Origin of the sequence: Methanoculleus sp. DTU007, from assembly GCF_001512385.1 — an archaeon.
Taxonomy (GTDB): Archaea; Halobacteriota; Methanomicrobia; order Methanomicrobiales; family Methanoculleaceae; genus Methanoculleus; species Methanoculleus thermophilus.
Window position 1 is genome coordinate 33,882 of the sequence record NZ_LFRO01000038.1, and the last position, 56,630, is coordinate 90,511.

59 protein-coding genes (1 of these 59 only partly in view) are annotated in these 56,630 nt (G+C 60.4%); 32 read left to right on the forward strand and 27 right to left on the reverse strand.

Annotated elements, in window-relative coordinates:
* Positions 1-132: 132 nt before the first annotated feature.
* Positions 133-489: a hypothetical protein gene (locus ACI94_RS04370; RefSeq protein WP_066956727.1), complete on the reverse strand. Its 357-nt coding sequence runs from the start codon at positions 487-489 to the stop codon at positions 133-135.
* 76 nt (positions 490-565) lie between these two features.
* Here ACI94_RS04370 and hisD point away from each other — a divergent pair, with 76 nt between their 5' ends.
* On the forward strand, positions 566-1,816 hold the full coding sequence (gene hisD / locus ACI94_RS04375) for a histidinol dehydrogenase (protein ID WP_273258787.1): 1,251 nt from the start codon (positions 566-568) through the stop codon (positions 1,814-1,816).
* Positions 1,817-1,945: 129 nt separating this feature from the next.
* On the opposite strand, the gene ACI94_RS04380 is transcribed toward hisD, so the two are convergent.
* Positions 1,946-2,887 carry a HEAT repeat domain-containing protein gene (locus ACI94_RS04380; protein ID WP_066956721.1) on the reverse strand — a complete coding sequence of 314 codons (942 nt, stop codon included), beginning with the start codon at positions 2,885-2,887 and terminating at the stop codon, positions 1,946-1,948.
* Positions 2,888-3,087: 200 nt separating this feature from the next.
* Positions 3,088-4,047, reverse strand: coding sequence for a HEAT repeat domain-containing protein (locus tag ACI94_RS04385; protein ID WP_224732732.1), 960 nt, complete (start codon positions 4,045-4,047; stop codon positions 3,088-3,090).
* 143 nt (positions 4,048-4,190) lie between these two features.
* Here ACI94_RS04385 and ACI94_RS04390 point away from each other — a divergent pair, with 143 nt between their 5' ends.
* Together ACI94_RS04390 and ACI94_RS04395 are read left to right on the forward strand one after the other, a co-directional pair.
* Positions 4,191-6,656 carry a heavy metal translocating P-type ATPase gene (locus tag ACI94_RS04390; protein ID WP_066957003.1) on the forward strand — a complete coding sequence of 822 codons (2,466 nt, stop codon included), beginning with the start codon at positions 4,191-4,193 and terminating at the stop codon, positions 6,654-6,656.
* Positions 6,646-6,795 carry a YHS domain-containing protein gene (locus ACI94_RS04395; protein ID WP_083524782.1) on the forward strand — a complete coding sequence of 50 codons (150 nt, stop codon included), beginning with the start codon at positions 6,646-6,648 and terminating at the stop codon, positions 6,793-6,795. Before ACI94_RS04390 ends, ACI94_RS04395 begins: the two co-directional genes overlap by 11 nt.
* Positions 6,796-6,953: 158 nt before the next feature.
* Here the strand turns inward: ACI94_RS04395 and ACI94_RS04400 are convergent, their stop codons facing one another.
* The 3 genes from ACI94_RS04400 to ACI94_RS04410 all read right to left on the reverse strand — a co-directional run bounded on the left by ACI94_RS04400 (position 6,954) and on the right by ACI94_RS04410 (position 9,285).
* The gene (locus ACI94_RS04400; protein WP_066956715.1) at positions 6,954-7,910 is read right to left on the reverse strand and encodes an HD domain-containing protein; all 957 of its coding nucleotides are present in this window, start codon (positions 7,908-7,910) and stop codon (positions 6,954-6,956) included.
* A gap of 152 nt (positions 7,911-8,062) precedes the next feature.
* Entirely contained in the window at positions 8,063-8,776 is a 714-nt protein-coding gene (locus ACI94_RS04405; protein ID WP_066956713.1) for a dolichyl-phosphate beta-glucosyltransferase, read from the reverse strand.
* Positions 8,770-9,285, reverse strand: coding sequence for a DJ-1/PfpI/YhbO family deglycase/protease (locus ACI94_RS04410; RefSeq protein WP_066956710.1), 516 nt, complete (start codon positions 9,283-9,285; stop codon positions 8,770-8,772). Before ACI94_RS04410 ends, ACI94_RS04405 begins: the two co-directional genes overlap by 7 nt.
* Positions 9,286-9,654: 369 nt before the next feature.
* Between ACI94_RS04410 and ACI94_RS04415 the strand changes: the two genes are divergently transcribed.
* Positions 9,655-12,135 (forward strand): SdrD B-like domain-containing protein, encoded by a 2,481-nt coding sequence (locus tag ACI94_RS04415; RefSeq protein ID WP_273258791.1) that lies wholly within the window; start codon positions 9,655-9,657, stop codon positions 12,133-12,135.
* 384 nt (positions 12,136-12,519) lie between these two features.
* Positions 12,520-13,020: an SdrD B-like domain-containing protein gene (locus tag ACI94_RS04420; protein WP_236707435.1), complete on the forward strand. Its 501-nt coding sequence runs from the start codon at positions 12,520-12,522 to the stop codon at positions 13,018-13,020.
* Between the two features lie 35 nt (positions 13,021-13,055).
* Here the strand turns inward: ACI94_RS04420 and ACI94_RS04425 are convergent, their stop codons facing one another.
* On the reverse strand, positions 13,056-13,289 hold the full coding sequence (locus ACI94_RS04425; RefSeq protein ID WP_066956704.1) for a hypothetical protein: 234 nt from the start codon (positions 13,287-13,289) through the stop codon (positions 13,056-13,058).
* Positions 13,290-13,393: 104 nt separating this feature from the next.
* Between ACI94_RS04425 and ACI94_RS04430 the strand changes: the two genes are divergently transcribed.
* The 7 genes from ACI94_RS04430 to ACI94_RS04460 all read left to right on the forward strand — a co-directional run bounded on the left by ACI94_RS04430 (position 13,394) and on the right by ACI94_RS04460 (position 19,736).
* Positions 13,394-13,804, forward strand: coding sequence for a PaaI family thioesterase (locus ACI94_RS04430; protein WP_066956702.1), 411 nt, complete (start codon positions 13,394-13,396; stop codon positions 13,802-13,804).
* 136 nt (positions 13,805-13,940) lie between these two features.
* Positions 13,941-15,530: a CTP synthase gene (locus ACI94_RS04435; protein WP_066956699.1), complete on the forward strand. Its 1,590-nt coding sequence runs from the start codon at positions 13,941-13,943 to the stop codon at positions 15,528-15,530.
* A 9-nt stretch (positions 15,531-15,539) separates the two neighbouring features.
* Positions 15,540-16,457 (forward strand): glutamine-hydrolyzing GMP synthase, encoded by a 918-nt coding sequence (gene guaA, locus ACI94_RS04440; protein WP_066956695.1) that lies wholly within the window; start codon positions 15,540-15,542, stop codon positions 16,455-16,457.
* Positions 16,458-16,461: 4 nt separating this feature from the next.
* A complete protein-coding gene (locus ACI94_RS04445) occupies positions 16,462-17,586 on the forward strand; it encodes an acetylornithine transaminase (protein WP_066956692.1) in 1,125 nt (374 codons plus the stop codon).
* Entirely contained in the window at positions 17,570-18,628 is a 1,059-nt protein-coding gene (hisC, locus tag ACI94_RS04450) for a histidinol-phosphate transaminase (RefSeq protein WP_286681148.1), read from the forward strand. The genes ACI94_RS04445 and hisC overlap by 17 nt, the downstream gene beginning before the upstream one ends.
* Positions 18,625-19,137, forward strand: coding sequence for an adenylate kinase family protein (locus tag ACI94_RS04455; protein ID WP_066956685.1), 513 nt, complete (start codon positions 18,625-18,627; stop codon positions 19,135-19,137). The genes hisC and ACI94_RS04455 overlap by 4 nt, the downstream gene beginning before the upstream one ends.
* A complete protein-coding gene (locus ACI94_RS04460) occupies positions 19,134-19,736 on the forward strand; it encodes a CDP-alcohol phosphatidyltransferase family protein (protein ID WP_066956682.1) in 603 nt (200 codons plus the stop codon). Before ACI94_RS04455 ends, ACI94_RS04460 begins: the two co-directional genes overlap by 4 nt.
* 109 nt (positions 19,737-19,845) lie before the next feature.
* Here ACI94_RS04460 and ACI94_RS04465 read toward each other — a convergent pair whose 3' ends face one another.
* Positions 19,846-20,331: a TspO/MBR family protein gene (locus tag ACI94_RS04465; protein ID WP_083524794.1), complete on the reverse strand. Its 486-nt coding sequence runs from the start codon at positions 20,329-20,331 to the stop codon at positions 19,846-19,848.
* A 93-nt stretch (positions 20,332-20,424) separates the two neighbouring features.
* A complete protein-coding gene (locus ACI94_RS04470; RefSeq protein ID WP_161937575.1) occupies positions 20,425-22,752 on the reverse strand; it encodes a PAS domain S-box protein in 2,328 nt (775 codons plus the stop codon).
* Between the two features lie 203 nt (positions 22,753-22,955).
* On the opposite strand from ACI94_RS04470, the gene ACI94_RS04475 reads away from it, so the two are divergent.
* Entirely contained in the window at positions 22,956-24,089 is a 1,134-nt protein-coding gene (locus ACI94_RS04475) for a PKD domain-containing protein (protein ID WP_286681149.1), read from the forward strand.
* Positions 24,090-24,134: 45 nt separating this feature from the next.
* Here ACI94_RS04475 and ACI94_RS04480 read toward each other — a convergent pair whose 3' ends face one another.
* From ACI94_RS04480 to cutA, 4 genes are read right to left on the reverse strand one after another with little or no spacing between them, the layout of a single operon-like run.
* Positions 24,135-24,413, reverse strand: coding sequence for a DUF1894 domain-containing protein (locus ACI94_RS04480; RefSeq protein WP_066956669.1), 279 nt, complete (start codon positions 24,411-24,413; stop codon positions 24,135-24,137).
* The gene (locus ACI94_RS04485) at positions 24,389-24,874 is read right to left on the reverse strand and encodes a DUF1890 domain-containing protein (protein WP_066956666.1); all 486 of its coding nucleotides are present in this window, start codon (positions 24,872-24,874) and stop codon (positions 24,389-24,391) included. Before ACI94_RS04485 ends, ACI94_RS04480 begins: the two co-directional genes overlap by 25 nt.
* A 2-nt stretch (positions 24,875-24,876) precedes the next feature.
* Entirely contained in the window at positions 24,877-25,620 is a 744-nt protein-coding gene (gene fdhD / locus ACI94_RS04490) for a formate dehydrogenase accessory sulfurtransferase FdhD (protein ID WP_066956662.1), read from the reverse strand.
* A complete protein-coding gene (cutA, locus tag ACI94_RS04495) occupies positions 25,620-25,937 on the reverse strand; it encodes a divalent-cation tolerance protein CutA (RefSeq protein WP_286681150.1) in 318 nt (105 codons plus the stop codon). Before cutA ends, fdhD begins: the two co-directional genes overlap by 1 nt.
* A 351-nt stretch (positions 25,938-26,288) precedes the next feature.
* Between cutA and ACI94_RS04500 the strand changes: the two genes are divergently transcribed.
* From ACI94_RS04500 to ACI94_RS04520, 5 genes are all read left to right on the forward strand, one after another.
* The gene (locus ACI94_RS04500) at positions 26,289-27,437 is read left to right on the forward strand and encodes an LL-diaminopimelate aminotransferase (protein ID WP_066956657.1); all 1,149 of its coding nucleotides are present in this window, start codon (positions 26,289-26,291) and stop codon (positions 27,435-27,437) included.
* The gene (lysA, locus tag ACI94_RS04505) at positions 27,434-28,726 is read left to right on the forward strand and encodes a diaminopimelate decarboxylase (protein WP_066956654.1); all 1,293 of its coding nucleotides are present in this window, start codon (positions 27,434-27,436) and stop codon (positions 28,724-28,726) included. Before ACI94_RS04500 ends, lysA begins: the two co-directional genes overlap by 4 nt.
* A gap of 16 nt (positions 28,727-28,742) precedes the next feature.
* Complete coding sequence (locus ACI94_RS04510) at positions 28,743-30,026, forward strand: nucleotide-binding protein (RefSeq protein ID WP_066956651.1); 1,284 nt, start codon at positions 28,743-28,745, stop codon at positions 30,024-30,026.
* A 108-nt stretch (positions 30,027-30,134) separates the two neighbouring features.
* Complete coding sequence (gene radA / locus ACI94_RS04515; RefSeq protein ID WP_066956648.1) at positions 30,135-31,109, forward strand: DNA repair and recombination protein RadA; 975 nt, start codon at positions 30,135-30,137, stop codon at positions 31,107-31,109.
* Positions 31,103-31,807 carry a phosphoglycolate phosphatase gene (locus tag ACI94_RS04520; protein ID WP_066956645.1) on the forward strand — a complete coding sequence of 235 codons (705 nt, stop codon included), beginning with the start codon at positions 31,103-31,105 and terminating at the stop codon, positions 31,805-31,807. The genes radA and ACI94_RS04520 overlap by 7 nt, the downstream gene beginning before the upstream one ends.
* Here the strand turns inward: ACI94_RS04520 and ACI94_RS04525 are convergent.
* From ACI94_RS04525 to ACI94_RS04535, 3 genes are all read right to left on the reverse strand, one after another.
* Positions 31,783-32,040 carry a PRC-barrel domain-containing protein gene (locus ACI94_RS04525; protein WP_286681151.1) on the reverse strand — a complete coding sequence of 86 codons (258 nt, stop codon included), beginning with the start codon at positions 32,038-32,040 and terminating at the stop codon, positions 31,783-31,785. The genes ACI94_RS04520 and ACI94_RS04525 overlap by 25 nt on opposite strands.
* A gap of 243 nt (positions 32,041-32,283) precedes the next feature.
* On the reverse strand, positions 32,284-32,493 hold the full coding sequence (locus ACI94_RS04530; protein WP_011844756.1) for a histone family protein: 210 nt from the start codon (positions 32,491-32,493) through the stop codon (positions 32,284-32,286).
* Positions 32,494-32,637: 144 nt separating this feature from the next.
* Positions 32,638-33,519, reverse strand: coding sequence for a CBS domain-containing protein (locus tag ACI94_RS04535; protein ID WP_273259196.1), 882 nt, complete (start codon positions 33,517-33,519; stop codon positions 32,638-32,640).
* A 48-nt stretch (positions 33,520-33,567) separates the two neighbouring features.
* On the opposite strand from ACI94_RS04535, the gene ACI94_RS04540 reads away from it, so the two are divergent.
* The gene (locus ACI94_RS04540) at positions 33,568-34,548 is read left to right on the forward strand and encodes a GTPase (protein WP_286681152.1); all 981 of its coding nucleotides are present in this window, start codon (positions 33,568-33,570) and stop codon (positions 34,546-34,548) included.
* On the opposite strand, the gene ACI94_RS04545 is transcribed toward ACI94_RS04540, so the two are convergent.
* Positions 34,481-35,392, reverse strand: a complete 912-nt coding sequence (locus tag ACI94_RS04545; RefSeq protein ID WP_066956634.1) for a presenilin family intramembrane aspartyl protease PSH — start codon at positions 35,390-35,392, stop codon at positions 34,481-34,483. The two genes, ACI94_RS04540 and ACI94_RS04545, sit on opposite strands and share 68 nt — an antisense overlap.
* A gap of 57 nt (positions 35,393-35,449) precedes the next feature.
* Here ACI94_RS04545 and ACI94_RS04550 point away from each other — a divergent pair, with 57 nt between their 5' ends.
* From ACI94_RS04550 to ACI94_RS04570, 5 genes are all read left to right on the forward strand, one after another.
* Positions 35,450-35,764, forward strand: a complete 315-nt coding sequence (locus ACI94_RS04550) for a hypothetical protein (RefSeq protein WP_066956630.1) — start codon at positions 35,450-35,452, stop codon at positions 35,762-35,764.
* Positions 35,765-35,813: 49 nt separating this feature from the next.
* Positions 35,814-36,815 carry a flap endonuclease-1 gene (fen, locus tag ACI94_RS04555; protein WP_066956627.1) on the forward strand — a complete coding sequence of 334 codons (1,002 nt, stop codon included), beginning with the start codon at positions 35,814-35,816 and terminating at the stop codon, positions 36,813-36,815.
* Between the two features lie 364 nt (positions 36,816-37,179).
* Positions 37,180-38,679: a DUF2193 domain-containing protein gene (locus ACI94_RS04560; protein WP_286681153.1), complete on the forward strand. Its 1,500-nt coding sequence runs from the start codon at positions 37,180-37,182 to the stop codon at positions 38,677-38,679.
* A gap of 13 nt (positions 38,680-38,692) precedes the next feature.
* On the forward strand, positions 38,693-38,902 hold the full coding sequence (locus tag ACI94_RS04565) for a DUF2180 family protein (protein WP_066956622.1): 210 nt from the start codon (positions 38,693-38,695) through the stop codon (positions 38,900-38,902).
* Positions 38,903-38,965: 63 nt separating this feature from the next.
* A complete protein-coding gene (locus ACI94_RS04570; protein WP_066956619.1) occupies positions 38,966-39,709 on the forward strand; it encodes an MIP/aquaporin family protein in 744 nt (247 codons plus the stop codon).
* Between the two features lie 368 nt (positions 39,710-40,077).
* Here the strand turns inward: ACI94_RS04570 and ACI94_RS04575 are convergent, their stop codons facing one another.
* Together ACI94_RS04575 and ACI94_RS04580 are read right to left on the reverse strand one after the other, a co-directional pair.
* Positions 40,078-41,697 (reverse strand): thiamine pyrophosphate-binding protein, encoded by a 1,620-nt coding sequence (locus ACI94_RS04575; RefSeq protein WP_066956616.1) that lies wholly within the window; start codon positions 41,695-41,697, stop codon positions 40,078-40,080.
* Positions 41,678-41,878, reverse strand: coding sequence for a rubredoxin (locus tag ACI94_RS04580; RefSeq protein ID WP_083524793.1), 201 nt, complete (start codon positions 41,876-41,878; stop codon positions 41,678-41,680). Before ACI94_RS04580 ends, ACI94_RS04575 begins: the two co-directional genes overlap by 20 nt.
* Before the next feature lie 269 nt (positions 41,879-42,147).
* On the opposite strand from ACI94_RS04580, the gene nfi reads away from it, so the two are divergent.
* The 4 genes from nfi (at position 42,148) to ACI94_RS04600 (ending at position 46,848) form a co-directional block, all read left to right on the forward strand.
* Entirely contained in the window at positions 42,148-42,861 is a 714-nt protein-coding gene (gene nfi, locus ACI94_RS04585; protein WP_066956612.1) for a deoxyribonuclease V, read from the forward strand.
* Positions 42,862-42,999: 138 nt separating this feature from the next.
* A complete protein-coding gene (locus ACI94_RS04590; RefSeq protein WP_066956609.1) occupies positions 43,000-44,190 on the forward strand; it encodes an FprA family A-type flavoprotein in 1,191 nt (396 codons plus the stop codon).
* 101 nt (positions 44,191-44,291) lie between these two features.
* The gene (locus ACI94_RS04595; RefSeq protein WP_066956607.1) at positions 44,292-45,317 is read left to right on the forward strand and encodes a phosphoribulokinase; all 1,026 of its coding nucleotides are present in this window, start codon (positions 44,292-44,294) and stop codon (positions 45,315-45,317) included.
* 73 nt (positions 45,318-45,390) lie between these two features.
* Positions 45,391-46,848, forward strand: a complete 1,458-nt coding sequence (locus ACI94_RS04600; protein ID WP_066956604.1) for a TrkH family potassium uptake protein — start codon at positions 45,391-45,393, stop codon at positions 46,846-46,848.
* Positions 46,849-46,921: 73 nt separating this feature from the next.
* Here ACI94_RS04600 and ACI94_RS04605 read toward each other — a convergent pair whose 3' ends face one another.
* Positions 46,922-47,542, reverse strand: a complete 621-nt coding sequence (locus tag ACI94_RS04605; protein ID WP_066956601.1) for a hypothetical protein — start codon at positions 47,540-47,542, stop codon at positions 46,922-46,924.
* 229 nt (positions 47,543-47,771) lie between these two features.
* Here ACI94_RS04605 and cfbC point away from each other — a divergent pair, with 229 nt between their 5' ends.
* The 3 genes from cfbC to ACI94_RS04620 all read left to right on the forward strand — a co-directional run bounded on the left by cfbC (position 47,772) and on the right by ACI94_RS04620 (position 50,228).
* Complete coding sequence (gene cfbC / locus ACI94_RS04610; protein WP_066956598.1) at positions 47,772-48,590, forward strand: Ni-sirohydrochlorin a,c-diamide reductive cyclase ATP-dependent reductase subunit; 819 nt, start codon at positions 47,772-47,774, stop codon at positions 48,588-48,590.
* Positions 48,550-49,671 carry a nitrogenase component 1 gene (locus ACI94_RS04615; RefSeq protein ID WP_066956594.1) on the forward strand — a complete coding sequence of 374 codons (1,122 nt, stop codon included), beginning with the start codon at positions 48,550-48,552 and terminating at the stop codon, positions 49,669-49,671. Before cfbC ends, ACI94_RS04615 begins: the two co-directional genes overlap by 41 nt.
* A gap of 83 nt (positions 49,672-49,754) precedes the next feature.
* Positions 49,755-50,228, forward strand: coding sequence for a universal stress protein (locus tag ACI94_RS04620; protein WP_066956591.1), 474 nt, complete (start codon positions 49,755-49,757; stop codon positions 50,226-50,228).
* 17 nt (positions 50,229-50,245) lie between these two features.
* Here the strand turns inward: ACI94_RS04620 and ACI94_RS04625 are convergent, their stop codons facing one another.
* The 7 genes from ACI94_RS04625 to ACI94_RS04655 all read right to left on the reverse strand — a co-directional run bounded on the left by ACI94_RS04625 (position 50,246) and on the right by ACI94_RS04655 (position 55,997).
* A complete protein-coding gene (locus tag ACI94_RS04625; RefSeq protein WP_066956588.1) occupies positions 50,246-50,830 on the reverse strand; it encodes a PH domain-containing protein in 585 nt (194 codons plus the stop codon).
* Positions 50,831-50,845: 15 nt separating this feature from the next.
* Entirely contained in the window at positions 50,846-51,280 is a 435-nt protein-coding gene (locus ACI94_RS04630) for a GNAT family N-acetyltransferase (protein WP_224732731.1), read from the reverse strand.
* Positions 51,281-51,482: 202 nt separating this feature from the next.
* Positions 51,483-51,689 carry a hypothetical protein gene (locus ACI94_RS04635; protein ID WP_066956582.1) on the reverse strand — a complete coding sequence of 69 codons (207 nt, stop codon included), beginning with the start codon at positions 51,687-51,689 and terminating at the stop codon, positions 51,483-51,485.
* Between the two features lie 201 nt (positions 51,690-51,890).
* Positions 51,891-53,051: a nitrogenase component 1 gene (locus ACI94_RS04640; protein ID WP_224732730.1), complete on the reverse strand. Its 1,161-nt coding sequence runs from the start codon at positions 53,049-53,051 to the stop codon at positions 51,891-51,893.
* 91 nt (positions 53,052-53,142) lie between these two features.
* Entirely contained in the window at positions 53,143-54,264 is a 1,122-nt protein-coding gene (locus ACI94_RS04645) for an isocitrate/isopropylmalate dehydrogenase family protein (RefSeq protein ID WP_066956576.1), read from the reverse strand.
* Complete coding sequence (locus ACI94_RS04650; RefSeq protein ID WP_066956573.1) at positions 54,249-54,740, reverse strand: 3-isopropylmalate dehydratase small subunit; 492 nt, start codon at positions 54,738-54,740, stop codon at positions 54,249-54,251. Before ACI94_RS04650 ends, ACI94_RS04645 begins: the two co-directional genes overlap by 16 nt.
* A gap of 3 nt (positions 54,741-54,743) precedes the next feature.
* Positions 54,744-55,997 (reverse strand): 3-isopropylmalate dehydratase large subunit, encoded by a 1,254-nt coding sequence (locus ACI94_RS04655; protein ID WP_066956569.1) that lies wholly within the window; start codon positions 55,995-55,997, stop codon positions 54,744-54,746.
* Between the two features lie 143 nt (positions 55,998-56,140).
* Here ACI94_RS04655 and mutS point away from each other — a divergent pair, with 143 nt between their 5' ends.
* Positions 56,141-56,630: the 5' portion of a DNA mismatch repair protein MutS gene (mutS, locus tag ACI94_RS04660; protein ID WP_066956564.1), read on the forward strand. The gene runs 2,135 nt beyond the window's last position; 490 of the gene's 2,625 nt are visible here — the first part of the coding sequence; it begins with the start codon at positions 56,141-56,143; the stop codon falls past the right edge of the window.

Genomic DNA, 56,630 nt, shown 5'->3' on the forward strand with positions numbered 1-56,630 from the left:
TAATTAACTATAATCCGGAGTCAACAAAAGAATCCTTGCGAATGAAGGAGAACGTACCGCACCTTTGTGCAAAGACGGCGATGCCGCCTGCCCGGACGAACGGCAGGAGGCGGATACTCCATATCTTCCAGATCATGCCGTCATATTCATCGATCCTGAACATGTGGTGCAGTTGTACGGAGGTTCGGTGCATTCAGGTGGATAGAGCGGAGTAAAGAGCGGTTGGCCGAACACCACAAGACCGAAGTCTCCGAGAAACTCTTTGGTCTCGTTTGAGGAGATCCTGTCGATGAACCTGTCGGTCTCATCAATCATGACACCCTGCGCCATATCGGGATTGACCACGATTGCGCTGTAGCGGTTCAGGAGGTCATCGCCCCCCGTCACCAGCTGCACGAGGTCCAACTGGTCCTGGAAGGCGAGGTAAGTTCCGATGTCGGAGAGCCCGTGAGCTTCCCTCTGGTTGGCGAGGGTCAGGGTCTCGCCCATACCGCTCCCGGTCTCCTGCCCAGGAATAAGCCCAGGGTCGAAACCTTAACGCTCCCACCCGCCGACCCTGTTCCTCATGTGGCAAGCCCTGGATATCGAGACCTGGATTGCCGGCCGGAGGTCGGACCTCGACCGGGTGAAAGGACCGGTCTCCGAGATCATTGCACGGGTGCGGGCGGAGGGCGATGCGGCCCTCGTTGACCTGACAAAGAGGTTTGATGGGATCGATCTCGATGAGATCGCGGTCTCCGATGATGAGCGGGAGGCGGCCTACGACCAGGTGGATGCACGCCTCGTCGAGAGCCTCGTGGAGGCGGAGGCGCGGATCAGCCAGTTCCACGAACTGCAGCGCGGACGCGACCTCTGGTTGCAGGAGATGGAGCCCGGGATCACGCTCGGGGTCAAGACGACACCCCTCTCCCGGGTGGGTGCGTACGTCCCCGGCGGACGGGCGGCGTACCCCTCAACGGCGCTGATGTGCACCGTCCCTGCAACGGTCGCCGGGGTTGCGGAGATCTGCTGCTGCACCCCGCCGCCAATCAACCCGATCACGCTTGTCGCGCTTGATATCGCCGGGGTCGACGAGATCTACCGGGTCGGCGGCGCCCAGGCGATCGCGGCGATGGCGATTGGGACCGAGACGATACCAAAGGTGGAGAAGATCGTCGGCCCGGGGAACGTCTACGTCACCGCCGCGAAGATGCTTCTGCGCGACGAGGCCGAGATCGACTTTCCCGCGGGGCCGAGCGAGATCGCGATCCTCGCCGACGGCACGGCGAACCCGACCTTCGTCGCGGCCGATATCCTCGCTCAGGCCGAGCACGACCCGAACGCCGCCTGCGTGCTTGTGACGACCGATGCGGGAGTCGCCGACCGCGTCGGCGCCGAGGTGAGGCGGATGGCGGGGGAGGCAAAGCGTCAAGAGATCGTCGTAAAGGCGCTTGAACACTCGGGGTACATCATCGTCGGTGACCTTGACGAGGCGGTCGCGACCGTCGATGGGATCGCTCCCGAGCACCTCTCGATCCAGGTGGCCGACCCGCTCTCGGTCATCAACCGCATCCGGAGCGCCGGGTCGATCTTCGTCGGTCCCTACGCGGCGGTGGCCTGCGGCGACTATGCCTCCGGAACAAACCACGTCCTCCCGACGGCCGGCTACGCCCGGCTCTACTCAGGCCTCGACGTAAACCACTTCTGCCGACGCTCGACGGTCCAGATGATCACGCGGGAGGGGCTTGAGGCCATCGGCGACGTGGTGGAGACGATCGCCGATGCTGAGGGGCTCCACGCTCACGCGGAGTCGGTGCGGGTGCGGAGAAGAGGATAGGCGGATACCCATACTATTAATAGAGGAGGCGCTCCCGACCACAGTCGAGAGCGCGGAACACCCCCCACATTTTGAATCTCCCGTAATTTTGGCCGTTGAAACGCCAACTCCGGGCGTTCCGCCCATCTTTCACCGAGACGTCGGCGGCGATGGCGCGGCTTCGCCCCGGACCATCCGAATCTTCTCGATGGCATCCTCCGCGACGCTCTTCTCCTCCGCATCGCCGTTCCGGGCGAGAGCCTCGAGGGCGTCGATCGCCCGAGGGTCGCCGATGTACTTGAGCGCCCCTGCCGCGTAGAGCCTGACGTTCTTGTCGGGGTCCTTCGTCGCCGCAATAAGCGGATCCACCGCAAGATCACCCATCCGGAAGAGAGCGCCCGCAGCCGCCCCTTGAACGTCGGGATCTCTGTCGCGGAGGGCTTTGACGAGCGCTTCGACCGCGGTCGCCCCTCCGATATCGCCGAGGATCCCGGCCGCGACGGTTCGTATCTCGGGGTCCGGGTCGGTGAGCATCGCAGCGAGCGGCTCAACTGCTCTCCGACCTAACTTTGCTATGGCTCCGGTCGCCTGACACCGCAGATCGTCGTTTGGATCCTTGAGCGCCCGGGTGAGCGGCTCCACCGCAGACGGATCCCCGATCTCGCCGAGGATGGCGGCAGCGTAGACCCGCCGGAGGTCTCGCCGGGTCTCGATCTCCACCATCTGACCGGTGGGTGCGGCCACAATAGCCGGTCCCCCGGTGGGCGCCGACTCCTCATACCTCCCGGACGCCTCAGGATTCACGATGAGTTCGATCAACGGCTCGACCGACGCGCCTGCAAGCAGAGTGAGCGAGTCCGCCGCCGCTTCCCGCACCGCCGAGAGCGGGTCGCCGAGGGCACGGATGAGCGGTTCGACCGCCCGCGCCCCCCCGAGGTCACCGAGAGCAAGAGCGGCCCGCTGCCGGGTCAGGCCGTCATCGCTCCCTAACGCCTCGATCAGGCCGTCGACGTCCTCATTTGCCCGCAGGAGGTCGATGTTGAACCTCCGTCCGCTCTGTCGCTCTCCAGGAAGATTGCTCTTTTGCTCCAATCCTTTCGCCTCCGTGCCCGGGGTATGGCGAACGGTCGATATAATAACTTTTGCATGGCCACCTGCAGGAGCATCCCGGACAAGACACAGCGGGGTAACGGCGAGAGGTATCTGACGAGAGTGGTTCATCCGATAACCGCGGGTACCACCACCCTCCGGCGGTATCGCGGCACCCGCGAAAAAATGAGTCTATCCCGGCTTCAACGCGAGGCAGGCGGGACAGACGTCGTTGCACCCCGCCTCTCGTGGAATCGATGAAGTCCGTCTCTCGCCGCCCTCTGGACAGCGGGGTCGCTATCGGAGAGGGCCCGGGTAAGGGGCGCCTCCACCCGCGGGTCCCCAATTTCTCCAAGGATAACGGCAGCATAGGCGCGGCGCAGCCCTGCGCCGGGAAGAACGCCCTCCGGTACGGCACCGGCCCTCCTCGCTCCAGGGAAGAGCCGTTCGTGCTCTTTTGCATCCTCCGGGCCGCCGAGGAGGTCGTGCTGGGCGAGCTCCCGGTGCCGGAGAGTCTTTCCCGTCCCGACATCGCCCGGTCCGCCGAGAAGGTCGTGCTGGGTGATCTCCTCCTCTGTATCCCGGGACACTTTCCCTCCTGCCTTGCGGATATCCTCCGGACCGCCAAGAGCATCGTGCTGGGCGAGGCCCTCCTCCTCATCGCGGGCTCTTCCGCCCCCCGCCTCGCGGATATCTTCCGGGCCGCCAAGGGCGTCGTGCTGCCTGATACCGCTCCTGTGCCGGAGTTTCCTCTTTTCGGGCGGAATATTCTCAGGGCCGCCGAGGAGGTCGATCTGGGTAAGGCCCTCCTCGGGTGCTTCCCGCGGTAACCCGTATGCCGCCGCGATCTTGGGGCGCTCGAGAATCTCGATCAGCGGCTCCACCGCCGGCGTCCCGATCATGGCAAGCGCGTTTGCCGCCCCCTCCCGCACATCTGGCGCCGGATCGGTTAGCGCCCGGATAAGGGGATCCACCCCCCTCCATTCTCCAAGCGAGCCAAGGGCGAGGGCTGCACGTCGGCGGACGGCCGGAACGCCGCTCTGCAACGCAGCGGTCAGACCGCTGATGTCCCCCCCTGATGTCATACGCTCAAGATCGTATTGCTTCTCCCCCGTTGGAGGATCCTTTCTTTGCACCACAATCACCTCAGAATAAGGGGGCATAACCGAGCGTGAGTATAATAATGTTATGTATAATATTTGCAGCATAGAATATTGGGAATTGGGACTATTTCCTGGGGGAATTGTACCTGGAGCAGTAGCCCGGTGGTTACAGATATTTATCTCCGCAGAGCGAGGTGATCATCATGCCTGAGGAGAAGAGGACGGCCGAGTTGAAGATCACCGGGATGCACTGCGCATCCTGCGCCCTCAATATAGAACGTGCCCTCCAGGATCGGGACGACGTCTACGATGCCCGGGTCAACCTCGCGGCCGAGACGGTCGCCATCGAATATGACCCGACGAAGGCCAGCCTCACGGACCTCGAACGGACAATCACCGATGCCGGTTACGAGGTTGTGAGGAGCGAGGTCACCGCGAGAATCGGCGGGATGGTCTGTGCGGCCTGCGCCCAGGTGATCGAGGCCTCGCTTGCCAACCTCGAGGGGGTCTACGAGGCCCGGGTCAACCTCGCGACAGAGGACGCACACGTCGTCTACAACCCGGCGCTGGTCACGATACCCGATATTCGTGCCGCCATCGAAGAGGCCGGCTACCAGTATCTCGGACTCGAGGAAGAAGTCACCGAGGACGTCGAAGAGAGGATGCGGGAAGCGGACCTCCGGGACAAATTCCGACGGTTCACAATCGGGTTTGCGGTCAGCATCCCGCTCTTTTTCTACATGCTCTTTGGGATGCCCGGCGCGGCTGCCCTCCCGGTCTCGATCAACCTCATCATGCTCCTCATCACCCTGCCAGTCTTTCTCTACGTAAGTACTCCCATATTCAAGACGGCAGCCGCCTCGCTCAGAAATCGGGCGCTGACGATGGACGTCATGTACGCGATGGGAATCGGCGTCGCATACGGTTCAAGTATTCTTGGGACGTTTGATATTGTCCTCACCCCGGAGTTCAACTTCTACGAGACCGCGGTGATGCTTGCGGCCTTCCTGACGCTCGGAAGGTACCTTGAGGCCCGGGCAAAGGGTAGGACGTCCGAAGCCATCAAGAAATTGATAGGGCTTCGCCCGAAGACCGCAACCGTGATCCGGGACGGGCGGGAGATTGAGACGAGGATCGAGGATGTCGTCGTCGGCGACGTCGTCTTGGTCCGGCCTGGAGAGATGGTGCCGGTGGACGGCGTGGTCGTGGGCGGCGAGAGTTCAGTCGACGAGTCCATGATCACCGGCGAGCCCATCCCGATCGACAAGCGGGAGGGAAGCGAGGTCGTCGGCGGCACCCTGAACATGAACGGTGTCCTCCGCATCAGGGCCGAAAAGATCGGGAAGGATATGGTGCTTTCGCAGATCATCAGGCTCGTCCGGGACGCCCAGGGTTCAAGGCCGCCGGTGGAGCGGATCGCCGACGTTGCGGTCTCTTACTTCATCCCGGTCGTGCTCGTGATCGCAATCGGCGCCTTCCTCATCTGGTATGTGGGACTCAACGCCTCGCTTCTCTTTGCGCTCACGGTGCTGATATCCATCCTGGTCGTCGCTTGCCCCTGTGCGCTCGGCCTCGCGACCCCGACCGCCGTGACCGTCGGGATCGGCCGGGGGGCCGAACTCGGGCTGCTGATCAGGAACGGCGAAGCCCTCGAGATTTCAGAGAAACTGACAACGATCGTCTTCGACAAGACCGGGACCCTCACCAGGGGAAAACCCGACGTCACCGATATCGTTGCGTTCGGTCTTCCGGAGGACCGACTTTTAGCGCTCGCCGCGGCGGTCGAGAAGAACTCACAGCATCCGCTCGGGGAAGCGGTCGTAAGGCGGGCGGAGAGTGCCGGCGTTGCGATCCCGGCATCAACGCAGTTTACCACCTACGGCGGCCTGGGGGTCAGCGCCGTTGTGGAAGGGACGGAGATCCTCATCGGGAACCAGCCCTTCCTCCTTGAGCGCGGCATCGCCATCCCGCCGAAGGCCGAGATGAGGATAACCGCATTCCAGGATGTGGGAAAGACCGCAATCCTCGTCGCCGCCGGGGGTGAACTTGCAGGCATCATCGCCATCGCAGACACCCTGAAGCCGACGGCAAGAACGGCTATCGCAGACCTCAAAAGGATGGGTCTATCGGTCGTGATGATCACCGGCGACAACCCGCGGACGGCAAACGCCATCGCACGGGAGGTCGGGATCACGGACGTCCATGCCGGGGTGCTCCCCCAGGAGAAGGCACAGGAGGTCCGGGCCCTCCAGAAGCGGGGGGAGGTCGTGGCGTTTGTGGGCGACGGGATCAACGACGCCCCGGCGCTCGCGCAGGCGGATGTCGGGATCGCCATCGGGAGCGGGACCGATGTCGCCATCGAGAGCGGGGATGTCGTCCTCATCCGCGACGATCTCGTCGACGCCGTCGCGGCCGTCGAACTCTCCAGGAAGGTGATGAGCCGGATCAAGCAGAACCTCTTCTGGGCGTTCGCCTACAATGCCGCCCTGATCCCCCTCGCCGCCGGGGTGCTCTATCCCGTCTTCGGCATCACCTTCCAGCCGGAGTATGCGGCGCTCGCGATGGCGCTCTCGTCGGTGACGGTCGTCTCGCTCTCCCTGCTGCTCAAGAGATATATACCACCAGCGAAGAGAGGGATCTTATCGGAGGTTGATACACATGGCACTTGATCCGGTATGCAAGATGGACGTCGACGAGGCGACCGCGAAGTACACCGCCGAGTACAAGGGGAAGACCTACTACTTCTGCGCCCCCGGGTGCAAGAAACTCTTTGAGCGAGACCCCGAGGCGTATCTGAAAGGGGAGTAACCCTTTTTTTGCCGGTGAGGGGCGTCTCGCTGGAGCGAACCGGGGATAGAGAGATCAAAGAGAGCCCGGGATAGATATTCAGCGGGTTACTTATTTTCAAAAAACCGGGACCTGCTGCAATCTCGTCGTCTCTGCACCACATTCTGTGGGTGATGGCATTAGAATCGATAGACTGACTGTCCGCACCGCGCCCCCTGACGCCCTTCTCCCGGCGCAAGGTCGCTGGCGTCGTCCAGGACTTCCCGGAGGAAGGCGCTCGCGTTATCAGCGAAGTGAACCGCCCAGGCCTCGGGCGTCCGGGGCTGGATCTCGCCGTGAGGGCCGTGATGAGACATCACGATATGGAGAATGTGTGCAAACCGGGAGGGGTCGACACCGGCGGAGTGTCGGAGGAGCACAGCAGCCCCGATCGCCGTATGCCCGACGAGGGTGTACTCGGGGAGCGCGACGAACGAGAACCCCTGACGACGGAAGCATGACGCCTTGCCGATGTCGTGGAGGAGCGCTCCGGCAAGGAGGACATCGAGATCCATCTCCGCCCGGCTGACGGTGTTCGCAAGCGAGAGCGCAATCTCCGCGGTCTCGAGAGTATGCTCCGCAAGGCCGCCAATGTAGGCATGGTGGTGAAATTTCGCCGCCGGGGCTTCAAGAAATCCTGCAGTGGTGTCTATGACAGCGGAGACGAGTGAGTATATGCCGGGATCTTCGATCTTCGCGACCACGCGGGCGAGCCCCTGCCGGACAGCTTCGCAGTCGACGGGCGCATAGACAAACAGGGAGGGATCGAAGCCGTCCGGCGGTATCGGGGCTCGAAGGTTCGCGATCCCATCATTCACGTTGACCTCACAGGTCCCGTTGTAGACCTTCGCATAACCCTGGATACGATAGACCTCACCCGGCCGGATCGCGTGGCAGAGCGCCTCCATCTGCTCCACGGTCTGAACGGGCGTCCCCCAGACCTTGCAGGTTCCCCGACCGGTCTTATCGGAGATGGAGAGCTGGATATACTTGCCTCCATCCCTCTTCTCCTTCAGTTCTGCAGCGTCGACCACAAAGGGTGCGTCGACCTGCATACTCCCGCCGATCTCCGCGACAAAGAGCATCTTCTCAAGCACCGGATCACTGCTCCTATGAAATTCGTTCGCTCGAAGAACTTTAAAACCCGGCGATCTATTCCAGAACTGGTTCCACATCCCATGGAACAACAAGCACCCGGGCTAAGAATAGAGTCGGGAGCATAACGGCAGAGTCTCGCGCGTAAAGGCCGTCAACCAAACCGGAGCCTGATCATCCCAAGCAGCATCTCCTTTGCATCCGAGATCATCACCTTGGACTCATCCCGGTTCGCCCACGTGATCGGAACCTCCTCCACCCTGCGGCCGGCTTGCCGCAGCCGCCAGAGGAGCTCGACATCGAACTCAAACCCGGTCGATCGGAGAGAGGGGAGAACGGGTTCGAGAGCTTCCCGCCGAAAGGCCTTTGCTCCGCACTGGGTGTCCCGGTAGTCGAGTCCAAAGAGCAGTCTTACCAGAAGGTTGAAGAGACGGCTCTCGATCCTGCGTCGGAGCCCCTGCTTTACCTCCAGGATCGAGCCCGGGACCCAGCGCGAGCCGATGGCGCCGTCCGATGTCGTGAGACGGTCAAAGAGACGCACCATCTCGGAGAGGGCGGTCGAGCCGTCGGCATCCATGTAGCCGACAAAGGGCGTGGTCGCCGCCTTCATGCCGGCGACAACCCCTCCCCCTTTCCCGAGGCGGGTCTGAAACGTCAGGCACCGGATGCGGAGATCCGGATGCTCGGCTGCAAACGCTTTGATGATCTCTGCAGTGGCGTCGGTCCCATCGCAGACGAAGACGAGATCACCGGCAAAACCCGAGAGATCTCGAAGGAGCGACTGTATCCGTCGCTCTTCGTTATATGCAGGGATCACCAGGGTGCAGTCAGTCTGGTTCACACCGTCGGCACGTGTATCGTTTAGCATTCCAGTTTCGTGATGATGGTCTCGGCGAACTGCGCGGCAGCAGCGGGGCCGTTCGCGGTCACGATCTGCATATCGGCGACGACGGGGATGTCAAGGAGATTTGCTCCCGCTTTCTCCATCTCCCTAATTGCCTCCGGGCTAGGGTATACCGTGGCCTGCCGTCCGGAGAGGATACCAGCCCGAGCGAGGACGACCGGTGCAAGACAGATGGCGGCAACAACCTTCCCCTGCTCAAAGAACGAGCGGACAAGGGCGATGAGTCGCTCGTCTCCCCAGAGGTGAACTTTTGAGCCGGAACCGCCCACGACCACAATCCCGGCGTAGTCGTCCGGGTTTGGGCAATCGAATGCCATGGCCGCCTCTGCAGTGCCACCCAGCATCCCGGTGCACGTTCCGGCAGCCGTCGAGGCGATATCGACGTCGATCCCGACCTCCTCAAACGCTCTCTTCGGGACCTCCAGTTCTTCGTCCCTGTACTGCTCCGGTGCAATCGCAAACACGAATCTCATGTTGGGTTCCCTAGCAGGTTTTGTTCATAAGTGTATTGATGGTTGTGGAGCGGGAATAGACCGACATAACCGGATCGTTCGAGAACGCCGCACGTACCGGCATATGTCTCGGCCGTCCCGGGGAGCGAGGCATCGTGATCCGCATGATCTCAAGGAGATCACCTGTTTTTTCAGTCTATGACCACACTAAATTTTGAAATAAGATTATTATAATAATTGCGCCATTCTTGTCCCAACCCCGCATAGGACAGAACCATAACCGCTACAGGGGACTCGACCTCCCGCTGGACCAAGATAAGGCGGAAGGATGCCGGGTGTTCATCATGGATCTACAGCACATTTCCGGGGTGAAGATAAGGAGTGGCAGTCATGCGACGCAACTTGTATCTCGGGATCGTCCTTCTTCTGGCAGCGCTCGCACTTGTTGTAATCGTGGGGGCACAGACAGATGAACCTGAAGTGATCTGGGACCAGAAGTATGGAGCGCCTGATTCGAAGGAGGCGGCATATTCTATCGTCATGGACCCCAGGAGACCTGGGTTCTTCCTCGCCGGGGAGAGAGACCCGCTCGAGGATGGAAAGACTGACGTTTTAGTGATCCGGGCAACGCCGCGAGGAACCGAGGACTGGAACAGGACCTACGGCGGAGCAGAGGCCGAAACTGCACGCTCGATCATCGAGATCGGTGACGGCAACCTGCTCATCGCCGGAAGCCTCACGTTCGTCACGAACGAGACGCGACGGGACACCGATGCCTGGATTATTGAGATAGAGGGCTCGGGCAATGAGGTATGGAACCGGACCTACGGCGGTCCGGACGTCAACGCCTCGGCGAACGCGGTGACCCGGACCGATGACGGCGGTTACATCTTCGTCGGCTCCATCATGCCCCACGAAGGGAGCGAGTCGGATGCCTGGGTGGTCAGGCTGAATGAGTCGGGCCGCGAGGTCTGGAACAGGACGTTTGGTGGAGGTGGAAACGATACGGCAAACGCCGTCACACGGCTCCCGGACGGTGACTTCGTCTTTGCCGGCAGAACCGAGTCTTCCGGTGCCGGCGGAAGCGACGTCTGGGTGGTCCGGCTGAACGAGTCGGGCAACGAGGTCTGGAACAGGACGTTCGGCAGTCCTGATGACGATGCTGCTCTGGCAGTGATCAACACGACGGATGGGAACCTGCTCGTTGCCGGCTCGTTCACGGAGAGGCCCGATAATGCAATGGTCGATACCGACGCCCTCCTGATCAAACTCACCCCCGCCGGAGATATCGTCTGGAACTGGATTTACGGCGATTTCGGCGTGAACGAATCGGCCGCATCCGTCATCGAGACCGCAGACGGCGGTTATCTCTTTTCCGGGGAGACGGCCTATCCGGATACGGATGATACCGATGCCTGGCTTGTCGCGACCAATGCCGAAGGGGCGGTGAGGTGGAGCCGAACCTTCGGGGGTGAGGAGCCAGGCGATCGAGCTGCATCGGTCATCGAGATCGCGCCGGGCGAGTATCTCTTTGCAGGGACATTTAACGCTACGAAGCCGGATGGACCGGCAGATACTGACGCCTGGGCCGTGAGACTTGGGCCGCGCCCCGAGCCGACACCGACGCCGGAACCCACGGTAACGCCGATAAAGCCACCGAAAGCACCGGAAGTGCCCAAGAAGGCACCGGTAACGGCAACTCCGGGGCCGACCATGACAAAGCCGCCAGAGACGCCGATGAAGAGGCCCACACAGACCGTAAGACCTACCGAAGCGCCGACAGTCACGCCAACACCTACCGTGACACGGACGGAGATGCCGACCCCAACTCCCACCGTGACACCAACGGAGATCCCAACTCCGACACCAACACCCACCGTGACGCCAACGGAGATCCCAACTCCGACACCAACGGAGACGCCGACACCGACCACCAATACAACACCGGATGAGAACGGGGACGAGAACGGAACAGATGAGAATGGCGTCGACGGCAACGAGACCGGCGGTAACGGAGGAGATGAGAACAATAGTGACAACAACGAGAGCAATCCCGGCAGCAGCGGGTCGCTCTCCGGAACGGTCTGGTACGACCTGGACGGCGACGGCATCCTTGATCCCGGTGAGCCGGGCATCCCCGGCATCGGGGTCAGGCTGATTGGAAAACGGACCATGCTTGACCATGCCGTCACCGGCCCGGACGGGTCATATCGGTTTGAGACGATCCCCACCGGAGACTACGCCGGTGCGGAGTTTCTTCTCCCGAACGGCTATTCATGCACCATCCCGGGTCTGGGCAGCGATGCCAGCCCGGCCGGCGAGGGGGTGGCATTCGCCCAAGGCGGGGCGGGACGATGGATCCTGAACGCAGGGTTTGTCGGGGGCTACCAGCCCCAAACCCCCTCGGCCGCCTACGGGTGGGTGCTCGGAACGACCTGGAACGACGGCGACCAGGATGGCATCATGAATGAACACCACGGCTTAACCGATATCGAGGTCCGCCTCATGGATGCAGGCGGGAATGTGGTGGCATCGACCCGCACGGGTCATCATGACGATTACACGTCGCTGTATCTCTTCGGCCCCCTCCCGCCCGGGGAGTATTCGTTGATATTCACCGCGCCGGACGACTACATCTTCACGGAGCCCGGGCAGGATAGTCACGCCGACCCAGAGACCGGGATGACGGCACCGTTTACGGTCGGCGAGGGGGAGATAGTTGTCAGGGATGCGGGGCTGATCCCCGCACCTGCTGCAGGGATCGGGGTCGGACCCGTTGCCCATCCGCTTGAAGGACAGATCTACGATGCCGCTGATGTGGAGGCGGCGGATGAGATGGGGCGACTACCGCCGACTGAAGTTGGGGCATAGACCCGCGGGGCTTGGAATGCTCCATAAAAACAAGCAGCATCCCGCGCCGGAGCTCTGACCCGGCACCCCATTGGTCGTCGCCTTAGGGCGAGAGAGCTGGACGACACCCCGGCAAATAAGAGACATTCACCTAAAAAACCCTATTCTCCGCAACTTGCGGCTGCAGAGACCAGAACACTCCAATTCTAACGGGGTCCCGCAACCCCTGACCCATAAAAACATTATTATATTATAAAAGCAATTCAGAGCCAGAACCCCTGGCAGGCGAAGTACCGGGGAAAATTTCGATTCATCCTGCTGCCGTCAGACGGCCAGGCGAGTGCTGCAGCCTTCCATAGGGGTTATGTGCCCGGGAGCGCATGAAAGACGCATCCCGGAATGAAGGTGAACCGATTGAGAGGCGCTAGCATTCTAATAGCCATCATCGTATCAGCGTTCGTCTTAGGTTCGATCGCAAACGCAACGGCCCATACCCCATCGGGGCCGGATGCAGGAGAGGCAAAAACCAGCGGTACGATAGGAGGAACGATCTTTTTTGATGCCAACGCAAACGGCGTGCAGGACCCCGGGGAGCGGGGTATGAGCGGCGTTGCCGTCCACCTCAGGGACGCCGCGGGCGAGAGGATCGCGACGGCGGAGACGTTCTCCCACGCATGTGAAGGGCTCTACATCTTCAGCGGCGTTCTTCCCGGGAACTACACCGTCGAGGTCGTTCTACCGGAGGGATACGCCTTCACCCTCCCAGGCCGGGGCGCCCCGGGAGAGACGGCGAGCACCATCGACCCGATCAGCGGGAGATCCACCGGCATCGACCTGACTCCCGAGGTTATCCAGACGATGGACCTCGTCGTCAGGGACGCCGGGCTCGTGCCGGCCGAAGGCTGACGGAGCCGGAAACAACACTCATTTTTTTGAGCACATTACCGGTGCTTCTCGACGTGCTGCCGAAGCATCGTGCCGGGTTGCCAGCGATCGGCGATCTCGAGCGCCTTCGCGCGCAGGGCCGCGTGCTCTGCGATGCAGGTCTCCGGCGGGGCGGCCTTCCTGAGAATGGCGGAGGTGTTCTCGGTTATCTGGATGAGTTCGGTAGCAATCACGGCGTTGAGCCAGACAAGGTCGCGGAGCATCTCTTTGAGTTCTTCATCCTGTTGCATGAGTGAATGGTAGGAAGCGCTCCCACATCAATCTCCCCCGAAAAAATGTTCACAATACTTATCGCAACTGACTTTCAAAGCCTCTTGGAGACAGGTGTGGTCACGTGGGCTACATAGATGAGATAAAGCGGATCGGAAGGGACGCAAACCCCTTCTTCAAACTGATGGGTATCGAGGTGGATGAGTTCGGCGACGGGCGCGCCCGCTTGAGCATGGAGGTCCGGCCGGATATGCTCAACGGCGCCGGGTGGCTCCAGGGAGGGGTCTACGTGGCGCTCGCGGACGAGGCGATCGCGCTTGCGCTCTACACGCTCCTTGACGAGAACGAGAGGATCGCAACGATTGACGAGCACACCAGTTTCATAAAAGGGGTCAATGCCGGAAGGATCGTCGCCACCGGAAGAGTCATCCGGAAGGGCCGCAGGGTGGCGTTTGCAGACGGGGAGGTCCGGAGCGCGGCAGACGATACACTTCTTACACGTACATCAACATCGTTTGCTGTCATAGGCCCATAACGGCGCTATTGACGCCCGATCGAGACCGCCATCGCGCCGGCAGGGATTCCCCCGGGAATCCCGAACAATACATTCTCAATACAAAAGATCACATAATGAGATAGAGACTCTGGAACAACCGGAGGGGAACGAGAGTTTGAAGTATATCATCGTAACCGGCGGCGTCATGAGCGGGCTCGGGAAAGGCATCACCACCGCATCCATCGGCCGCCTCTTAAAAAACCGCGGCTATCAGGTGACGGCGGTGAAGATCGACCCGTACCTGAATATCGATGCTGGTACCATGAACCCCGCCCAGCACGGTGAGGTCTTCGTCCTCTCCGATGGTGGGGAAGTCGACCTTGACCTCGGTAACTACGAGCGATTCCTGGATATCAACCTCAAATCGATCCACAACATCACAACGGGCAAGGTTTACCGGAACGTCATCGATAAAGAGCGGCGCGGGGACTTCCTCGGCGCGACCGTCCAGATCATTCCCCACATCACCGACGAGATCAAGCACTGCATCCGCCGTGCGGCGATGGAGGAGATCAACGGCGGAAAGAGAGCTGAGATCTGCCTGGTAGAGGTCGGCGGGACTGTCGGCGACATCGAGAGCATGCCGTTCCTCGAAGCAATCCGTCAGATGCACGGGGAACTGGCACCGGAGGATATGATCCTGGTCCATGTCACCCTGGTCCCGATGGACACCATGGGCGACTTCAAGACCAAGCCGACACAGCACTCGGTCAAAGCGCTCCGGGAACTCGGATTGCAGCCCGACATCATCGTTGCGCGGAGCAGAGAGGTGATCGGGCCGCAGACGAAGAAGAAGATCTCCGCCTTCACCGACGTCCCGGTAAAGGCCGTGGTCGCCGCAAAGGACGTTCCCGACATCTACCAGATCCCGATGGAACTGGAAAAAGAGGGTCTTGCGGACGTCATCTGCAATTACCTCCAGATCGAGAACCGGGAACCGGACCCCGCGTGGTACCGGGTCGTCTCGCAGGAGTACACGAACCGGGTGACCGTCGCCATCGTCAGCAAGTACGGGATCGAGGATGTCTACATGTCCATCAAAGAGTCGCTCAAACATGCCGGAAGAGCGCTCTCTACCGAAGTGAACATACGCTGGCTTGATGCAGAGACGTGTGACATCCACGATCTCGTCGACGTCGATGGCATCCTGATCCCGGGAGGATTCGGCAAACGCGGAATTGAAGGCAAGATCAGGGCGATCCAGTACGCTCGCGAGAACAAAAAACCCTTTCTCGGCCTCTGCCTGGGGTTCCAGCTCTCGGTGATCGAGTACGCCCGGCACGTCGCTGGGATTTCAGACGCCACAAGCGAAGAGATGGGAGAGGGGACGCATGTCATCGCCCTCCTCCCCGAACAGGAAGGAGTCCAGGACCTCGGGGGCACGATGCGCCTCGGGGACTCGGAGATCGTCCTCAAGGAAGGGACGAAGGTGGCTGCTCTCTACGGCAGGACCAGAATCGTAGAACGGCACCGTCACCGCTACGAGGTGAACCCGGAGTTCATCGCCGACCTTGAGGCCGCCGGCCTCATCTTCTCGGGCTTCTCCGGATCGAGGATGGAAGTCTGCGAGCTCCCGGACCACCCCTTCTACCTCGCGACACAGTTCCACCCCGAGTTCAAGTCAAGCCCGACAAATCCCTCCCCACCCTACATAGGGTTTGTAGAGGCATGCAAGAAGAACAAATTATCCCCAAAAAACAGGTGAAGTAATAGAATGGTAGATGTCTCAAAGTTTATCGACCAGGCAGTCCAGCAGATCCGCGACGCTGCCGGGGAGAAGAAGGTTGTCATGGCACTCTCCGGCGGAGTGGACTCCTCGGTCTGTGCGGCGCTCGCCACCCGTGCGATAGGCGACCGACTCATCCCGATATATGTAGATACCGGCCTCATGCGCAAAGGAGAGACCGATCGCATCCGGTCCCTCTTTGCCGACACAAACCTCCGCGTCGTGGATGCGGCGGATGAGTTCTTTGAGGCCCTTGCGGGCATCACCGATCCCGAAGAGAAGCGCAAGGCTATCGGCGCAAAGTTCATCAGAATCTTCGAGCGGGAGGCTAAACGGACCGGTGCGACGATGCTCCTCCAGGGAACAATCTATCCCGACCGCATCGAGAGCGAAGGGGGCATAAAAAGCCACCACAACGTCGGCGGCATGCCCCTCGATATCGAATTCGAAGGCGTCATCGAGCCGCTCGCCGATCTCTACAAGGATGAGGTCCGTGAGGTCGCCGGCGGGCTCGGGCTTCCGAAGGAGATCCAGCACCGGATGCCATTCCCGGGACCCGGGCTTGCGGTCCGGGTACTCGGTGAGGTGACAAAGGAGAAGATCGCGATCGTCCGTGAGGCGAACGCCATCGTTGAGGAGTGCCTGGTGGAGGAGTTCCACCCCTGGCAGTGTTTCGCGGCCCTCATTGGGCTTGGAACGGGGGTCAAGGGAGATGTCCGGCTGCACGGCTGGATCGTCGCCATCCGGGCCGTCCAGTCACGGGACGGGATGACCGCCGACCCGTTGCAACTCCCCTATGAGACGCTCTCGCGAATGGCAACCCGGATCACCGCCGAGATCCCCGGGGTTGCCCGGGTCGTCTACGACGTCACCCCCAAACCCCCGGCGACGATCGAGTATGAGTGAGAATATGGCAGAAGATTCACGCGCGCTTGATGCACGCTACTATATGCCCGCGTTCGGCCGGACGATGAAGATCGTCCGCGGCTCGGGCTCACGCGTCTGGGATGATCAGGGGCGGGAGTACATCGATTGTGTGGCAGGTATTGCGGTCTGCAGCACCGGCCACTGCCACCCGAAGGTGGTCGAGGCAATCTGCAACCAGGCCAAAGAGTTGATCCACTGCTCGAACCTCTACTACGTCCCGAACCAGGCGGAACTCGCAAAAAAACTTGTGGAAATTACGGGACTGTCCAAGGCGTTCTTCTCGAACTCCGGGACGGAGGCGAACGAGGGCGCGATCAAACTGGCCCGCGTGCGGACAGGGAGGAAGAAGTTCGTCGCGTTCAACCACGGGTTCCACGGCAGGACCTGCGGGGCGCTTGCGGTCACGCACAAGCCCGCGATCCGGGAGCCGTTCGAGCCGCTCTCACCCCCCTGCACCTTCGTCGACTACGGCGACCTCGACGCCCTTGCAGATGCGGTCGACAAGGATACCGCCGGGGTCTTCGTCGAGCCGATCCAGGGCGAGGCCGGGGTGCTGATCCCGCCGGAAGGGTTCTTCCGGGGCGTCCGGGAGATCTGCGACGATACCGGCGCGCTGATGATCGTCGATGAGGTGCAGACCGGGATGGGCAGGACAGGGAAGTGGCTTGCGATCCAGCACACCGGCGTCCTCCCCGACATCGTCACGCTCGCGAAGGGGCTTGCGAGCGGGTTCCCCATCGGGGCGCTCGTCGCCCGCGAGGGGCTCGAGTTCAAACGGAGCGAGCACGGCAGCACCTTTGCCGGAGGACCGCTCGCCTGTGCGGCAGCCCTCGCGACGATTGAGGTCATCGAGGAGATCCTCCCCGATATCCCACGCAAGGGCGAGCTCTTCATGAAGGGGCTCTCCCGCCACAACCCCCGCGGCCGCGGCCTGATGATCGGGATCTCCGTCGGCGAGCGGTGCCCGGAGGTCCAGCAGACCTGCGCCGAGAACGGGGTGCTTGTCAACTGCGCCGCCGACGGTAACCTCCGACTGGTTCCACCGCTCGTGATCACCGACGAAGAGATCGAGACCGCTCTCGGTGTCATCAATGCGGCGCTTGATTAGAGCGTGCTACACGGGTGCGGGCGGTTACTCATACGCCAAAAAGGCGGATGATGTCGCACGGGAGTACGGCTTCGATCGGGTCGCCCATCTTGCGAGCAACGAGAACCCTTGGCCCCCCTCTCCCGCCGCGATCGAGGCGGCGGCAGACGCCCTCCGGACGGCAAACCGCTACCCGGACGAGCGGGCGTCTGCCCTGATCGAGGCTCTCCGCCGCTACCACGGCGACTACCGGTTCGTAACCGGCTCGGGCATGGACGGGGTCATTGAGACGGTGATCCGGACGGTCGTCGAGCCCGGCGAGAGCGTGGTTGTCTCGACCCCGACCTTCTCTTTTTACGGGATTGCGGCCGCAGCACACGGCGCACGGGTCACGAGCGTCCCCCGCCGCGAGGACTTCTCGGTCGACCCGGCGACCTTCATCGAGGCATGCCGGGGGGCAAAGCTTGCCTTCCTCTGCTCACCGAACAACCCCACGGGGAACTCCGTCCCGCCGGAGGTTGTCGAGGAGATCCTCGAGGAGATGGACGGGCTGCTCTTCCTCGACAACGCCTACGTCGATTTTGCCGACCTCGACTACCGGCCGCTGATGCACCGTCATGAGAACCTGATTCTTGGGCGGACTATGTCGAAACTCTTCGCCCTTGCCGGGTTCCGGGTCGGCTACGCCTTCGTCCCGGAGTGGCTGGAGCCGTTCTACCAGAAGGCAGCAACGCCATTTGCGTTGAACTCGGTCTCGATGGCGGCGGCCATCGGAGCGCTCGGGGATCTCGACCGGATGCAGAAGATCCGCGACCACGTGCGAATATGGCGGCGGCGGTTCCTTGAAGAGATACCGTTTAGGGTATATCCATCCGACGCAAACTTCGTCATGATCGACGTCACACCCCACACCGGTGATGAGGTGACGGAACGCCTTGCAGCAAGGGGCGTCCTCGTCCGATCCTGCACCAGTTTCCCGGGGCTCGGCAACCATTATATCAGAGTCAGCATTGGTGAAGACTGGGAGAACGCCCAATTCCTCGAGGCGATAAAGGACATATGATGATCGGCATCACCGGCACGCCGGGAACAGGAAAGACGTCCGTCGCAGTCGAACTCGAACGGCGAGGTCACCGGGTCGTCCACCTGAAGGATACGGTGCAGCCTTACATTATTGAGGAGGACTGCGACCGCCAGACGATGGTGGTGGACGTCGACCGGTGGGTCGATGAGTTCGAACCCTTCGACGGGATCATTGAGGGACATCTCGCGCACCTTCTCCCCTGCGACCGGGTGGTGGTGCTCCGGTGCCGTCCGGATATCCTCGCCGAGCGCCTCGCCCCGAGAGACTACCCTCAAGAGAAGGTTGCGGAGAACGCCGAGGCGGAGGCGCTCGACGTCATCCTGATCGAGACGCTCGAGGAGCACCCGGACGATCAGATCCTTGAGGTGGACACAACCTATCTCTCCGTTCATGAATGCGCGGATCGGATAGAACAGTTCATCCGGGGAGAGGTGCCGCCGTCGTACGGCTCCATCGACTGGACCGATTACCTGGAGATAGGCAGATGACGCTCGACCAGTTCCGACCGCAGGTGCAGTGGATCGTTCAGCCCGTAGTAAACCAGGTCCGAAAGATCGGGATCACCCCGAACGGGCTCACGATCGCATCGCTCTTTGTATCGGCACTGGCGGGAATTGCGTTCTATGCCGGCGGCGTTGTCCTCGGTACCATCATGGTCGCACTCAACGCCGTCTGCGACGCGCTCGACGGAGCGCTTGCCCGGGAGATGGGGGTTGCGGGACTCCGCGGCGACTTCCTCGATCACGTCATCGATCGCTACGCCGACATATTCATCATCACCGGGATCTTCGCGGGCGGCGCCGCTTCCTGGCCGATCGGTGTCTTTGCGCTGACCGGCGTCCTGATGTCCTCATACCTCGGCACCCAGGCGCAGGCCGTTGGAATTGGGAGGTACTACGGGGGTATCCTCGGCCGGGCGGACAGGCTCGTGCTGATCATCATCGCGGGCGTTCTCACGGTGCTGATCCCGGGGGAGATCTACGGCCTGAACTATCTCGGCTGGCTTCTTGTTATATTCGGCATCCTCGGACATTACACCGCCATCCAGCGGTTCGCGCACGTCTGGCGGCAGATAGAGAAGCACTGAAGTTCGATGGGGAGCAGCGACCACGCTCTCGAGCGCGATTGGTCCTCTGCGACCTCGATGCGATACCTTCAATTGCGCGGACGCCCTCTGCCTCGAACGAAAGTACACCCTATGGATTGAGGATATAAACTCCATAGGTGAGGTAGGTCGCAAAGGTCACCCAGATGAGGTAGGGGATGAGCAGCACCGCCGCGGGTACCGATACCCGGTAAAAGGCCGCGACCGTCATCAGGATGGCGACCCAGAGGAGCACGATCTCGATGAGAGCAAAGAGCGGTGCCTGCAGTCCGAAGAAGAGATACGACCAGAGGACGTTCAAAACCAGCTGGACGGCAAAGATCGCCATAGCAACCTTCACGCCCTTCTTGCTCCACCCCTTGCTCCAGACAAGGTAGAGCGCAATGCCCATGAGGATGTAGAGCACCGTCCAGACGGGGCCAAAGACCCACGCAGGAGGGTTTAGATCGGGCTTTGCAAGCCCTGCATACCACGTCGGGACAGCCGGCGTCGTGAAGAGAGACCCGATGAGCGCCGCAATCAGGCAGACCCCTATCGCCACCAGAAGCTGAACGAACCGGATGTATGCTGGTGCCACGAAGCCAAGGATGGGCATCGTGGCCCTTAAATCTTTTGATATCAATCCGGGAGCCGATCACTGCCTCAGCAAAAGGCCGACAATACGCCTGTTTCACTCACACTCATCATCAGGGTCCTCATCATCCCCGTCGGGCCAGGAGGGGAGGACCTCACGGAGAGTGAACCGAAACGCCGCACCGGCATCCAGCCGCCCCGCGATCCGGTCCTCCACCCAGATTCTCCCGCCGTAGCGCTCGATGAGGGTGCGAACGATATACAGACCAAGCCCGTCACCGCAACCCTCGGCCCATCCGCGCTCGAACCGGTGAAAGATCGCCTCCTTCAGTCCGTCGGAAATACCCGGCCCGGTATCCTCGACCGATACCAGCACATTCTCGCCATCGTACTCCTCCACCCGTATGGTGATCATGACCTCAGGACCGCCGAGCCTCGCGGCGTTTCGGATGAGGTTTGAGAAGACTTCAGGGAGAAGGCCGTCAGCCCAGACTTTGCAGGAAGTGCCCTCATACTCAATCGCAACATCCGGGAAGGCAGCAATCTCTCCCCTGATGATGGCGTCAAGGTCGAATTCGCCTAGATCTGGGGGATCATGATGGATGCGCCGAATCGTCGAGACATTCCCGATAATCTCAGCACTCTTACGAATGCTGCTCCTGATCTTCTTTGCGTACAGCCCGGCCTCCCCCTCCAGCATCTCAATGAGGAGATCCGTATAGAGGCTCGAGACATTCTCGGCGTTCTTGATGTCGTGCGTCAGGATGTCGAGGTAGAGGTTCGCCTCCCGGTTCGCCGCCTCGAGTCTCTTATGGAGCATTGCTTTCAGGATGCCCGACCCGATCTCTTTCCCTATCGTCTCAAGGAGCGCCCTCTCCTCACGGGAGAAGGATTCTTTTGTTCTGCTCCCGACATAGACCGCCCCCACAACGACCGACTCTGCGATGAGGGGGATACAGGCAAGCGACGAGACCTCGAGCTCCTCGAGTATGCTTGCTTCGATTGAGTTGAGATCACCCCGTCGCTCGATATACCGGGGCTGGCCGGCAACGAAGATGAAGTTGAACGGCCAGTGATGGACCTTGATCACACGGTTCCGGGATACGCTGGATGAGGGCATCCCTCTCTGGCAGTGCAAGAGGGCCCGCTTTCGCTCGGCATCGAGCATATAGACGATCCCAAGGTGCAGCCCCATCAGGTCAAGCGTCTTCTCAAGAGACTCCTCCAGAAGTTCGGCAAGAGAAAGGGAGGTCGCCGTAACACTGATTACCTGGTTAAGCACCATGAGCTGCTCGTTTCGGATCCGGATCTCCTCATTCACCCGCTTGCGCTCGGTGATATCCACCACAGCGGCAAGGGTGCCTTTGAATACGCCCGCATCGTCCACAAGCGGTGACGTGATCATCAGCGCCGTGATCCGCTCGCCGTTACTCCTGACAAACTCACACTCATACTCCTCCCGAATGCCGGCTTTCTGGCGGTTCAGGTGGTCGGATATTCTGGCGCGGCAGGAAGGTGAGACAAATGCGTAGATGGATCTGCCGACCATCTCTTCCGGTGAGTACCCGAGCATCTCCGCCATCCGTGGGTTGACAAACGACGTGCAGGCATCCGGGTCAAGCACCCATATCCCCTCGCTGAGACTCTCGACGACAAGCCGGTACTTCTGTTCGCTCTGCCTGAGCGCTTCTTCAACGCGCTTTCTCCGGGTGATGTCGAGGACTCCGGCAAGACAGCCGCCAAAGACTCCGGATGCATCGATGATCGGGGACGTGACCACAAGAGCGTGGACGCGCTCGCCGTCGCTGCGGAGCAGGTCCAGTTCGAACTCCTGCCTCTCGTCGGTTTGACGGCAAAACGGATTTACTTGAGCTTCAATAAACCCGGCAATCGGCGACCCGACCAGGCGTTCGGCAGGGCACCCAAGGATCTCCCCCATGCGCGGGTTTGCAAAGGTGATGAGGCCCGCCGCGTCCACGGAGAGAACACCTTCGTTGAGATTCTCGACCAGTCTCCGGTACATCGCCTCTGAGCGGCGGAGCGCGAGTTCCATCCGCTTCCGCTCCTGCGCATACCTGACGGCCCGGGAGAAGAGTTCCGCATCAGTCTTTCCTTTGACCAGATAATCCTGCGCGCCGCACTCCATAGCACGGAGGACGGCAGGGTCATCTCCAGCCGCGGCAAGCACGATTACCGGGATTTCCGGCGCTACTTCCCGCAGATGGTCGAAGGCCGTCGCTTCCGGGTCCCCCAGATGATCGAGGTCGAGGAGCACCACATCGGTTCCACCCCCCGAAACCGCAGTAAGCCCGTCCTCCGAGCGCTCGCAGTGGATCAACTCAACCTCACGCCCGAACTCGCGGAGAATCTCCCGGAGATTATCGGGACTCTTCCCGATCAGCAGCACGCTTAAGGGTTCACTCATGGTCTCACTCGCATCCAGGCCCGGTACCCGCACGTATCGGCGCAAACGCATCTGTTCCGGCCGAGAAAGGCTAACCGCCGCGCGCGGCCATGCCCGCGACCGGGTATTCATTAACTTGTAGTACCTCCTCTGGGAGATTTATACCTCATTCTTTGGGTGTGCCGGGTCAGGACCGATGCCGCGGTTTGGGGGACGGCGGTATCGTGTGCGGCCGGCGGGGCCCGGCGTTCTCCGGCGGCTATGGAGAAGGAGACCGCGGCCTGAGCGACGTCTGGCGCCTTAAGACCGCAGGATCGAACGACCGGAACCCCACGCACACCTACACCACACCGGGCACCTACACGGTAACCCTGCAGGTATACAACAACGGCGGCTACAACGCCACGCGAATGAACATCACAGTCACGGATCCGGTCCCCCCAACGGCTAGTTTCACCGCCAACCAGACCTCCGGCACCGCCCCACTTGCCGTGCAGTTCAACGACACCTCCACCGGATCGCCGATCGTCTGGAACAGGTCCTTCGGGGACGGTACGTGGTACAACACCACGGACGCGGCGGAGAGGAACGTCACGCACACTTACGCCGCCGCCGGGAATTACACGGTCAGCCTGACGGTCAGCAATGCGGCGGGGAGCAACACGAGCACCAGGACCGACTACATCTGGGTCTCCGCCGCACCCACGCCGACCCCGACCAGCCAGCCGAGCCACGGTGGTGGTGGCGGCAAGACGGGCGGGCCGGACGGCTACAACGTGGGCGGCGACTCGGCCGTGAGCAAGGTCAATGTCACCGGCACGGGGCTCTCCAGGCTGATCGTCACCGGTTGGGCGCAGTCCTCCCCGGGCTCCGGGATCCCCCCGGTGCCGGGCATCCCGTACCAGTACATCAACCTGGTGCCGGCCCGGTTCGAGACGATCACCGGGGCGACGATCACCTTCACCGTCCCGGTCGCGTGGCTCGATGAGCACAACCTCACCGCAGAGGAGATGGTGATGTACCGCTACAACGGCACGGCGTGGGAGGCGCTCCCGACGACGGTCGTGGAAATCACCGGGACATCGGCCACCTTCACGGCGACGAGTCCCGGGTTCGGGCTCTCTGCGATCACGGGGATCAAGCAGCCCGAGGAGCCCGCAACTACCCCGACAGCGACGGCAGAACCCACCGCGACGCAGACCACGGCCGCTCCGGCCGGCGAGCCGGCGCCCGAGATCCCGCTCGGGACCTTCGCCCTTATCGGTTTGTTGATCCTGGTGCTTGCCGCCGGAGGCCATCTGGTCCGCCGCTGGTGGAGGCGGCGGCAGAACCCGGGACTCTCCCGGGATTACGATTGAGACGGCTCAAAAACTCGTCTACTTTTTTTTGGAAAATAGAGACGGTTACTTCTTCCTCGCCCGCAGCCGCGCGATCTCCTCTCCGCCCGGGACCTTCACCACGAACGTTCCGTGGCAGGGTTTGGTGTAGGGGAAGATGAGGTGCTCGCCCTCCACGCCGATATAGAGCGGCGGGACGCCGATGATGTGGACGTCGAATATCTTATAGCCCGGCTCGACCTCGTGGTATTCTTTGACGTTCTTCTTGATATACTCCCGCGCCTCCTTGAATGAGGACTGGGAGAGGATGATCTCGGGTTTCAGTGCTTCGAGACAGCCGCCCATTGCTGCATCACCTCGTCAAGTCTCCGCTTCAGCGGCATGGGGTTGTGCACGGCCTTCGCCGCGACGATCTCGCAGGGGAACTCGATCTCGCCGGCGAGATCGTCGGCGTGCTCCCCGAAGAGAACCGCATACAACCGCGCTGTTGATATGTAGGCCATGGTGCCTGCATACGCAATCCCTGAATCGTTGTGGATGAAGACGAAGCAGAGGTCGAAATCTCGCTCTTTTTCCGTGATCGCATCGATAGTATCGTCAAGATCGGCCATCTCCGAGATGTAATACCGGCCCGGGTCGGCCACCTCCATTAACTTCCGCGCAGCCGTCGTTCCGGCAATCACCGGCCGGATACCCTGCTGGTTCAGCGCATGCGCGAGATAGAGCGCCATGCTCGTCTGGACGGGCACCTGCGGGCACCCGAGCAGGATGAGTGCAGTCTTTTCGTTGTTGTCGTTTTCTCTCATGATTAAGCCTTCTTTAGGCGTTCAAAGACGTCAGGCACCCGCTCAGGGTGCGTATAGATGGTGAACCGCTCCCCCCGCGAAAAGCCGATCAATGTGATTCCCGCTCTCTCGGCCGTGAGGATCCCCCGGTCGGTCGAGGCGGCGCGGGAGACGACGATCGGGATGCCCGCATTCGCCGCCTTCGCGACCATCCCAGCCGGTTGCCGGCCTGTGCAGCCGAGGATGCACCTGGACCGGTCAAGCCCCTGGAGGGCCGCATAGCCCACGACCTTATCGACGGTGTTGTGCCTCCCGACATCGCAGGCCCGGGTGATGAGTTCGCCGTCGCAGAAGAGAACCGAGCAGTGGACGCCGCCGGTTCTCCGCCAGACATCCGACTCGATCGCCGCCGTGACCGCGCGGACGCCGTCGGCCGTTATGGTTATGGACGATGCGACGGATCGCGGTTCGCCGACCACGCGGGAGCCACCGGAAGACTCAGTCTCAAGCTGGAACTCCTTTCTCGCCGGGGCGGAGATATAGATATCCTTCCCGTCGACCTCCACCGAATCGACCCTCTCCGCCAGCCCCTCGGTGATGACGAACCCGGCCCCGAGGTCGGCGAGCCGGTCGTAGCTCGCCACCAGGGCCGTGAGGAACTCTCCGTTTAAGAAGAGCCGCACATGGTCCTCGACGATGATGTCATCGTGAACCTCCCGTGCATCTTCACCCGTCACCTGGATCCCGGCGCGGCAGACGATCTGCATCAGGATGTCGCCTCCTGTATCCAGTCTAGGTAAGGCGCGTAACCGCCGATGATGGGGAGGCCGATGATCTCCGGGACTTCATAACTGTGCAGGCCCTTGATCCGCGCAACAAGTGCGTCGAGCAGATCCGACCGGGTCTTGATGATCAGGAGATGCTCGGATTCCTCCTCGACCGCCCCCTCCCACCGGAAGAGAGACCGCACACCGGTGATATTCACGCAGGCTGCCAGGCGTGCATCAATGATTGCCTCTGCTATTGCCTCCGACTCATCTGCGGGGGCCGTACAGAAGACCACAACGTATTCCGGGAGAGCCATGAATTTAACTTCGCATCGCCCGTATTTAACCGTTCGCGGGACGGGAGCCGGAGCACCCACCCTATCCATCTCCCAGGGAGAAAGCCCTCTATGGGTTCGGTAATCGTTGATCGTGGTCCGGAAGGCATGGCTTGCAAGGGCTCAAGTCGTGCACCTTCGCGGCCGGGAGAGCCCCGAGAGCCGCCGCCACCTGCCTTCCCGCGCCATCTCATATGCTGGGTTTGCGCTCCACCGGAGAGTTTGTATCCACCGGAGCGTCGGGTCTGCTACCGTAACTGCATTACCGGCACGGAAAGCACCCCGGGGGCAAGCAAGAAATTAGATAGGGTTCCATGCGAAACCATTCTGGCAATGTACTCAAGACGCATGGATAACCTTCCCCCGTATCTCTTTGCACGCATTGACGAGATGAAAGAGGAGAAACTGCGCCAGGGTGTCGACGTCATCGACCTCGGTGTCGGCGACCCTGACCTCCCAACTCCCCCGCACATCGTGGAGGCGCTCTGTGAGGCAGCCCGCGATCCAAAGAACCATCACTACCCCTCCTACGCGGGTATGCTCGCCTACCGCGAAGCGGTTGCCCAATGGTACCGGGCCCGGTTCGGGGTCGACCTCGACCCGAAGAAAGAGACCCTCGCGCTCATCGGGTCGAAGGAAGGCATCGCTCACATAGCCGAGGCCTTTGTCAACCCCGGAGAATACGTCCTCGCCGCCGACCCCGGTTACCCCGTCTACAAGACCTCCACGCTCTTTGCCGAAGGAAAGGTCTACGAGATGCCTCTTCTCGCGGAGAACAACTTCCTCCCGGTGCTCGAGGATATCCCCGCCGACGTCGTGAAGCAGGCAAGACTGATGTTCATCAACTATCCAAACAACCCCACCGCCGCCACGGCGCCCCTCTCGTTCTTTGAGGAGGTCGTCGAGTTTGCGCGCGAGCACAACATCGTCGTCGTCCACGACAACGCCTACTCCGAGATCACCTTCGACGGCTACCGGGCGCCCTCGTTCCTTGAGGTGGACGGCGCAATGGAGGTGGGCATCGAGATGCATTCGCTCTCAAAGACCTACAACATGACCGGGTGGCGGATCGGGATGGCCTGCGGGAACGCCGATATTGTCGCAGGGCTTGGCCGGGTCAAGACCAACGTCGACTCCGGGGCCTTCGACGCCATCCAGCACGCCGCAATCGCCGCGCTTACCGGCCCCCAGGACTGTGTCGCGAACGCCTGCGCGATCTACCAGGAGCGCAGGGACGCGCTTGTGAAAGGGCTTACCGAGATCGGGCTTGACGTCAAGGCGCCGAAGGCGACCTTCTACGTCTGGGCGCCGGTCGACGACTGCATGGCGTTTGCTGCAAAACTCCTCGACCAGGCCGGGATCGTCGCGACCCCCGGAGTAGGTTTCGGCAAGAACGGCGAAGGATTCGTCCGGTTCGCAATCACCAGGTCGATCGAGCGGATCAACGAGGCGGTCGACCGGATGCGGGGGCTTGACCTGTGATCCTCCCACCCCACCTCTCGGTCAGGGACGGCCACCTCTGGATCGGCGAGCACGATACGGTGGGCCTTGCCGAACGGTTCGGCACCCCGCTCTACGTCACGAGCGAGGACAGGATCCGCGAGAACTTCCAGCGCCTCTCCGGCGCACTCACCGCCCATTACAAAAAGGTCCGCATCCTCTACGCCGCAAAGGCGAACGGCAACCTCGCGGTCTTCAAGACCCTTGCATCGATGGGCGCAGGGGCGGACGTCTTCTCCGCAGGAGAGGTCGCCCTCGCCCTCGCCTCAGGGATGCGGCCAGAGTCGCTCCTCTTCAACGGGAGCTCAAAGACTCCCTCGGACCATGCCCTCGCGGTCGAGAAGGGGATCCGGGTCTCGGTGGACTCGGTCGACGAACTCCGGCAGCTTGACGCCGTAGCGAAAGAGGCGGGAAAGACCGTCGAGATCGCCTTCAGGGTCAACCCCGCAATCGATGTCCCAACCCACCCGAAGATCGCAACTGGGCTTGCGACGAGCAAGTTCGGCATTCCGGCCGGGCAGATCCTCGATGCCTACCGCGAGGCGCTCGCGCTTGAGAACGTGAACCCCGTCGGGATCCACTGCCACATCGGCTCGCAGATCCTCGCCGTGGAACCCTTCGCCCGCGAGGTCGAGGTGCTGATCGACGTCGCCCGCGACCTCCTCGATATCGGGGTCGATCCCGCGTTCATCGATATCGGAGGCGGCCTCGGGATCCCCTACCGCCGGGAGACGGACCGGGCCCCGACGCCTGAGGACTACGCGGGAGCGGTGATGCCGGTCTTCCTCCGCGGCATCAAAGAACTCGGGATAGAGCCCGAGTTCTGGGTCGAACCGGGCCGGTGGCTCGTCGCCGACTCAACGATCCTCCTAACAAGGGTCAACTCCACGAAGACCGCTCACAAGACCTTCGCGAACGTCGATGCCGGGTTCAATCTCCTGATCCGGCCGACGATGTATGACTCCTACCACGAGGTCGTGGCGGCGAACAAAGCCGACGCCCCAGCCGTTTCCGAGTACTCCGTCACGGGACCGATCTGCGAGACGGGCGACATCCTCGCGAAAGACCGGATGCTCCCCGAACTTGCAGCAGGCGACATCATCGCGGTGCTCGACGCCGGGGCCTACGGGTTTGCGATGTCGTCCCAGTACAACAGCCGCCCGCGGTGCGCCGAAGTCCTCCTTGCAGGCAAGGAGGCAGCCCTGATGCGCCGTGCCGAGACGATCGAGGACCTGACCGCCACCATGGTGACGGTGCCCTGGCAGGAGTAGGCGCGGAGCGGCAGACGTGAAGTTCCACTACCTTCTGGTCGACGATCTCCTCGGAAAGGAGGAGTTCGAACGACGGGTGGAGGAGAAGGTAGCGGAGTCGGGAGACCTCCTCGACGAACAGACGGCGGCTATGCTGGTCGTAAAAGACCTCGGCCGTTCGCATGTTCGTATACGCGACCTTGCCGGGGCTTCGAGCCTCGCCTGCTTCTTTGGAAAGGTCCTCTCCATCGAGGAGCCCCGGGAATTCGAGCGGCCAGACGGCACGACCGGCCTTGTCGCGAACGTGCTGGTGGGCGATGAGACCGGCAGGGCCAGGCTGACCCTCTGGGACGAGAAGGCCGGTGGGATTGCCGAGATCGGGGTAGGCGACGTCCTTGAGGTCCTCGGCAGGCCGAAGGGGCGCGGGAAGATCCCCGACGTCACCGTCGTTGCGGCCCAGGAGGCGGCGTGCGAGATCACCTGCGATGAGGCGGAGACCTCTGCACCCCAAAGTTCGAGAGAAGATCTCGAAGTGAGGCTCATCGCCCTCGGGAGCCCGCGGGCATTCACGAGGCGCGATGGAACCCCGGGAGAGATGGTCGAAGCGGTGATCGGGAACGAAGAGGGAGTCTTTCGGCTCGTCGTCTGGGCTCCCGCTATTCTAGAGGGGTTCCGTGCGGGGGAGACGGTCGTCATCCGCGGTGCCGCTGTCAAGGATGGGGAGAAGGGAATAGAGTACAGCCTCGGCGAAGCGGGCTCCATCACCCGAACGGAGCGGGAGATCGTCGTCCCGCTGGATACCATCGCCGACGTCGAGGAAGGGGGGGCCTATTCTCTTTCCGGCACGGTTGTGCAGGTGCAGCCCGCCCGCTCATTTGTCACGCGGAGCGGGAGGCAGTCTTTGGTCCGGAACCTGGTCATCGCCGACCGGACCGGGGAGATCCCGGTCGTCATCTGGGGCGAGAAGGCAGAAGAGCATCTGGCAGTCGGTGACACGCTCGAAGTCTACAACGTGAGCGCCCGGAAAGGTCGATACGGCGATCTTGAGGTGCATGTCTCCTGGGGAAGCGCCCTCGTTATCCTTGCTAAAGAAGAGGTGGAGGTGGAGGTCGAAGGGACGATCATCCCAACCCGACAGGGGACGGCTCTCGAGACCGCCGATGCCTGCTACCTCCTTGCCGAGCCCCTGCCGGTCGGATACCTGGTGCGCGCGAGAGGAACCGTTTATCGGGGGGTTATCCAAATAAGCCATCTGGAGAGCATAACTCCCGATCGGGACGCGTTGCAGTCACGCCTGGATCGGCTCAACGAGAAGCCCTGATCCCGATCTTCACTTTCACCCCGCACGGCGAGCGACCTTTATGTCTCACGCTATAGACTCTTAGTGTAACGTAACGGAACACACCATAGAGATCAAGTGAGGATTGAGATGTCAGAGATTGATCTTGAAGATTTGCCCGGCGTCGGGGCGGCCACTGCAGAAAAACTCCGCGAAGCCGGTTACGGGACCGTCGAAAGCGTTGCAACGGCTATCACAGCGGATCTTGCCGAAGCAGCGGAGATCGGTGAGGGGACCGCAAAGAAGTTGATCCTTGCCGCCCGCAAGATGGCGGATATCGGAGGCTTCAAGACGGGCCGGGATATCCTCGACAAGAGAAAGGACGTCCAGAAACTCAAGACGCTGGTTCCCGAGTTCGATGAACTGATCGGCGGGGGTTTCGAGACACAGGCGATAACCGAGGTCTACGGAGAATTTGGGTCTGGAAAGAGCCAGATCGTACACCAGATGGCCGTCAACGTCCAGCTCCCCGAAGAAATCGGAGGGCTGCACGGCGGCGTCGTCTATATCGATACCGAGAACACGTTCCGTCCGGAGCGTATCGAGCAGATGGTCAACGGACTCCCCGAAGAAGCCGATATAGGATCGATTGACGAGGTCCTCGAGCGGATCCACGTCGCCCGGGCACACAGCTCCGACCATCAGATGCTGCTCCTCGATACCGCACGCGAGTTAGCAAACGACCTGCGTAAGTCCGACTACCCGATCAGGCTCTTCGTTATCGACTCCCTGACGTCGCTCTTCCGTTCGGAGTATGCAGGGCGCGGCACCCTCGCCCCCCGGCAGCAGAAGCTGAACCGCCACATGCACGACCTCTTAAAACTGCTCGACGACCACAATGCAGTCGGTCTCGTGACCAACCAGGTGATGTCGAACCCCGGCGTCCTCTTCGGCGACCCCACGAAGCCTATCGGCGGCAACATCGTCGGGCACACTGCAACCTTCCGGATATACTTGCGCAAGAGCAAGGGAGGAAAGCGGGTAGCCCGCCTGGTGGACAGTCCCAACCTCCCCGAAGGCGAAGCGGCATTCGTAGTCGAGCAGGCAGGGCTCAAACCGTGTTAAAGGCGCTTGTCACGGACGTCGACGGCACCATAACCGACAGACGGCGGCGGATCAATACCGCCGCCATCGAGGCCATCCGGACGCTCGTCGATTCCGGGATCACAGTGGTGCTTGCAAGCGGCAACACCGTCTGCTTCATGGACGGGCTCTGCAAGATGATTGGGACGGACGGGACCATCATCGGCGAGAACGGAGGAGTCTATCGGAGGACATTCTCAGGTACGCTCAACATCTCCGGTGACCAGAAAGTCTGTCTTGCTGCGTTTGAAGAACTCAGGGATTATTTTGCCGAGAAGGGTATTGAACTCGAACTTTTTGGCGCGCAGTACCGGTTCGCCGATGTGGCCTTTGCCCGGAACATCGACGCCGATGAAGCGAGGGCGATCATCCGCGACCGTCACCTCCCCGTCCGGGTGCTCGACACCGGGTTTGCGATCCACCTCCAGGTTCTCGGCGTCAACAAGGGAACGGCGCTCCGGGAACTCGCCGGAGAGCTGGGGATTCACCCGGACGAGATGATGGCTATCGGCGACTCGGAGAACGACATCGAGATGCTCAGAGCCGCCGGAGTTGGAGTCGCAGTACGAAATGCCCCGGCACTGACGCAATCGGCGGCAGACTGGGTCTCACAGGGGATGTACGGAGAGGGGTTCGTAGAGGCGGTAAAGAAGTATTATCCCGATCTCTTCAGCAGATAACGGTCGACAACAATATAATCTTTTATATCCTTTACCGCCTCGAACGGAACGAGCATCTTGTCCCCATCCATTCGGTAACCATCAGTCCTGAATGTCTCATCCGGTTTGACGATCAGGTCAATTATCTGCCCGGTATTGAGATCGGCCATGATGTTCTTGAGAGTTCCAATGAGCATGCCATCGTTACTCATTACTCTTTTCTTTGCAAGGGTCCGGCAGAGGGTTTTGCTCATACAGAGTTTGAGGTCTTTTTACTATTTAAACTTTTAAATTTCCCAAATATCCTTTAAATGCGGCGTTCCGGAATTAGAATGAGGGTTGAGAACACCCGGATGAATTCCGGATCGTGCTGGTCATACCCCAAGAAAGACCGGGATTGACGATTGAGGAGGATCTATGCGGATTTCAAGAGGAATATCTGCAAAAAAGCCGCCCAAAGGGTTTGCCCTGGCCGAAAAATAGAAGTTAGAATTGTTTCATTTAACAGTCTCGGCGGCCATCCGAACATCTGTTGCTTTGACTGTCTTTCTGCCTGCATGACCTGCGAGTTTAATCGCCTCTTTTGCGATTCTCGACGCGTACTGCTCCATTAACTTTGCAAGTTCTTCATTGGCATCGGAACTAACTCGCTCCGCGCCGGATTTCTTCACGATTCTCCCAACTGGTGCCAGAGGTATATCAGTCATGATCTTATTCCCCCCTTTTCATTGAGCTCTGTTCATTGTACTCTCAAACAGAGCTCGTTTTACAGAAGCACCATAGGTATTCTCATATAAATACTTATCCGTCAGCAGAGGGGTTGAAGTGACAAATTCAGAACGGGGAGGGTATCAAAGTGAGGGAAAGACCCGAATAATATCGGTCTGAGTAACGATCCCAACGGGCTTACCATCCTCGACTACAATCAATCTCCCAATCTCTCGTTCTTTGAATCGTCTAACGAGTTCGTAGAGTCGGATTGATGACGGCACCATCACCACATCGGGGGTCATAATCTGTGCAACGGGCGCATCCATACTCAACCCTTCGTCCAGAGCGCGAGCGATATCGCTCAGCGTCACGATGCCCGCAAGATCGCCATTATCCCCAATCACCGGGGCACCGTGGATACGGTGGAGATTAAAGAGGTGAACTGCGTCACGAAGGGTGGCGGAGACCGGCAGGGTCAGAAGCGGTGTGCTCATGTAGTGCTTGATCGCCTGTTTCGGAAGGGATATCATCTCCGCGACGCTGATAAGAAGCGCCTGCAGGTTTTCATCCATTCCATAGACCTCACCCCGGACAAGGAGTTTATTCACCGGTGTGGGCCCGATAGAGACCATATCCCCGACACGGAAGAGTTTCACGCTCCCGATGATCCGGACCATCGCGTGGCAGAGGTCCGGATGGCAGAGAGTGGTGAAATCGAGCTCAGCGACCCGGACACCCTTCACCTTCTCACCGTCGCGAAAGATCGGCACCTCGGACTGGTGCTCGAGGTCTCCCAGATGCAGTTCCTTGTATGCACGTGCAGTCGGGCTGTAACCGCCTTTGGGGCCGGGCACGCCGTCGACAAGCCCCAATGCTTTTAATGCCTGCATCTGGTTGCGAACAGTACCGGGGTTGCGCTTCAGTACATCCGCGATCTCCTCACCTTTTATAGAGTGGGAGGACTGATGATATAGAGTAATTAAAGTAATCAAGATGTCCTTCTGAATCGGAGAGAGATCCATAGTTATCAGTCATAATATGTTGTTTAAATACATTAGGTTGTGCTTGCAGTGGAATTCGAAACTATCCCGACCGTTCCGACAGCGGACGAAGTGCTCGACCGCAGTCTTCGCAGGGCAGCTGCCAAGAAGAAACTGAAGACAAATGTCGATAGAGCAAACGAGGAGTTTGTGAGAGCGGTCGCGAGCGCCATCCACGATAAGTTGAAGAGCGTGGTCAGTTCGTTTCCGAGTTTCGAGCGCCTCCCTCCCTTCTACCGCGAGGTGGCCGATATCCTCATCTCCCTCGACCGGATTAAAAAGTCCCTCGGCGCCGTCTCCTGGGCGGCCGACCAGGCCAGGACCGTCGGCTCCGGTTATGCCCGCAGTATGCGGTCAGGAGGGGAGACTGACCGGAAACGGCGGCAGGCCGTTGCCCGCATCGCCTCCATCGTCCATCAGGTGGAAGATGACCTCATATTCTTAAACGAAGCCCGAAACATCCTGCGCAAACTCCCGCACGTGAGCGAAGATGAGTTCACCATCGTGGTGGCAGGGTTTCCGAACGTCGGGAAATCCTCGTTCATCAGGCTTGTCTCCACGGCGGAGCCAGAGATTGCGGCATATCCCTTCACCACCAAGGGGATCATCGTTGGCCACCGCGATATCGGGAGACACGAACGAATCCAGTTCATCGATACGCCCGGAGTCCTCGAGCGCCCGGCGGAGGAGAGGAACCCCATCGAGCGGCAAGCGGTGAGCGCCATCATCAACACGGCCGATCTCGTCCTCTTCATCATTGATACAAGCGAACACTGCGGATACTCGATAGAGAACCAGGTCCGACTCTTGGACGAGATCCGCCGGCTTGTCGAGGTTCCGATTCTCACGGTCGTAAACAAGGCGGATATCCGCGCAATCGAAGGATACCCGACGATGTCCACCCTCACCGGCAAGGGGGTGGACGAGGTCCTCGACCTCTTGCTCACATACCGAAAGGAATCCAAGAAAGCGAGCCCGCGAGGACCGCTCCAATCAGAAAACCAGCAATAGCACCGCCGTTTAGCGGCGGCAGCCCCGCCTGGGGTTTGCCCTTGTTGACGAAGAAGAGCAGCACGGCAAGGCCGGCGAGCGAGCCCGCCATCGCGCCGATCGTCGGGGCGGAGAGGATCCAGAGGACCGGGGGGGCGCCTGCAAACGTATGCGAGGACGCGACGAGGATGGAGGGCATGATGAGGTCGCCCATCCCCATGAGATACGCGCCGCGCTCTTCCCCTTCCGTCATAGTGAGGCCCTCCCGCCGGAACGAGTAGTCCGCTCTCTTCGGGACCACGACCATGATGGGCGCTTTTGTCTTGAGGACGCCTTCGGCAAGCGTAATCATATGCTTTGTCCGATAGACCGATACGGCATCGTAGACCGCGAGCAACACGAGCAGCACGAGCACCGGTAGAATTGCGAGAGATATCCCGAATATGGAAGCTACGCCCGCGGATATCAGGACGCCAAGAATATCGATGACGTACCATTCAGGGTAGAAGTAGAGGAGCGCCGTCGCGGCTCCTGCGCCGACGAGCGCGACAATAGCCGCAGCATCAGTGGTCCCGAGCACGAGGAGGGAGAGTGACGAAAAGATGTAGAGGAAGGTCATAAAGAGCGCAAAACCGACGATGACGGCAATGAAGCGCTGCCCTCCAAACCGCATCAGGAGGAGCAGAAAGAGTGTGAATACAAGCAGTATCCCTATGAAAAACAGGGGATTTGCGACCGACTCTGGGTCTTCGAACGCCACAAGCCCTGCCGCCTGCATGGGCATGACGAGTACGATAGCAAGGATCTGGACGGCAAGGAGCATGATGGGCATCCCGAGAATTGGCAGCCAGTCGCGTATCTTCATAACAGGACTCCATTCACTTTAGGTAGGTTAATTAATGCATCCTCATCACTTTAAAATATGGAGATTCGCGAACTCATCATCGACATTGTTCTCACTATCGTGATGGTGATCTCGACCGTTGTGCTGGTCATGCGGTTCTGGCAGGATCTGACGATAGCGATTGCCGCAACGTTCATGATGCTCTCCCTTGGAGGGTTGCTCATCTCGCTCGGTATGAAGATTGTGAGCCTTGAAGAGAGTATCACACAGCGGGAGCGCACCATACGGGTGAATATGGAAGAGATGGGGAAGACGATGACGGCCAAATACGAGAATACCGTGAGCCACATCGAAGAGATCGTCGACGGGCTCTCCCGGCGGATGTACCGGTAATACGGATCGCCACCTTAATGGCCTCTTCCCTTCTCATGAGTAAGGTATCATGGGCGTTGCTATCCGCGATATCCTGGCAGACTGTAAAGAGACGCTGACGTGGGATGAACTCTCCGGCACTGCGGCAGTGGATGCGCACAACGCGCTTTATCAGTTCCTCTCGATCATCCGGCAGCCCGACGGGACTCCGTTAATGAATGATGCAGGAGAGATCACATCGCATCTCTCCGGTATCCTCTTTCGAACGGTCAACTTCCTGGAGATGGGCATCAAACCCGTCTTTGTCTTTGATGGAAAACCGCCGGAATTCAAACAGGAGACGATTGAAGAGCGGCGCCTCGCCCGCACAAAGGCCGACGAGGCCTGGAAGGCAGCGCTCCGGGAGGGAGACATGGAGGAGGCTTACCGGCAGGCAAGCGCATCATCCCGGATCGACAGCCATGTCATCACGTCGTCCCATGAACTCCTCGACCTGCTCGGGATCCCCTGGGTGCAGGCGCCAAGCGAGGGCGAGGCGCAGGCAGCATACATGGTTCAGGAAGGGAAGGTCACCTACTCCGTCTCCCAGGACTACGACTCGCTCCTCTTCGGCTCTCCGGTCCTGGTGAGGAACCTCACGGTCAGCGGCCGGCGAAAGATCAGAGGGCGGACGATCACGGTGAATCCCGAACGAATCGTCTTATCAGCCCTCCAAAAATGCCTGGGCGTGACAAGGGAGCAGTTGATCGAGATCGGGATCCTGGTAGGAACGGACTTTAACCCGGGCATCCGGGGCATCGGGGGCAAGACGGCCCTGAAGATCGTGCGAAGCGGCGCGTTTGACTCGGTGATAGCCGAAAAGCAGCCCGAGTTCGATCCCGATCCAATTCGGGAGTTCTTCCTTAGCCCTCCGGTCACCGACGATTACACCCTCGAGTGGAGGGCTCCGGACGTGGAGGGGGTCGTTGAGATGCTCTGCGGGCGCTACGACTTCTCCGAAGACCGCGTCAGAAGCGCTCTCGCCAAGGTCTCGGTGAAGGCGGCGCAGAAGACCCTGGATGCCTGGTTTTGATACTTGAGGAATGGCATTAAGCGACGGGGCCGAAGATCAAAGAAAAATCGATGGCCCGGAATGACTTTTTTTTCTAAGAGGAGCCCTGAGCCCGGACTACGACACAAAACATATATCCTTAAACGACCCAAGTCACCGATCGACGAGTATCTATCGGGATTCGAAGGCGAGAGGGAGGGTGCACGGGCCGATACCGTATTTCCGAAATTTCAATCCCGCTCCAGTATCCCAAGCAACTGTCAGCATTCTCCCTCCTGGGAATTGTCTGCCGGACTCCGGGGGTCCAGCAGGGACCCCCGTATGTATCGCACATTCAGACTGACTGTCCGAAGACCGGACAGTGGAAGTTACCAGGTGATCGTATATGAGAGAACTCTACGAAAAGATGATAAATGAGGCCATGGCCGCCCAGCGGGCGGACGTGGAGACGGTAAGGGCGAAACGCGGTCAGAAGTTCGTCATCGAGGACACGAAACCCTACGTCGACGTGACGAAGAAGATGACGGCGATCGGGGACCAGAGCCAAGCAGTCATCGACCTCCACAAGAACTCGGTAGTCTCGCACTACGAGATCCTCAAGAGCCTCACAAAGACAGTCCGTCCCGAAGACGACCCCTTCGTCGAGCACTACCAGACACCCGTGGTGCTTGAGATCTTAAAGGATCAGGACGAAGCGTTCGCAAAGAGCGTTGATACATTCATCCAGGCAATCGCCGATGCAGAGGCCCTGATCGGTCTGGAATCGGTGCGCCACTACGGCGGGTTCTACGGTCCTACCTGCGTCGTCGATTTCGCTCTGATGCCGGGGAGCACGAGCAACGTGGTGAACCGCATACTCCAGAAGACCGATATCCCGGTCGAGCACAAGCGCGCCATTCTCGCCGCCAAATCTTGGGGTATGAACACCTCCTACGGGCTCGGCGACGCCTTCTCTAAAGCCCTCGAAGCTGGGGATACCCCCGCTGAGGCGACGAAGAAAGAGATCGCGATCATGCAGAAACTCTACCGCGAACCGGTAGAAGCCCAGGCGGAGCTGATGGATGAAGCCGGGATGACGTCGTTTGACCCGAGGAAATACATGGCCGAGTACCGTCGGCGGATGGAGACGACCGTCAAGGCAGCCATCGATGATGGTGTCCACTACGGCAACATCCTGACCGTTCCCGCCTACAGTGTCGGCGATGTCGCACACCACATCGCCCAGTCGACCTTCAACATGTGTAAGGACGACGTCGTGATGGCGACGATCGAGGCGGTCACCGATGTGATGGAGTCGACGCTGCGAAACTCACTCGATGCCTACAAGAGTTACTGGGACGTCCTCAATCTTGCAACCGGTGCTTCGGCCGCAGCGGCTGAGTACCTCCTCGAACTCGATGGGTTCAACGCCCCCATGGTCGTCGACCTGCTCACGAAGAGGTTCCACAACTATGTCCAGGTCTACCCCGACCGGGGCGCGGCGGTGGAACTCCACAACTGCGACTTCATGGACATGATCTACCGCGGGTGGAAGATCCTCGATAAGGCAGAACGGGGCGCGAACGGGTCCGGCGAGGAACTGATCCCCCGGGTCGGCAAGTACCCCGTCGATCTTACACCCATCCGCAAGAACGAAGTGCTGATGAATCCGCAGTGGTACGTCTACCCGGCCTGCGCCATAACGGTCCGGTTCGCCGCCCTGATGAGCCTCGCCGACTACCCGTGCCTCCTGACGAGCGAGCCCGTGACTGCAACGATGATGACGAACATCATCGCTCTCGAGAAGGAGACGGCAGCCGCTCCGGTGCGGGCCTGCAAGAACTGCGCCTCGGCATGTCTGGTCGATCGGCGACACCCGTACTGCCAGTGGAGAGAGGCGGTCTAGAGGAAGAGAGGGCATGAAGTGCTACTACTGCGCCCTTGAGGGGAAGGATAGCGATGCAGTCGCGATCTGCATCGTCTGCGGGATGGGACTCTGCATGGATCATATCGTCCGAAAGGACATCGATGTCTGGGAGGGGGGCTACCCGCTCCCAAGCAAACGCGTAAAGACTCCCTTGCCGAGGATTCTCTGTCCCGAGTGCTACAACGCCCTGTATGGGAAGTAAAGGCACTTAAAACCCATTTTTTGGACTAGACCAAAAAGGAGTATCTCACGTACTGGTGAAACCATGACCATATCCCTTGGAAAACGCTGCCTCGCCGAAGCCGTCGGAATGTTCATACTCGTCTTCTTCGGTACCGGCGCCGCGGTCGTCACGCTGATGCTCGCTGCGGGGACGACCCCGGCGACCCCCTTCAACATAGGGATCGGTGCGCTCGGTGGGCTTGGAGACTGGCTCGCGATCGGGCTCGCCTTCGGTATCGCCATCGCCGGATCGATCTACGCATTCGGGAGGATATCGGGGTGCCACATCAACCCGGCGGTGACGATAGCCCTCTTTGCGACCCGCCGGCTCCCCGGCCGCGACGTCGTCCCGTACATCGTCGCGCAACTGATCGGCGCCGCGGCAGCAAGCCTGCTCCTTGCCTGGGTCGTCGGCCCGGATGCCGTCACGATCGGCGGGCTTGGGGCGACGACGCCGTTCCCCGGCATCGGTTACCTGCAGGCGATCGTCATCGAGGCTATCGGAACATTCCTCCTGATGCTCGTCATCATGGGCGCCGCAGTCGACGAACGGGCCACGCCGGGCTTTGCCGGGCTTGTGGTGGGTCTCGCGGTCGCGGGGATCATCACGACGGTCGGGAACCTGACCGGTGCATCGTTAAACCCCGCCCGTACGTTCGGCCCCTTCCTTGGGGACTGGCTGCTTGCCGGCCAGAGCCTCTGGGAGTTCTTCCCGATCTACATCATCGGCCCCATCGTCGGTGCTGTGCTCGCCGCATTCCTCTACGACTACCTCTGCGAGGAGTAACCAAACTCCAATTATTTTTGAACAGTCCGCCTCACTGGACGCTATGAATTTTCAACAGTCAGAAGAAGAGCGGCGAACCGGAGCGTTCCGGTTCACTGCACATCCCTCCATGGGTGCCCATGATTGAACGGGCACCCACGGAGCCCTTAAGCGTGGAGCAAATTCCCGTGCTCCCACCCGGATCAACGTCCGGCGATCCGCATATACCCGGCACAGAGACCGCGGATGCAGCATCTATGGCCGGGATGTTCACATTACCCTCGGAACCCCATTCCCGCGGGGGACATTTATAGGTTTCGGGCGGGCACCATGCCGCACCCGCCCGATGCCCGCTGCAACCCAACCCCTAAGATTCGTGCACCAGGGAGTCACTCAAACCGTTTCGGGTCGGTCTCGATATCTATTACAACGGGCTTGTCCATCATGAGTGCTCGCCGAACTGCATCGGGGAGGTCCAGAGGCCTGGTCACCCGAATCCCGGCGCCGCCGCAGGACTCTGCATAGAGAGCATAGTCGGGGTTCGTGAGTTCGGTGCCGTACGGCGGATAATTCGCTTCTCGCTGCTCCTCCCGGATCATGGCAAGTTCATGGTTGTTTAAGATCACCACGACCAAGGGGAGGCCGTACTTGACCGCCGTGACAAAGTCAGCCATAACCATGGAAAATCCCCCGTCCCCGGTGATGCAGACGACGGTCGCATCAGGATAGGCAAGCTTCGCGGCGATCGCCCCGGGAAGCCCGAAACCCATCGTCCCGAGGTAGCCCGACATCGCGAACCGTTGCCGCTTCATCCGGAAGTTTCGCCCGAACCACCAGAGGTTCTCCCCAACATCAATAGAGATGAGCGCATCCTCAGGAAGGGTCTCGGAGAGAACCTTCATGATGTAGGGCGGGCGAATAGGTACGGCTTTCGGATCGGCTTCCCGGTCGAGCTGCTCGGACCATGCTTGTTTCTGCTCCGCGAGCCGTTTCCTGACCGACGGGTCATCCCGCGCCCGAACCTGCTCCCGGATCCGGGGTATGGCAACGGCACAGTCCCCCCAGACCGCGGCCGTGAACGGATGCTTGCCGAGCTGGAGCGGGTCGATATCGATATGGACGACCCGTTTCTCCCACGGGATCCCGGTGAAGTCCGAGAAACTCGCACCGCAGGCGATCACAAGATCCGACTCTTCGACGAATGCACGGGCATGCGGCGTCCCGAGCGGCCCGTGCACCCCCGCAACCCATTCATTCTCTTCGGGGAGGACCCCCTTCGCCCGGAAGGTGGTGACGATCGGAGCCTGGATCGTCTTTGCGAGATCAAGGAGAGCTCCGGCTGCATTCATGCTCCCGAATCCCGCAAGAATGACCGGCCGTTGGGCGGCGTCGATCACCTCCACCGCTGCCCTGACGGCCTCGTCGGTCGGGGCAACCCGGACCTCGGGAAGGCAGGTCTCGCGTTCGCAGTAGGACGGCTCGAGGGGTTCACGCTGCACATCGTTCGGGATGGAGAGCTGGGCGACACCGCGCCCAACGATGGCGTAACGGATGGCCCTCGTCAGGAGCTTGACCGCGGTCTTTGGATCGGCAACGGTGTTGTTGAAGACTGAAATAGGCCGGAAAAACGCGTCCTGATCGATCTCCTGGATGCCGCCCGGGCCGGCATACTGCGTCTTCGCCTGACCGGAGAGCGCGAGGACACTCGCCCGGTCTTCTTTTGCATCGTATAGCCCGGTGGCAAGATTCGTCGCTCCGGGCCCGGCGATCGTCAGACAGACCGCGATCTTTCCTGTGAACTTGTTGTAGGCAGACGCTGCGAGGGCAGCGGTCTGCTCGTGTCGGACAACGATATACCGGGCGTCAGGGTTTCGCCTGACCGCATCCACGAGCGGGAGCGACGACGCTCCGGGGATACCGAAGTAAAGGGTGATCCCCCATGCGGCAAGTTCAGAGACCAGGACATCGGCCACGGTCGTGGCGGCCCCTTCAGAGGTAGTCTTCTTCATCTGCCTTCGCCTCCCCCTCATCATTAACCCTTACAAATGCTTCCTTCCCTACACTGCACCCGGGACATCGCCAGTCGTCAGGGAGGTCCTCAAACAGGGTTCCTGGCGGGATCCCGGTGGCGGGGTCTCCCGCCTCCTCGTTATACTCGTAATCACAAACACTGCAGATCCAACGCCCCATACTGCTCACGTCCGAAGGTGGCTTGCCGGGCCGTATCCTTCTCTGGATATAAAACTACCTGGTGAGAGACACGGGCCGGGGCAGTGAGGATGTCTACGACAGCACCAGACCCCAAGGAAAAAGACCGCAGATCGTGAAGGAGGCGGGGTAATCGCTAGCCCCTATAGAATTGTGCATCGAGTAGGGCCTGGTCAGATCGGGTATTCCACCCGGAGTGCCGCACATCCAGAAGGTATATCCACCTGCAAGCCTACGGGCAAGAGACGACTATGGAGATCCGGGAGATCCACCCCTTCGACCTGACGCCGAACGAGGCAGCCCGCCTCCAGGAGGAACTTCGGACCCGGGTCCGCACCTCCGGCGAGATCGGAGAGGTCTCCCTTGTGGCCGGTGCAGATGCCTCCTACACGAAGAGCTCAGACGAGATTCATGCGGTCGTCGTCGCCCTCCGCTGCCCGGACCTTACCGTCGTCGAGCGGGTCTCCGCCTCCATAAGGACGTTGTTCCCCTACATCCCCGGTCTTCTGACCTTCCGGGAAGGTCCTGCCCTCATCGAGGCGTTCCGTAGAATGCGGTCCGAGCCGGACGTCATCTTCTTTGACGGGCAGGGGATCGCCCATCCCCGGGGACTTGGCATCGCAAGCCACATGGGCGTCCTGCTCGACCGCCCCACCATAGGGGTCGCAAAGAGTCTCCTTGTCGGCACAGCGGCTGAGCCGGAGGCCGGCAGGGGATCGACGAGTCCGATCCTCCGGGACGGCGAGACGATCGGGATGGCTGTGCGAACGAAAGAGAGTATCAAGCCGGTCTATGTCTCGGTCGGCCACCGGGTTGAACTCTCACGGGCCGTCGACCTCGTCCTTGAGACCGCACGGGGATACCGCCTCCCCGAACCGACCCGACAGGCCCATCTCTATGCAAACACCGTCCGAAAAGAGGGAGGAGGGGTAAGCAGACAAACCACCCTCTCACATGGAAGATAAAACGAAACCGTTATCAGCGTCCGGACATGAGAGACGTTTGCTGACCGGCGGACCCCGTCCGCCGGGACGGTTGAGAGCTATGGAGCATGACCATGACGGATACTTGCAGATGCCTTAAGGCGGAGGAGGCGATTGGAGATGGCAGCACGTGAGATTGTGCCGGGTGTCTTTGCCGTAGGAGCCATTGACTGGGACCGACGGATCTTCGATGAACTGATCCCGCTCCCCGACGGCACCACCTACAACAGTTACCTGGTGCAGGGCAGCGAAAAGACGGCGCTAATCGATACCGTCGACCCGGCGAAGACCGCAGAACTTGTGGCAAACCTGGAGGCGCTCGGAGTCGAGAAGATCGACTACGTCATAGCCAACCACGCGGAGCAGGACCATTCGGGCTCGATACCGGCAATGCTTGAGAGGTTCGACGGTGCAAAGGTGGTGACGAATCAGAAATGCCGGGATTTCCTGATCGACCTCCTCCACGTCCCGGAAGATCAGTTCGTCGTCATCAACGACGGTGAGACGCTCGATCTGGGGGGTAAGACGCTCGAATTCATCATCGCTCCCTGGGTCCACTGGCCGGAGACGATGCTGACCTATCTGCCGGAAGACCGGATCCTCTTCCCCTGCGACCTCTTTGGTTCACATTACGCGACGAGTTCCCTCTACGTCCCCGACGAGGGTGCGGTCTACGAGTCCGCAAAACGTTACTACGCCGAGATCATGATGCCGTTTCGGTCGAGCATCAAGGGGCACCTTGAGAAGCTTGCCTCACGCGAGATCGATCTGATCGCGCCGAGCCACGGCCCGGTCTATAATAGACCGGCGTTCATCCTCGACGCCTATCGGGACTGGACGAGCGACGCCGTGACGAATACGGTGGTGCTGCCGTACGTCTCCATGCACGGAAGTACACTCGCGATGGTCGAGCACTTCGTCGACGCCCTGATGAAACGCGGCGTCGAGGTCCAGCCGTTCAACCTCACAAAGACCGACATCGGTGAACTCGCAAAAGCGCTGGTGGATGCCGCAACAGTCGTGATCGGGGCGCCTACGCTCATCTTTGGTCCCCATCCTCAAGCAGTCTACGCGATGTACCTTGCAAATCTCCTCCGCCCGAAGACCCGTTACGCGACGGTGATTGGTTCATACGGCTGGGGCGGAAAGACGGTCGACACCACCGTGAAGATGCTCGACCGGCTCAAGGTCGAGTTCCTTGATCCGGTCTACATCAAGGGGCATCCGAAGGAGGAAGACTTCGCGGCTCTCGACCGGCTCGCCGACGAGATCGCAAAGAAGCACAAGGAGGCGGGGATCCTCCCCTCGTAACCTCCACCCTTTTTCACGGTTGCCGGTTCGAACATGGATCGGTCAACCCGCACCGAAATCTTAACACGCCAGGATACCTACCCACACCCTTGAGTTGATCTATGCCCCCTTCCGACTTCAAGAGAGTTATTGCCGAGTCGCCCTACGTCTTCATCATCGGCGTTGCGGGAGACAGCGGGACCGGAAAGACCACCTTCACGAGAGCGATCCGGGAGATCTTTGGAAAGGACCTGATCTCGACGATCACGATCGACGACTACCACAGATACGACCGCGAGGAGCGCAGAAAACTCGGGATCACCCCGCTTGCACCCGAAGCGAACCGATTCGACCTCCTGGAAGAGCACCTTGCTGCCCTCAAAGAGGGGAAGACGATCCAGAAACCGGTCTACAACCACAACACCGGGAGGTTCGATCCTCCGGTGCCCTTCAGCCCCACGAAGATCCTGATCCTCGAAGGGCTGCACCCATTCATCACTCCAAGATTGCGGGGCCTGATCGACTTCAAACTCTACGTGGACCCGGATCCCGACGTAAAACGGGCCTGGAAGATCAAGCGTGATGTGGAACGGAGGGGATACACCCCTGACGCCGTCGTCCAGGAGATGGCCGAGCGCAAGCGCGACTACGAAGCGTACGTCGCACCGCAATGCCAGTTTGCCGACGCGGTCATCAAGATTGCTTTCTCGAAGTATGGGAGAGAGATAAGCGAGGAGCGCAACGTCTACCACGTCACCCTCTGCCAGAGCAAACTCGAGCGGAGCATCAGAGACGTCGACCTCTCCATCGATCTCTTCCCCCTCCTATCCCTCTCGGAGCGGAACTTCATGGTCGAGTTTACGATCGAAGAGATCGGGGGAAGAGCCATGGGGGCGCTCACGTTCGACGGAGAGTTGAACTACGCTGTGGTGAGGAGACTGGAGAAGAACATCGAGATTCAGACACAGGTGCAACCCATCGATCTGGTCCAGAGCGGTGGATACCTGACGGCCGGGGATGTGGCGCAACTCATCCTCGCCTGGCGGATCATCAACCGGCGCATCTTCATCGAGAGTTCCCCGGAATCAACCGGCAGAAAGGTAACGGCGGCCGCAAGTGGCGGGTGCGGGTGCGGCGACCGGAGGTAACGAGTTTCCGGGGACTAAAATCCGAATGCTGTACTGGGGAAGGTAGATATCAGTTTCCGGAGAATGTGTACTGATGGATAGGATCGAGCAGTTCTCGACCATCGCACCCGATATTGGCAATATCTTTCGGTATATCAGCATCGTCACGGCACTCCCGCTTCTCGTAGCGGCGATCTACCGGGAGTGGGCGATGGTCCTGCCCATGGCCTCCGTCCCGGTCGTTCTATTTCTTCTCGGGACGCTCCTGGCCAAAGTCCCCCGGGAAGATCGTGAGGCACCCCTATCCGCCGCCCTTATGGCCGTCGCCCTGATCTGGCTCGCCATAGCGCTCGTGAGCGCCCTTCCTTTCACCCTCGGGCTCGGTGTCTCCTACCTCGACGCAGTCTTTGAGGCGATGTCCGGGTGGACGGATACGGGCCTGACGATGATGCGCTCGGTCGAGGAACTGCCCCGAACCATCCTCTTCTGGCGATCGCTGATGCAGTGGCTAGGGGGGCTCGGGATCGTCGCCTTCACCGTCGCAATGGCCTCCCGGACGGGATTGACCCAGTTCCGCCTCTATCGGTCTGAAGGGCGCTCGGAGGCGCTGATGCCGAGCGTTGTCGCGACGGGACTTGAGATGTGGAAGATCTATCTGGCACTGACCGCCGCTGCAATCGGCCTCATCCTCCTGTCAGGGATACCGGTCTGGGACGCCGTGAATATCGCCCTTGTCGCAATCGCCACCGGTGGGTTCTCTGTCCACTCGGAAGGAATTTCTTTTTACAATAACCCGCTCCTTGAGGTTCTGATCGTCCCGGTTATGATCGCCGGTGCTCTGCCGTTCAAACTCTATTACCTCTTTTACCGTCAGAAGTCTGTGCACATCTTCGACGACCAGCAGGCCAGACTCCTCTTTATACTCATTGCGCTCGGGATCATCGTGATTGCGTGGGACCTCGTCACACTCAGCGCGACGGATATTCCCACCGCCATCCGGCAGGCGCTCTTCATGTCGACGGCGGCGGTCACCAGTACCGGATTTCAGGTCGCCTCTCCAAACGAGTGGGCGAGCGTGACGGTCCTCTTCCTTGCGATGTTGATCATAATAGGCGGCGCGTCGGGGAGCACCGCCGGAGGCATCAAACTCTCCCGGGTAGTCCTCGGGTTTCAGAGCCTGGTCTGGTGGTTCCGGCGGATGTTCGTCTCAGGAAAGGTGCTCGTGCCGTTCAAGTACAACGGCAGGGTGATCCCGAAGAATATCGCCGACCTCGAGGTCTCGCGGAACATGCTGATTATTATGCTCTACTTCCTGACCATCTTCGTCGCCACGATACTGCTGATGCACCTGCAGCCGACAGCCTTCGACTCAAGCAACGTGATCTTCGAGGTATCCACCGCGATGTGCAACAACGGCATATCCACAGGGTTTGTCTCGCCCGAGATGAACGGTCCGGCAAAGATCGTCTTTATCCTGCTCATGTGGATCGGTCGCCTGGAGGTCATACCGGTGATCATGCTGGTAATGGGTCTCTTCAAGCGGTATGAGTGAGCGGCCCGTTCCGGGGCTAAGACAGGTCATCCCAATCGGAAACGGATCGGGCTTACAAAAAATAATATGCCGGTTACTCCGGCTGATAGTTGATATATTGGTCGTCCACCGTTGCGCAGTCCCCACCGCTCTCGACCAGCAAGTCCATGTAGGCATAAATCTCCGGGGCATCCTCCTCAAGGAGGTCTGGAGAGGTGTGATAGAGCATGAAGGCCTCTGCGAAGACAGCAGCCTCCTTATCCTCGCCGGCCGGGGTGTTGACCTGGTCCAGGTAGGATCCAGGGGCAACGCCAAGAGTCGGGAAGACTGTGCTCTCATCAAACCCCATGGTGTGGTAGACGCGGTACCCGACCTGCTGGACGAAGACCTCATCGGCCCGTGACGGGTCCTTATCTGAGCGAATATAGATGGCGTTCTCCTCAGGGATATACAGGCCGCCTGGGTTCGTCGACGCATCCTGTTGCCGGAAGGCCGGGTTTGCGCTGTCGATGTAGACTGTCACATCCTCGATGAACTCATCCCTGATCTTGGTGCTCTGCTGGAGCACCAGAGCCTCTGCAATCGCCGCTTCAGTGCTGTCCCCATCCCTGTTTTCCAGACGGAAACCACTAACCGGGCTCACCGAAAAGGCCGAACAAACGACGATGATCAGGATAATCGCCGCAACCAACCGTGATCTGAATCGTGGGTCCATGGTTCGTCTCCCTCTGCCTAACAAAGAGTTTCATATCGACTATAATATACTTTTCTAAATCTAAAATTTCAATTATAATTGCCAGATAATTATACAGTGGCCAAACACTAAGAATTGTGGCTAAAGGAATTCTCAAAAAGACGGACTGAATTACAGCAAAGTATATATATTAAATTGCGCTGGATCCCATCCGACACATAATTACCCATGCAAGCGCATAGTAAGAATAATGAAACAGATCGCCCTCTACGGGAAGGGTGGAATCGGAAAATCCACTACTGCAGCAAACCTATCGGCAGCACTCGCAGAGGATGGGCTCGATATCCTGCAGATCGGCTGCGATCCGAAACATGACAGCACCCGCATGCTGATGCACGGGACCTGGATCCCGACGGTCCTCGACCTTATCCGGGAGCGCGGGGAGGCGGAGATCACCGTCGGCGACGTGGTCTACCGGGGGTTTTCAGGCGTGCGCTGTGTGGAGGCCGGCGGCCCGGAGCCGGGGATCGGGTGCGCCGGGCGGGGAATCATTGCAACGTTCCAGCTCCTTGAGCGCCTGGAAGCCCTCAAAGGCGATGTCATCGTCTACGATGTCCTCGGAGATGTCGTCTGCGGCGGGTTTGCAATGCCGATGCGGGATGGATACGCGCAGGAGATCTATCTTGTCACCTCCGGCGAACTGATGTCCATCTACGCAGCAAACAACATTGCAAAAGCCATCGCCCGCCTCTCACGCAGAGTGCGAAGCAGGTGCACCCTCGGTGGGGTGATCTGCAACGCAAAGAATATCGAGGGCGAGCGGGACCTGGTCGAGGAGTTCGCCCGCCGGATCAACTCACGGCTCATCGCCTATATCCCCCGCGATCGGGTGGTGCAGATCGCGGAACTACAGAAGCAGACGGTCGTCGAGTACGCCCCCGACTCCAACCAGGCTGCGGTCTACCGGGGACTTGCACGCACCGTCTACGAGAACAAAACAACGAGCATCCCAAAGCCCCTTGAGACGGATGAACTCGAATCCTTCGCTCTCGAATTCGTCCAGGTTTGAAGGATGCACCCTGACCGGAGCGCTCTCGGTGCTCACAGAGGTACGGGACGCCGTCTGCATCATCCATGGACCGTCGGGCTGCACCCACCATAACTTTTCCCTCCTCCACGCTACCCACCTCTCAAACGACCGGCTTGAGGTCCCACGTCTCCTTACCACCCGCTTAACGGAGAACGACATCATCTTCGGGGGTGAAGAGGCGCTGGAGAGGGCGATTGCGCGGGCAATCTCGCTCTCACCTGCGCCCGCCTCTATATTCGTCCTCTCAACCTGCATCGTCGAGACGATCGGTGACGACGTCGCGGCTGTCTGTGCACGGGACTGGGGCATCCCGGTGATTGCCGTGCCGACCGCGGGGTTCCTTGGAGGGGTGTTTGAGACCGGCATCAGGAACGCCCTCTCCGCCGTCGCCTCTCTGGCCCGGCCAGCGACCGAAAAGACCCTCTCGGCGAACCTCATCGGCGAGAAGAACCTGGAGTACGACGTCGACGAGAACGCGGCCGAGATTGAGCGCCTTCTCTCCCGGCTCGGTATAGCAGTCAACCTACGGTTCGTGCGCGAGATCAGGACAGATGACGTCGGGTGCCTCAACTCTGCCGCCGTAAACATTCTTCGGGAACCCTCCCTCCGGCCGGTCGGCGAGGACTTCAAACGGAGGTTTAGTATCCCATACGTAGACTCGTTCCCGGTCGGCCTTGCCGGGACATGCCGGTTCATCGAGGAGATCGGCCGGATCTGCGGCATAGATGCTACGGCAGCCGTTGCGGAGGAGAAAGTATTCCAGGCGAAGATGCTTGAGGAGTTCGCCGATATCGCGGGAAGCCGGGTATACTTCCAGTCGCCCCATCCCATGCTGGACGCGGATCTGGACGCGAAGACCGTCTGCACCGAGTGTACAGACGCCCTCGATCTCGTCGTCGACCCGGACGGGACGGCGATCCCCCTCCCGTATCCTGCGCCGGTCGGAACTACTGGTCTTCGACGGATGCTTCACCGGTGGAGAGTTCTGATTCGGGGAATGAGGCAGGATAAGGCATACTCCAAACGCCCAAAGCGCGAAAGAGAGATGCCACCCGGGTAGCACTCCGCCACTCGCCTCCTTCGCCCATCAAACGATGCCTTTTATACATCTCCAGCGGAAGGGATGTTATCGGAGTGAGGCCCATGTTCGAACGTATCCTCTTTCCAACCGACTTCTCCGGACCCTCCATGAAGGCGCTGGATTACATCCCTGCACTGCAGGAGGCAGGAACCCGGGAGGTGATCCTTGTCCATGTCATCGACTCAAAGGAGATCACAACGATCGCCTCGGGTGGGCAGGGGTTTCTCGGAACCATACCCGACCAGGAGACCGAAACTCAACGACAACTGCGGGAGGAGGTCCAGCACCGGATCATCGATACCCGCCGGGCGCTTGAGAGGCAGGGTCTGAAGGTGACGGTCCGGACGCCCCTCGGCACGCCAGGAACGGAGATCGTGAACGCAGCGGAGGCGGAGGGAGTCTCGCTCATCGTCATCGGCTCCCACGGCCGGTCGAACCTCCGGGATCGCCTGCTCGGAACGGTCTCGGAGTACGTGATCAAGAACGCCCGCCAGCCGGTCCTGGTTATCAAGCGGGACGCGGCTGCGGGAAGGTAGGTCTTGTACCAGAAATCCTATTTTTCAAGCACTCTCTCGAGCAACTGCCGGATCGCCCGAAGTTCCGCCACAACCGTATCCCCGGCCGGCTGACCCTCCGGCTCGCCCCCGACCGCGACCGGACCGGTTCCCCGAACGAAACTCATGATCTTCTCCTGGAGGTCCTTTGGGTCCTCGATCCCGTTGAGAACGATCTCCGCCTGCGCCTGAGCCGAGTAGCCGGCGGTCTGCACCCGGACTGCCGAGAAGGAGAAGAACCGCATCAGGGGGCCCTGTGTGATATCGACGTTTGTGATCCGGTTGTAGGGGACGAACCCCGTCTGCCGAAACCAGACGCCGCGCTGCCAGGTGATCTCGCTCGTGGTGAGCCGGTAGGCTATGCTCTCATAGTAGAGGGGTATCCAGTAGGCGACGAACGCAACAACGGCGAGCACCGGGATAGCGACGGCGAGAGCAACGGGCAGTGGACTGAAGATGACAACGGGGATGAGCCACGGCAGGATGAAGACGACGACGGCCAGGGCCAGGGATGCGTAGAGGTATGACCGGAACTGCAGCGCCGGTCGGAATATCTCACCAATTCGAAGCGGTATAAGAGGCATGTTATCGCACCGATATCAATACAAACGGGTTAAACCTTTATGATCGTCGATGCTCCTCCGGAGGATGTATCGATCGGCCCCTTCACCGAAGTAGGCCGGACAGAACTCGGTCTCCTGGAATCCATGTTTTTCGTAAAGTGCTCGTGCAGCTCTGTTTCCCGGTGCAACCGAAAGATAGATCTCTTCTGCCCCGCGTTCCAAAAGACCGCTGATGACTGCGGTAACGAGGCTATCTCCAAAACCCTTTCGCCGGTGTTTCCCGGAGACCACCAGCCGGATGATCCACCCGGTAGCGGGGCGCTGTTGCACGAGAGCCCCGATGGTATAGCCGATGACCTCCCCGCCGCATTCCGCAACGAGGAAGGTATCGGCAAAGAGAACCCCCGCCTGGCGGATAAAGACCTCGGGCTTGCACCCTTGCGGACTATTCTCCCGCTCAAGATCACACACAGAGGTAAAATCCTCTTTGCAATATTGCCTGATGACCAGGTCCATACTGGAGTATTATTCATCGGGAGGGTTTATACAATCGTGACTGCTGGCAGCGCGAGGCGTACGGTCTCCAGCAATCATTCAACCCGACTATATCCTATGTTCAAAAAGAGATTCGGCCCGGGGATATCAAATCCCCGGGGTGTCCCATAGCCCGGACTCACTTCTTTATGCCCGCCTGGAGCATATCACGTGCCATCTTGTAGGTCTCGATCTTCTGCTTCATCGATTCGACCCAGTGCTCCTTCGTCTTGATCCGGTGTTCAATCATCCGGACCATCAACTGCCGCTTCTGATTCTCGTCGAGGAGTTCAAACATCTGCTCAAGGAGCAGCCCGTGGGGGCCGCCTCCACCACCGTGTGTCATCCCATAACCTCCCTGTTGCGATCTGCCCAGTGGGCAGAACGGCACCCCGGTGCTCATCGGTTGATAAAAAAGTTTATGGTGGGCGCAACTACCCCGGACTCTTTCGGGGTTGTGGGAAACCTCCCGTGCTCCGCCTGTCTTTTCGAGAGATGTTGTATGGAGGGTGACAAATTCACCCGAAGCCTCACGAAACCGAAGATATCAGCGCCGATCTTTGGCGTGAACCACATTCTCGCTCTTTGAGCGCCGGTTCCGGTTTGCACAGGCGTTGAGCACCTCATCCATGAACCAGAGCGCCCCCTCGACCCCGGCAATCATCCGGGACGAGAGGAGGACCATACCCCGGAGGGGCGGCGTCAGCCCGACGAAGGCGGCACCGGGAGCGAGCGTCCGCTCGTAGGAGGATCCGATGACCAGGTCCGGTTCGGCATCCAGGATCATCTCCCGGATGGTCGAGAAGTCGGTTGTGGAGGTGATACCGTTGCTATCTTCACCGGGGTTGTTTCGAGCGGCAATGCAGACGATATCGGCCCCGAGGTAGCGATCGAGGAAATCTTTCGCGAACGCAGCGTACGCGCTCTGGGCGGCGATCACCACCCGGGGAGGGTCGAACCTTCGAAGATACTTTCCGCAGGCCTTCTGTATCCGGGCATCGGCCCAAGCGATCTCCTCTTTGATTGGTCGGGAGTCAACACCGTCGACCAGGGATTCAAGCCGCTCGAAGGTCTCGCCGACGGCATCAAGCCCGAGAAGCGAGCCGCACCAGGTCCCGACGCCGCTTGCCAGATCCGGATTCGTCCCGACGGTGAAGGGCGCTGCTCGGTGCGCCGCATCGTAGCGGTCGAGGCAGAAGGTGGCGGCGACCGGGGCGCCGGCGAGATTGAGGAGGCGTCGCGCCTCGAGCGCATTTCCCCGGCAGAAGGGGTCTGTACGGCAGATGCCGTCGATATTGACGCCGGGAGTATCCGGGTCCACTACCGGTGCGATCGTATCGAGCGCCCGGCGGTAGCCGGCCTCAAGGTCGCCGAGGAACCCGGGGCTGTCGATGAAGAGGACCCGCCCATCACGGGCAAGGGCGCTGAGATCCTCGCCCATGATCGCGGGCACGCAGGTATTAACCACGGCTACCTGCGAGTACCGGCCGTTAAGGTCCCGGATGACCTCCATGAGGCGGGACTCCGTCCCGAAGATGACCTCGCTCTCGACCAGAAACGTCCCGTGGATGGGGACGCCGACGAGCGACGCGGGGTAGAAGTAGCACCCACTTGAACCATGAACGACGACGGCGAGGCCATCGAATCCCGAAAGGCATGCGACCGCCCCGGTCATCGCACAGGGCCAGAGCGGGTTTTCGCACGGCATATGCTGCTCTATTTGCATCGGTCTACAAGATCATGGCGGTGTGGGGATATAAAGGACGGTCTTTTTCGAAAAAAAGAGGGGAGGGATGGACCTACACCGTCTTTACAAGCTCCGCGATCTTTCTCCCGACCTCGCTCGTCTTCATCGCCCCGCCCATATCCCGGGTCACGTATCCGTCACGGATACTCCTCTCGATCGCTCTAAGGACGGCCGCCGCCGCATCATGCTCACCGAGGTGGTCGAGGAGCATCGAGCCCGCCCATATCGTGGCGAGCGGGTTTGCAACGTCCTGACCGCGGTACTTCGGCGCCGAACCGTGAATCGGCTCAAACATCGAGGTGCCGTCGGGGTTGATGTTTCCGCCGGGGGCGAGCCCGAGCCCGCCCTGGATCATGGCTCCGAGATCGGTGATGATGTCCCCGAACATATTCGGGGTGACGACGACGTCGAACCACTCCGGGTTCTTGACGAACCACATCGTGACGGCGTCGACAAAGTTGAACTCCGTCTGGATATCCGGGTAGCCGGCGGCGACTCCGGTAAAGACATCCCGCCAGAGGCCGTAGACGTCGGAGAGGACGTTTGCCTTGTCGACCGACGTAACCTTCTTGCGCCGACGATTGGCGAGATCGAAGGCGTAGCGGATCACCCTCTCCGCACCCGGCCGGGTGATGACGCCGATCTGGTAGGCGAGCTCGTCGGCATCGGTCTCGACGTCCAGCCCGAACTTGATGTTATACATATCCCGGACGACCTCGAGGGTCTTTTGCTCGTGCGTGCCGGAGAAGCGGGAGCCGATCCCGACGTAGAAGTCCTCGGTGTTCTCCCGGACCACGACGAAGTCGATATCCTCAGGCTTTTTATTCGCAAGCGGCGTCGTGACGCCATCAAGGAGTTTGATCGGCCGGAGGTTGATGAACTGGTCGAAGTGGAACCGGATGGCAAGCAGGATACCTTTCTCAAGGATCCCGGGCCTTACCCGGTCGTCACCGATCGCCCCGAAGTAGATGGCCGGGAACTTCGAGAGCTCCTGGATATCCTCTTCGGTCAGGAGTTCTCCCGTCGCGAGGTAGCGCTCCGCCCCGATATCGAACTCGGTCCAGTTAATATCGAATCCATACCGCTCTCCCGCGGCATCAAGAACCTCTCTTCCCGCCGCCACGATCTCGGGGCCGATCCCGTCCCCACCGATCAATGCTACTTTGTGCTGCATGTCTCCACCTTCTCCAGGTTTTTCGCATATGCAACGAGCCCACCGGCATCGACGATCTCCTTGAGGAAGTCGGGCACCGGCTCGATCGAAAGCCTCTTTCCGCCCACCTCGATGTAACCCGCGGCGATATCCACGGTTACGGTGTCACCGTCCCGGATCCCATCGGCCTCCGGACAGACCAGGGGCAGGAGCCCGGTGTTCACGGCGTTCCGGTAGAAGATCCGCGCAAAGGACTTCGCGACCACGATCCGGATCCCGGCGCCGAGGAGGGCGAGCGGTGCATGTTCGCGGGAGGAGCCGCACCCGAAGTTGGTTCCGGCGACGATAATGTCGCCCTCCTTTGCGGTCTTTGCAAACTCGTCTCTTGTTCCTTCGAACGCGTGCTTCGCAAGTTCAGCCGGGTCGTAGATGGTGAGGAACCGCCCGGGGATGATCGCATCCGTATCGATATCGTCGCCGAACTTCCAGACTCGCATGATTCACACCTCCCTCGGGTCGGTGATCTCGCCGTAGAGAGCGCTCGCCGCCGCCGTCGCCGGCGAGGAGAGGTAGACCTGGGCCTGCGTGCTCCCCTGTCTGCCCCGGAAGTTCCGGTTCGACGTCGAGAGCGAGACCTCGCCGGGGGCGAGCAGCCCGAACGCCCCGCCCATGCAGGGGCCGCAGCAGGGCGCTTCCACGAGGGCGCCCGCCTCGACGAAGCGCTCTATGATCCCGGCCCGGAGGGCTTTGAGGTACTCGGTCCGCGAGGCCGGGATGACGATCACCCGTACACCGTCCGCGAATCTGTCGGAGGTCCCGAGCACCTCGGCCGCCTCGGCAAGGTCTTCGTAGCGGCCGTTCGTGCAGGAGCCGATGAAGACCTGGTCTACTCTCGTCCCGGCGACCTTCGTTACGTCCACGACGTTGTCGACATTGTGGGGGACGGCGACCTGCGGGGCGAGATCGGTGACGTCGTAGTGCCTGCGATCCCGGTAGACCGCGTCGTCGTCGCCTGCAAGGTCGAAGGGCTCGATTGCGCGTCGGGCGGTGACATACTCCCAGGTAATTGCGTCGGGCTGGACGATCCCGGCCTTTGCGCCCATCTCGATCGCCATGTTCGCACAGGTCATCCGGCCTGCCATATCCATCTCGCGCATCGCGCTGCCGGCAAACTCAAGCGCCATGTAGGTTGCGCCATCAGCACCGATATCCCCGGCGAGCGAGAGGATGAAGTCTTTTGCTCCGACCCTGCGGCCGAACTTCCCGTCCACCTCGACCCGGATGCTCTCGGGTACCCGGAAGTAGAGAGCACCGAACTTTAAGACGAATCCCATATCGGTCGAGCCGATGCCGGTCGCAAACGCACCCGCAGCACCGTAGGTGCAGGTGTGAGAGTCGGTCCCGACGATGATCTCACCGGGCGCCGCCCGCCCCTTCTCCATCACGACCTGGTGGCAGACGCCCTCGAGGAGATCGTAGTTGTGGATCCCCTGCTCCTTTGCGAACTGCCGCATGAAGACGTGGTTCTCGGCAGCGGGTATCGAGTCGGCGGGCACCTGGTGGTCGAAGAGCATAATGATTCGCTCCGGATCATAGACGCGCTCTCCACCCATCTCGCGAAAGACCCGGACCGCAAGCGGGCCGGTGATGTCGTGGATCATCGCCGCATCCACCGGCGCCATCACCACCTCTCCCGCGCGGACGGGTCTGCCGCACCGTTCTGAGAATATCTTTTCTGCGATCGTCGCCGACATGTTTATCTCGTTATGGTACGCGCTTCTGACGTATTTAGCTTATCTGGACACGCTCTATCCGGGTGCCGAATCCAAGCAAAATTTCGCAGAATCTTGGGGGAGTACCCTTATGTGACCCCATGCGGATTGTATAAGGAGAAGCGATGACCGACGGACCAACCCCGGCAATGCGGCAGTATTACTCAGTGAAAGCCCGATACCCTGACGGCATCGTCTTCTTCCGGATGGGAGACTTTTACGAGACCTTTGGGGAAGATGCCGGCGTCGTAGCCCGGGAACTCGATATCACCCTGACGGCCCGGGGCAGGGATAAGAACGGCGACCGGATGCCTCTCGCAGGCGTCCCACATCACGCCGCCGACGGCTACATCGCCCGCCTGGTGAATAAGGGCTACAAAGTGGTAATCTGCGACCAGGTGGAAGATCCTAAGACCGCAAAAGGCGTGGTGAAGCGAGAGGTCACACGTGTGATCACCCCCGGGACCCTGATCGACTCCACGATGCTCGGCTCGGCCGGGGCACACTACCTCATGGCGATCGCTCCCGACCGAAAGGGAACCTTCGGGCTCGCATTCCTGGATGTCTCGACCGGAGAGTTCTTCGTCTCCTCCGGGAGCGCCAGCCGCGGCTATG

Coding starts and splice junctions, on each gene's coding strand:
- ACI94_RS04565 (WP_066956622.1), top strand. CDS start 38,693: ATGAAGTGCTACTACTGCGCCCTTGAGGGGAAGGATAGCGATGCAGTC.
- ACI94_RS04625 (WP_066956588.1), bottom strand. CDS start 50,830: ATGCCTCTTATACCGCTTCGAATTGGTGAGATATTCCGACCGGCGCTG.
- ACI94_RS04500 (WP_066956657.1), top strand. CDS start 26,289: ATGTACTCAAGACGCATGGATAACCTTCCCCCGTATCTCTTTGCACGC.
- ACI94_RS04655 (WP_066956569.1), bottom strand. CDS start 55,997: ATGTCGGCGACGATCGCAGAAAAGATATTCTCAGAACGGTGCGGCAGA.
- ACI94_RS04545 (WP_066956634.1), bottom strand. CDS start 35,392: ATGAAGATACGCGACTGGCTGCCAATTCTCGGGATGCCCATCATGCTC.
- ACI94_RS04395 (WP_083524782.1), top strand. CDS start 6,646: ATGGCACTTGATCCGGTATGCAAGATGGACGTCGACGAGGCGACCGCG.
- ACI94_RS04595 (WP_066956607.1), top strand. CDS start 44,292: ATGCCCCCTTCCGACTTCAAGAGAGTTATTGCCGAGTCGCCCTACGTC.
- hisD (WP_273258787.1), top strand. CDS start 566: ATGTGGCAAGCCCTGGATATCGAGACCTGGATTGCCGGCCGGAGGTCG.
- ACI94_RS04415 (WP_273258791.1), top strand. CDS start 9,655: ATGCGACGCAACTTGTATCTCGGGATCGTCCTTCTTCTGGCAGCGCTC.
- fdhD (WP_066956662.1), bottom strand. CDS start 25,620: ATGCAGATCGTCTGCCGCGCCGGGATCCAGGTGACGGGTGAAGATGCA.
- guaA (WP_066956695.1), top strand. CDS start 15,540: ATGGTAGATGTCTCAAAGTTTATCGACCAGGCAGTCCAGCAGATCCGC.
- ACI94_RS04645 (WP_066956576.1), bottom strand. CDS start 54,264: ATGCAGCACAAAGTAGCATTGATCGGTGGGGACGGGATCGGCCCCGAG.
- ACI94_RS04390 (WP_066957003.1), top strand. CDS start 4,191: ATGCCTGAGGAGAAGAGGACGGCCGAGTTGAAGATCACCGGGATGCAC.
- cutA (WP_286681150.1), bottom strand. CDS start 25,937: ATGGCTCTCCCGGAATACGTTGTGGTCTTCTGTACGGCCCCCGCAGAT.
- ACI94_RS04445 (WP_066956692.1), top strand. CDS start 16,462: ATGGCAGAAGATTCACGCGCGCTTGATGCACGCTACTATATGCCCGCG.
- ACI94_RS04620 (WP_066956591.1), top strand. CDS start 49,755: ATGTTCGAACGTATCCTCTTTCCAACCGACTTCTCCGGACCCTCCATG.
- fen (WP_066956627.1), top strand. CDS start 35,814: ATGGGCGTTGCTATCCGCGATATCCTGGCAGACTGTAAAGAGACGCTG.
- radA (WP_066956648.1), top strand. CDS start 30,135: ATGTCAGAGATTGATCTTGAAGATTTGCCCGGCGTCGGGGCGGCCACT.
- ACI94_RS04535 (WP_273259196.1), bottom strand. CDS start 33,519: ATGGATCTCTCTCCGATTCAGAAGGACATCTTGATTACTTTAATTACT.
- ACI94_RS04525 (WP_286681151.1), bottom strand. CDS start 32,040: ATGAGCAAAACCCTCTGCCGGACCCTTGCAAAGAAAAGAGTAATGAGT.
- ACI94_RS04600 (WP_066956604.1), top strand. CDS start 45,391: ATGGATAGGATCGAGCAGTTCTCGACCATCGCACCCGATATTGGCAAT.
- ACI94_RS04570 (WP_066956619.1), top strand. CDS start 38,966: ATGACCATATCCCTTGGAAAACGCTGCCTCGCCGAAGCCGTCGGAATG.
- ACI94_RS04410 (WP_066956710.1), bottom strand. CDS start 9,285: ATGAGATTCGTGTTTGCGATTGCACCGGAGCAGTACAGGGACGAAGAA.
- ACI94_RS04455 (WP_066956685.1), top strand. CDS start 18,625: ATGATGATCGGCATCACCGGCACGCCGGGAACAGGAAAGACGTCCGTC.
- cfbC (WP_066956598.1), top strand. CDS start 47,772: ATGAAACAGATCGCCCTCTACGGGAAGGGTGGAATCGGAAAATCCACT.
- ACI94_RS04635 (WP_066956582.1), bottom strand. CDS start 51,689: ATGACACACGGTGGTGGAGGCGGCCCCCACGGGCTGCTCCTTGAGCAG.
- ACI94_RS04560 (WP_286681153.1), top strand. CDS start 37,180: ATGAGAGAACTCTACGAAAAGATGATAAATGAGGCCATGGCCGCCCAG.
- ACI94_RS04590 (WP_066956609.1), top strand. CDS start 43,000: ATGGCAGCACGTGAGATTGTGCCGGGTGTCTTTGCCGTAGGAGCCATT.
- nfi (WP_066956612.1), top strand. CDS start 42,148: ATGGAGATCCGGGAGATCCACCCCTTCGACCTGACGCCGAACGAGGCA.
- ACI94_RS04615 (WP_066956594.1), top strand. CDS start 48,550: ATGAACTCGAATCCTTCGCTCTCGAATTCGTCCAGGTTTGAAGGATGC.
- hisC (WP_286681148.1), top strand. CDS start 17,570: ATGCGGCGCTTGATTAGAGCGTGCTACACGGGTGCGGGCGGTTACTCA.
- ACI94_RS04530 (WP_011844756.1), bottom strand. CDS start 32,493: ATGACTGATATACCTCTGGCACCAGTTGGGAGAATCGTGAAGAAATCC.
- ACI94_RS04485 (WP_066956666.1), bottom strand. CDS start 24,874: ATGAGAGAAAACGACAACAACGAAAAGACTGCACTCATCCTGCTCGGG.
- ACI94_RS04575 (WP_066956616.1), bottom strand. CDS start 41,697: ATGAAGAAGACTACCTCTGAAGGGGCCGCCACGACCGTGGCCGATGTC.
- ACI94_RS04480 (WP_066956669.1), bottom strand. CDS start 24,413: ATGGGCGGCTGTCTCGAAGCACTGAAACCCGAGATCATCCTCTCCCAG.
- ACI94_RS04650 (WP_066956573.1), bottom strand. CDS start 54,740: ATGCGAGTCTGGAAGTTCGGCGACGATATCGATACGGATGCGATCATC.
- ACI94_RS04370 (WP_066956727.1), bottom strand. CDS start 489: ATGGGCGAGACCCTGACCCTCGCCAACCAGAGGGAAGCTCACGGGCTC.
- ACI94_RS04405 (WP_066956713.1), bottom strand. CDS start 8,776: ATGCTAAACGATACACGTGCCGACGGTGTGAACCAGACTGACTGCACC.
- ACI94_RS04385 (WP_224732732.1), bottom strand. CDS start 4,047: ATGCCCCCTTATTCTGAGGTGATTGTGGTGCAAAGAAAGGATCCTCCA.
- ACI94_RS04580 (WP_083524793.1), bottom strand. CDS start 41,878: ATGGGGCGTTGGATCTGCAGTGTTTGTGATTACGAGTATAACGAGGAG.
- ACI94_RS04605 (WP_066956601.1), bottom strand. CDS start 47,542: ATGGACCCACGATTCAGATCACGGTTGGTTGCGGCGATTATCCTGATC.
- ACI94_RS04470 (WP_161937575.1), bottom strand. CDS start 22,752: ATGAGTGAACCCTTAAGCGTGCTGCTGATCGGGAAGAGTCCCGATAAT.
- ACI94_RS04550 (WP_066956630.1), top strand. CDS start 35,450: ATGGAGATTCGCGAACTCATCATCGACATTGTTCTCACTATCGTGATG.
- ACI94_RS04425 (WP_066956704.1), bottom strand. CDS start 13,289: ATGCAACAGGATGAAGAACTCAAAGAGATGCTCCGCGACCTTGTCTGG.
- ACI94_RS04640 (WP_224732730.1), bottom strand. CDS start 53,051: ATGCCGTGCGAAAACCCGCTCTGGCCCTGTGCGATGACCGGGGCGGTC.
- ACI94_RS04460 (WP_066956682.1), top strand. CDS start 19,134: ATGACGCTCGACCAGTTCCGACCGCAGGTGCAGTGGATCGTTCAGCCC.